The sequence below is a fragment of the Nonomuraea recticatena genome (genome assembly GCF_039533245.1).
GTDB classification, from domain to species: domain Bacteria; phylum Actinomycetota; class Actinomycetes; order Streptosporangiales; family Streptosporangiaceae; genus Nonomuraea; species Nonomuraea roseola.
The window spans coordinates 56,051-112,104 of record NZ_BAAATE010000019.1 but is presented as its reverse complement, the minus strand read 5'-3'; the positions used below and the strand labels follow the sequence as shown (position 1 = coordinate 112,104).

The following is a 56,054-nucleotide window of genomic DNA, read 5'->3' as shown; positions in this document are numbered from 1 at the left end:
GCCGCCGACGATGAGCTCGCCGCGCTTCTTGATCTTTTCCATCGTCGAGCCCGGCAGGATCGCGGCAGCGTCGGCGACGGGCGCCTTGGCGAGCCACTCGGCGGCGGCGGGCTTCGCCTCTCCTGGTACGGCGGGGCTGCCTGAGGTGTTCGTGCTGGAACAGGCGGCGAGGCCGAGGAGCGACACGGCGACGACAGCGACCATCTTCTTCATGGGCACCATCCCTTGCTTTCAGTGAGTGAGCACCTTGGCCAGGAAGTCCCTGGCCCGGTCCGTCTGGGGTCGGTCGAAGAAGGCGGCGGGCGCGCCCTGCTCGACGATCTGGCCGTCGGCCATGAACACCACGCGGTCGGCGGCCCTGCGGGCGAAGCCCATCTCGTGGGTGACGACGACCATGGTCATGCCGTCGGCCGCGAGGCCGGTCATGACGTCGAGCACCTCGCCCACCATCTCGGGGTCGAGGGCGGAGGTGGGCTCGTCGAAGAGCATCACCTTGGGCCGCATGGCCAGCGCGCGGGCGATGGCGGCGCGCTGCTGCTGGCCGCCCGACAGCTGTCCGGGCAGCTTGCCCGCCTGCTCGCCGATGCCGACCCTGGCGAGCAGCTCGCGAGCGGTCTGCTCGGCCTCGGGACGGCTGACGCCGCGCACCTTCATCGGGGCGAGCGTGATGTTCTCCAGCACCGTCTTGTGCTGGAAGAGGTTGAAGGACTGGAAGACCATGCCGACGTCGGCGCGCAGCCTGGCCAGCTCCCGGCCTTCCAGAGGGGCGGGCACGCCGTCGATGACGACCTCGCCCTGCTGTGCCGCCTCCAGTCTGTTGAGGCAGCGGCACAGCGTCGACTTGCCCGAACCCGAGGGGCCGATCACGACGACGACCTCGCCGCGCGCCACGTGCAGGTCGATGTCGCGCAGCACGTGGTGCTCGCCGAACCACTTGTTCAGCCCGCGTACCCGAATCATCCGACCTCCACCCGTAACGCTCGTTACTTCCTTCGATATCGAAGTCAAAGGGGACCGTATTGGATGATTTCGAGATAAGTCAACACATTGTCGTACGAAGGTAAAGCGTGGTATTCATCTGCTCATGTCTGGCAAAGAGCGGCTTCCCGTGACCGGGGCGCAGGGGGGACTGCTGCGGCTTGTCGCCACCGGCCAGGCCGAGTCCCGCGCCGAGCTGGCGCGGCTTTCCGGCCTGGCCGCCTCGAGCGTGTCGCTGCGCGTGGAGGAGCTGCTCGAGGCCAGGCTGCTGGTGGAGGAGGGGTCCGGCACCTCACGAGGAGGGCGAAGACCGCGCAGGCTGCGGCTCGCGCCGAGCGCCGGCCTGCTGGCCGTCGCCGACCTCGGCGCCCACCACGTACGGCTCGGCCTGCTCGACCTCAGCGGGACGCCGCTCGCCGTGGAGGAGAGGGCCTGTGACATAACGGCAGGCCCTGAGACGGTGCTCGACTGGATGGCCGACGCCTTCGACGACCTCCTGCGCACGCACGCTCCCCCAGGGGTGCCGCTGCGCGGCGTGGGGACCGGCATCCCCGGGCCCGTCGATCCCGCCTCGGGTCGCGTGGTCGGGCCCTCCCGCATGCCGGGGTGGAACAACTACCCGGTCGCCGACCAACTGGGCGCCCGCTACGACCTGCCGGTGCTCGTGGAGAACGACGCCAACCTCATGGCCGTCGGCGAGGCCCGCTCGTGGCCGGGCTCGGACAACCTCATGGTGCTCAAGGCGGGCACCGGCATAGGGTGCGGCGTGATCGTCAACGGCCGGCTGCACAGGGGAAGGGGCGCGGCCGGCGACATCAGCCACGTCAGGGTCCGCACCGACTCCTCGGTCATGTGCGCGTGCGGCCATCCCGACTGCCTGGAGGCGTACGCCAGCGGCGCCGCCCTCATGGCGGCGCTGGCCGAGGCGGGCGTCGCGGTGGACAGGCCCGCCGACATCGTCGGCCTGGTCAACGACGCGGTGCCGGAGGCGACCAGCCAGGTGCGCAACGCCGGGCGGCTGATCGGCGAGGTCCTCACCGTCCTCGTCAACTTCTTCAACCCCGACGTCATCGCGGTCGGGGGGAGCCTGTCGGCGGCCGAGCCGCTGATCGCGGCGATCAGGGCGGCGGTGTACGAGCGCTGTCTGCCGCTGGCCACCCGCGACCTGGAGATCGCCCCGGCCCGCGCGGGCCAGGACTCCGCGCTGCTGGGAGCGGGCGCTCTCCTGCTCGACGCGGTGCTCTGACGCCCTCGCCGACCGGTCAGACGGTCAGCGGCACCTTGTGGATCTCGTCGGCCGGGTGTCCGGCCCGCTGGTGGATGCGCTGGACGGCCTCCGCGTCGGGCGCCTCCGACAGGCAGTAGACCACGCCCTGCTCAGGGTCGGCCCACGCGTGCTCGAAGGCCACCCCCTCCTCGCTCTGTATCGCGAGGTCGGCGTCGTGCGCCTGCCTGAGCTGCTCGTCGGTGATGCCCATCATGCCGTGATGGACGTCCATGAACTTCGCCATGGCTTCCTCCCCAGAGGGCTGTGCCGATCATTCTCAGGGTAGGTCGCTCCCTGACCGCCCGACCCCAAAACTTCGCCAAAGAGGGCGCCTGTCCCCCTGTCCGCGCGCGCCTTCACCACGGGCCGGTCGAGGGGGTGCTCCCTGCCGGGTCACCGGAGATCGCCGCCGTGTACACTTCCTTACTGTTGATCTACGCGAGGAGGTGAGCCCCATGACCATGTTCCGGTCCACACGGGCGCTCCTTGCCGCTGTGTCTGTCTGACCAGCGGTTCAGGAGCGTCGAACACTCCTGAACGAAGGAATCATGGCAGTCAACGCTTTTCGCATCTCCGTGTCCGACGATGTGCTCGCCGACCTGCGTGCCCGTCTGGAGCGCACCCTCTTCACCACCGCGTCCGACTCCGCCTTCTGGGCGGCGGGGGTCGACCCCGGCTACCTGCGTGAGCTGGTCGCCTACTGGGCCGACGGCTTCGACTGGCGCGAGGCTGAGGCGTCGCTCAACGTCTTCCCCCACTATGTGGCCGAGGTGGCGGGGCGGCAGGTGCACTTCGTCCACCTGCGCGGCAGCCGTACCGAAGGCGGGCCCGCGCCCCTGCCGCTGGTGCTGACCCACGGCTGGCCCAGCAGCTTCGTCGAGATGCTGCGCGTCGCGCCGCTGCTGGCCGACCCCGACGATCCAGCGGACGCCTTCGACGTGGTCATCCCCTCGCTGCCCGGTTTCCTGTTCTCGGAGCTGCCTCGGGAGCCGTTCACCCGCAGGGGCGTCGCGGAGATCTGGCACTCGCTCATGACCGAGACCCTCGGCTACGAGCGCTTCGGCGCGTTCGGCGGGGACATCGGCGGCGGCGTGACGCAGTGGCTCGGCGCCCTGTATCCGGGCGAGGTGGCCGGGGTGCACGTCACCTCTGCCGTGCTGACGACCGACTTCAGCCAGTCGCCCGCCACCCCCGAGGAGCAGGCCTACCTCGAAGGACTCGCCGCCTACGACCTCAGGGACCAGGGCTACAGCGAGATCATGTGGACCAGGCCCGACACGATCGCCGCCGCCCTGATGGACTCACCAGCCGGGCTGGTCGCCTGGATCATCGACAAGTACCGCGACTGGAGCGACTGCGACGGCGACCTGGAGACCCGCTGGGACAAGGACACGATCCTGACCGTCGCCACGCTCTACTGGGCCACCGGCACGATCGGCTCGTCCTTCCGCCAGTACTACGACTACCCGCACAACAAGCCCGTCCCGCCCATCACCGTGCCCTCGGCGATCACCCTGAGCAACGAGCCCGCCTACGCGAACCTGCCCAGGAGCCTGCCCGAACGCGTCTGCACCGACCTGCGCCACTGGAGCACGCCGGGGCGCGGCGGCCACTTCATGTCGCATGAGGAGCCCGAACAGGTCGCCCGCGAGCTCAGGACGTTCTTCGGCCCGCTGAGGCGCCAAGGCTGATCGCTCCCCCGCCGGGCGGCCGTACCTCTGACCGCCCGGCGGGTCGCCGATCACCCGGCGCGTCGGGGGCGTGAGGCTGAGCGCCCGGCGGGTCGCCGACCACCCCGCCCCACGCCTGAGGTGCGACCTCGGACGCGGAAGCTCTACGAGGGCCAGGCGTCCGGCGAGCGGTAGTGGTTGCGGTGGCCGGCGGCGGTAGGCGGCCCACAACGCCCCCGCCTCCCTCGGATCGCGCCCCTCCAGAACGAAGCCGATCCCGCACGTCGTTCACACCGCACAGTGTGGGTCACCGAGGAACACTTTCACAAACGCGATTATCCCGATATTTCACTGCCAATCGAACGGCGAACGCAGAATGGAGCCCCCATCCGGCTGACATTCTCCTGAATCTGCGATCTCATATTCCCGCCGGCCCCTCAGGGATCTTCACGGGAACAAGGAGAGCCATATGGCACATTCGCGGAGAATTGCGGGAATCGCCGTCGCCTTGACGGCGGCGACCAGTCTCGGAGTCGTCGCCGCAGCTCCGGCGGGGGCCACGCCACCTCAGGACCCACGGGAGGTGCAGATCACCCGCTTCCTCGGCGAGCAGCGCCTGCCGCACAGGATGCCATTCGAGGGAACCACCGTCGGCGGCCTTTCCGGTATCGACAGGGATCCCCGTACGAATACCTGGTATTTCATCTCCGACGACCGCTGGCGATACGATCCCGCCCGTTTCTACACCGGCCGCCTCGATATCGACAGGGCGACCGGAGAATTCACCGGAGTGAGCGTCACAGGGGTCACCACGCTGCTGCGTCCCGACTCCACCCCCTATCCCGGCTACGGCCAGCCCGAGTCGGCCGATCCCGAGACGATCCGCTTCGACCGGCGCAGCGGGCAGCTGCTGTGGGGCCACGAGGGCGACAGGCCCGACGCGAACAACCCCACGGTTCCGGTGTCGCAACTGTTCGTCCGCAGGATCGACCGTGAAGGCAGGCACCTCGGCGAGCTCCCCCTTCCCGCAACCTCAGGATGACCGAGACCACCAGCGGCCCCCGCCGTAACTTCGGGTTCGAGGGCCTGGCCATCGCGCCACGGACCATCGCCGCCATCACGGAGGGCCCACGCCACGAGGACGGCGAGCCGCCGACCGTCCGGCACGGCGCGCCCACGCGCATCACCGTCTGGAGCCGCTCGGGCCGTACCCTTGGGCAGTTCGTCTACCCGCTCGACCGGCTGCCCGCCGAGCCGGTCCCGCAGGGCGGCCACTCCGACAGCGGCGTCTCCGAGATCCTCGCGATCGACGACGACCGCCACCTGGCCCTCGAACGCTCCTGGATCGAGGGCGTCGGCTACCGGGTCAAGCTGTACGAGATCGACCTGCGCGGCGCCACGAACGTGCTCGGCAGGGACAGCCTGCTGACCCGCAGGCCGTACCGGCCGGTTGCCAAGCGCCTGGTCACCGACCTCAGCACGCTGCGTCCGCCGGTGCAGAACCTGGAGAGCCTGGCATGGGGGCCGCGCCTGGACACGGGCGAGTGCACGCTCGTGATCGGCTCCGACGACAACTTCGACAGCGCGGAGGCCACCCAGTTCCTGGCGTTCGCCGCCCGGGGCTGCTGACCGGCTGCTTCCGGGAGGCGCTGGAGCCGGGCCTGCGGGCCCGGCTCCAGCGCCACACCAGGGTCGGCGGCAGCCTCCATGGCGGTGTTGTTTGCACGCGGCTTCCCTGGAATTTATGCATTCCTTATGTCCGGCGAGTTTCGACACCTCTTTGTGAAGGTCGCGAAGCAGATATTTGGGCGGCGCGCTCAGCGCATGACCTGAGCGGCAATCGCCGCGACCGGAGTTCCTCTGGCGGGCAATTCCCGCTGTTTTTCAGGTGGCCGTTCCGTACGCCCGCGGAAAGGCGCCGGCCGGGGCGTCCGCCACGTGCGCGTCTCGGCGGAGGAGAGCGCGCCTTCCCCGGCCCGGGTGAGCAGCGACAGGAGCCGCGCCGCCGCCACGGCGGGTCACACGGACGCGGGCGGCCGGACAGCGACAGCCGCACCGGCCTGTCCACCGGCGCTCCGCCGAGCCGGCTCGACACGCGCCCCCTGACGGGCCTCGATCAGGCCGAAAGAGCGGGCGACCTGGGGATATATCAGCCGGCGCAGCGCGCGTGAGCGCGCACCGCAACTGGCCTGGACCCTCCGGCAGGCCAAGAAGGTCGCGAGGTGTCCGGCCTGGGGCCGACTCCCCGACACCGCCCCCCGGCAGCGAGGTCTACACCAGCGCCTGACCGGGCGTGGACCGGCCCGGTCCACGATCGTTAGCACTCTCTGACGACCATGACAACTGCACATATAACCAGCCACCCACCAACAACACACCCACACCAGAGCCCTCCCGTCAAAACTGCCCCAACAAAGGAACTGCACGGACAAAGATCCGATTTTGGGTGCTAGCGTCCCATTTCAGAGAGCGAAAAGGAAAGGGGGCAACAATCATGATTCCTATGAAGCTCTTGCCGGTCCGCGCCGACCACTGGTGGGGCGGAGGTTGGGGCGGCTGTGGCCGTCGTCGCTGGTGGGGTCGCAGGAGGTTCGGCTGCGGCTGCCGCAGGCGGTGGTGGTGGTAGCAACGCCGCGTGAGAGCCGGCGGGCTTCCCGCCGGCTCTCATTCCAACCGGGGGCGAGCGGGGAACCGCTCGCCCCCTCCACGTCCATCCGTAAGACGTTCGCCGAGTTCTGGCCGAACACCAAGGGTCTGCGCTGGCTGTTCGTCTGCGGCATGATCCTCGCGATCGTGGCGGCGCTGTGCGAGGTCGCGGTGATCGCGCTGTTCGGCTACATCACCGACAAGGTGCTCACCACGGGCGACCTGAGCGCGTTCTGGGCTCCGGCGCTGGGCTGGCTGGGGCTGACCGCCGTGGCGGGCGGTGTCGCCTTCGCCGGCACCATGACGACGGCCCTTGGTTCCGAACGGTTCCTGCTGCGGCTGCGCGACCGGGTCTTCGGCCACGTCCAGCGGCTCACACCCGACTATGTCGACAACCGGCGCCTGGGCGACCTCATGGCCAGGCTCACCGACGACATCGAGGCCATCGAGCAACTGGTCGGATCCGGGCTGGTCAAGGTCTTCACCACGGTGGCCACCGTCATCTTCTTCTCCGCGGCGGCCTTCTTCATCAGGTGGGATCTCGCGCTGGTCACCATGGCGCTGATCCCTGCCTTCCTGCTGGTCTCCAAGGTGTTCGCCTCCAGGTTCAGGACGGCGGCGGCGCGCGAGCGGCTCAGCAACGGCATGATGAACAGCGTCATCGAGGAGGGCCTGTCCAACCAGGCCCTGGTCCAGGCCTACAACCGGCAGGAGGCGGAGGCGCGCCACCTGCACAGGGAGGGGCGCACGTGGCTGCGGGCCAACATGACGCAGGCCCGGCTGTCGGGTCTGTACGGGCCCGCCGTACAGGTGCTGGAGACGGTCTGCCTGATCGTCATCATCGGCTTCGGGGCGTGGGAGATCGCGCAGGGCAAGCTCACCCTGGGCGGGCTGCTGGCCTTCGCCGCCTACCTGGCCTATCTCTATCCGGCGGTGCAGTCTCTCGGTGAGATCGCGCTCACGGTGTCGGAGGCGGCCGCGGGCTCCGACCGCGTCATGGAGGTCCTGGGCACCCAGCCCACGGTCACCGACCGGCCCGGCGCGGCCGACCTGAAGGAGCGAGGTCCTGGGCGGGTGGAGTTCGCCTCGGTGGGCTTCACCTATCCATCGCGCAGGCAGCCGGTTCTGCGCGGGCTGTCCTTCACCGTCGAGCCCGGTGAGGTGCTGGTGTGCACGGGGCCGAGCGGCTCGGGCAAGTCGACGATCACGAAGTTGCTCATGCGATTCTACGATCCCGACTCTGGCGCCGTCCTGCTGGACGGCACCGACATCCGCGAGCTGACCAGGCACTCGCTGCGCGACCACGTCACGCTCTTGCAACAGGAGAACCTGCTGTTCTCGGGAACGGTCAGGGACAACATCGCCTACGGCCGCCCCGACGCCTCGCAGGAGGACGTGGTCCGCGCCGCCACCCTGGCGGGGGTGCACGACTTCGTGATGGCGCTGCCCAAGAGGTACGACACGCGGATCGGGGCGAGGGGGCGGCTGCTGTCCGGCGGTCAGCGGCAGCGTCTGGCGATCGCGAGGGCGATTCTGCGGGACACGCCCGTGCTGGTGCTCGACGAGCCGATGACGGGGCTGGACGAGAAGACGGCGGCTCAGATCATGGAGCCGCTGCGGGTGCTCATGGCGGGCAGGACCACCATTCTCATCACCCACGACCTCAGGCACGTGCCTGTGGACGCCCGGGTGATCGCGCTCGAGCCCCTCACGCGCGCCGCTCCCCTGCGGGTCCGGCACGCGCAGGGTCTCAGGCGCGGAAGGGGGTCGATCACGGGCGCATGACCCGCGCGGCCGCGCAACTCCGCTCAGTTCCCAGGCGGTCTGCGCGGCCGCGCGCTGCTCGGCGGTGGTAGAGCAGCATGCCGGGACGAATCGCAACTCACTCTCACTACATGCAACTCATTGCGAAATGGCGCAAGCATCATCCATGATGCGAGGGTCACGGTGCTGAGTTGCGAAGGTGAGGACGAGGCGATGGCTGGGTTACGGGCACGCGCGCGGCGGGCGGTCGCCAAGGTGGTCGCGGGCATGGTGGCAGGCGTGATGGCGGGCGCGGCGCTCGCCCTGCCGTCCGCGCCGCCGGCGGCCGCCCGGGGCGAGGAGCTCCTGCGCGCGGACTTCACGGGCGGGATGGCGGGATGGCGGGCCGTGACCGGCTCGCTGTCGGAGTGGACGACCGCCGAGGGGCGCGCGACGGTGGACACCAGAGGGCAGACCTCCGGCCGCTACCTGACCCTCGATCCCAGGCTCGACCTGCCCGAGAACTACGAGGTCACCGCCCGCGTCAGGGTCGAGGCGACAGGCGGGGCGAGCAGCAGGCCCTTCAACCTCATCACCGACTGGGCCGACCCTGCCGACGTGCGCGCCGCCAACCTCGCCGCCCAGGTGATGCCCGGTGGCGGGATCACGGTGGCCAGGCCGCTGGCCACCACCACCGTCTGCTCGGGCCCCGGGCCGCTGGTCGTGCAGGGCGACTGGTTCGACCTCACCGTACGCAGGGCTCGCGGCGTCGTCGTGGTGGAGATCGCGGGCGAGCGCGTGGCGAGCGTGGCGGCGCGTGAAGGGTCGGGAACGATCGGCATCGGCGTCTACCTGGCCAAGATCTCGATCGACTCCCTGGTGGCGCGCACGCTGCCGCAGATCCCCTCCGACCACCCCGCCCAGCCCGGCGGATGCTCGTGGAGCGCGGCCGCCAAGCTCGTCATGGTCAACCAGAGCGGCTACGACCTCGAGGGGCCGAAGCGGTTCACCGCGCCGAAGGCGGCCGACGGCACCGCCTTCACCGTCGTCGACGAGGGCGGCGCGGTCCGCTTCTCCGGGACCGTGAGGGGCGGGGTCGGCGACTTCACCGCCTTCCGCCCGGCGGACGCGGGGCCGTACAGGGTGGCGGTGGAAGGCAGCGGGAGCTCCTTCGACTTCGGCATCGGGCCCGCGTGGACCTTCCGCGTCGCCTACCGGCGGGCCATCGAGTTCATGAGCGGCACCCGCTGTTACTTCGGCGACGCGGGTGTGTCGTGGGCCGGGTTCAACGCCTCGCAGTGCGGCTGGAGCGTGATGTGGCGCGACGGCGACACCTACTCCTTCGAGATCCCCACCCTCGTCGACCTGTACGCGGCCAACCCCTCGGCCTTCGAGGGGCTGCGTCTCGACACCGCCGTGTACAAGGGCCTGCGCCATCCGCTGCCGGCCGACGCCCCCGAGATCGTACGGCTGATCGCCTGGGGCACCGAGATGCTGCTCGACGCCAGGGTCGACACCACCCTGTGGAAGGAGCAGCTCGCCTCCTTCCTGGCCGCCTACCCCGACCTGTCGCCCTGGGTGCCGCGAGCCCTCTACGAGGAGGTTCGCGACTACCTGTTCCCGATCTGGGGTCAGCAGGAGCGCGGCAGGTTCAACTCCGCCTACGACTACACCGCGCACACCGGTGACCTGTTCCAGACCTACACCCAGCTCGGCACCGGCAAGGGCGAGTTCCCTCCGGGCCACTCCATCAGGCCGAACCTCGACATGTACGAGGTGGCGCTGCGCGAGGGCCGGGCGGACGCGGGCCGCTACCTGGCCGCCGCCACGGCCAACGCGCGCTGGATCGTGGACAACCTCGACTGGGCCGACCCGCGCACGACGAAGGGGCAGCGGCAGTCGGAGTACGTCACCGTCCCGTCCCTGGTGCGCTTCCTGACCGAGTATCCGGGGCACGCCCCCTCGGGCCTCCTGGCGAAGATCGAGGCATGGGCGCGCACCGCCGTCGACCGCTCGGGCAACCTCTGGGACTTCAGGAAGTACTCCGCCGACCGGTGGACGATCCCGTCGTTCAGCGGCGGCGGCACGGGCAGCGACCCCAACGAGACGGGCAACGTCGCAGGGTTCGCCGCTCCGGCGCTCGCCGCGGCAGGGGTCGTGCGCGACCCGGGCCTGGCCGCCAGGCTGCGCGAGATGGCGGCGGCCCACGTGGACAACATCTTCGGGCGCAACCCCACCGGCAGGCACGCGACCTACCGTGCGACCACGGAGCGATGGGGCTTCGAGGGGGCCGACCTCGGCTGGTTCAGCGAGTACCAGGGCGGCGTCGGCATGCTGCAGGGCGTGCCAGGGGTGCTCGACGGCTCGCCGAAGAACGGGCACTACCCCTTCAACCCCGCTGTCGGCAACATCGGCCACACCGAGGGCTGGGTCTCGTTCAACACCGCGTGGAACGCCTCCCTCGCCTGGCTGGCCGCCGACCGTACGGCGGTGCGCCTGCTCGCCCCCGACGGCGCGCCGGTCACCAGGGTGCAGCCGGACTCCCCCGTCACCGTCGAGCTCACCGCGCCGCTCAACCTCACCGCGGGGGCCCTCGACAGCGCCGAGGTCGAGGTGCGCGTCGGCGACGAGGTGGTCGAGGTGGCGGTGAAGGAGAGCGCCCCCGACGCCACCACCCTGCGCGGCGTTATCACGCCCTCGCAGCTGGGCGCCTCACCTGGCGAGGTGCTCGTCGCCTCCTACGGTCACGGCGACTTCGCCCGCTCGGTCCGCGCCCCCGTCACCGCGTGCGCGCGGGACTCCGCGCCGACGGTCGTCGTCGGGGAGGCCGACTCGGGCGTGCCCAACGCGGAGGACCCGCAGGGGTGTTCGCTGGCCCAGCGGCTCGGGCTCGACAGGGACTGGCCCGACCACGGGAGCCTGGTCTCCTACGTCGCCCGCGAGTCGCGAGCGCTGGCCGCTGAGGGGCTCCTCACGGCGGCGCAGCGCGCCAGGCTGATCTCGACGGTCGCGGGGAGCTGACCGCGTCTCCCGTCACCGCTCTCGCCGGGCCAGCGGCTGCCAGCCGAGGCCGGCGAGAGCGGGCGACCAGTCCAGCACCCGCCGTTCGTGGTCGCCGGTGATCGTGTAGGCGGCGTGGCCTGGCTCCGCGCGTTCGAGCGCGGCGAGGAAGGCGGCGGCCACGTCGCTTCCCGCGGTGACCACGTCGCGGTGCTCGCCGCCGTAGGCGTGCCATTCCTCGTCGGGCATGGGTCCGACCAGCCGCAGGACGGTGACCGCGAGCCCGTGCTCCACCGCCGCCGCCTCGCACACCTGCTCGCCGAGCCGCTTGGTGAGCCCGTAGGCGTCGGTCGCGTCGGGTTCGGGGCGGGCGGTGTAGTCGCGCGCGGTGTAGTCGGTGAAGACCGACATGCTGCCGGCGTAGACGGCGCGCCGCACCCCCGCCGCGGCGCAGCCCTGGAGGGTCACGTAGGTCCCCGTCACGTTGGCCGCGAAGTGGCTGGCCACCCACTCGGGCCCCTCGCGCCAGCCCGTCTTGCGCCCCATGGCCAGGTAGACGACGGCGTCCTGGCCCTCGGCCGCCCGCTCGACCGCGCCCGGATCGGTGACGCTGCCGTGGAAGAACTCGCTGCCGTGGAAGGGCTCGTCACGGGGAGGTCTGAGGTCCATGACGCGGACCGTGTGGCGGGTGGCGAGCATGGGCACCACGAGCCTGCCCACGGCTCCCGACCCGCCCGCCACGAGCACCCTCACCTCACGCCTCCGCTTCGGCCGCGAAGGCGCGGGCGAACTCCAGCGCTCTGCCGTACGCGGTCGCGACGATCTTCTCCCCCAGCTCCGGGCCCGCCAGGCGGGCGTCGCCGAGCGCGCCGCCCGCCGACAGCGCGTCGTAGGCGAGCGGCAGGTCCACCCTCGGCGCGGGCGGCGCGGCATGCGGCAGGACGGGGAGCGCGGGGTCGGGCGGCCCGATCCGGTCCGGGCGGACGACCTGAGGCGCCAGCGCCATCGCCACCGACGTCTCGCCCTCGCAGGCGTGGCCGTATCGCTCGCTGCGCATCAGGTCCTGGATGAGATCGCCCGCCAGCGTCGCCCACATGACGTGAGCCATGATCACCCCGTGGTCGCGCCGCAGCTCGCGTCCGGCGAGCCTGACCGCGTCGACGTTGCCGCCGTGGCCGTTGACCACGAGGATCCTGCGCAGCCCTGCCGCCGCGAGCGACTCGGCCACGTCGCGCAACACGCCCAGCAGGGTCGCGGGCCTGAGGGTGAGAGTGCCCGCGAACGGCAGGTGATGCTCCGACAGCCCGTACGGCAGGCCGGGGCAGAGCACCGCCGCATGACCGAGGTCGGCGGCGAGCCTGCGGGCGAAGGCGTCGGCGATGGCGAAGTCGGTGTCGTAGGTGAGGTGCCTGCCGTGCTGCTCGGTCGAGCCGATGGGCAGGATGGCGATCCTCGCCCTGGTGAGGGCCTCGCCGATCTCGTCGGTGACCATCCGCGCGAGTTCGTTCACCTGGTTCCTCCGTGTGTTCTGACAGGGTGCCGGTTCATGGCGCGCTCCGGGCGAGGCCGTCGAGCACCCGCATCGCGGGCAGGACGTCGTCGACCGTGCAGGCGGGCCGCCGCCCCCGCGTGATCGCGGTGACGAAGTCGCGGTCCTGGCGGGCGAGCCCTTCGCGCTCCATGCGGTCGCCGTCGCCGCGGTCGACGAGGACGCCGTCGTGGTCGCGCAGCGCGCCTCCCGACAGGTGCAGGGTGCGGTCCTCGGCGATGATCGTCAGGTCATGCACGGCCAGGCGCGAGTGATAGGAGAGGGCGATCGTGGCCAGCCCGCCCCCTGGCGCGCGGAGCACGGCCGCCACGTCCATCGGCTTCCCGCTGCCCTGCCACGGCTCGCCGCGCGCCCCTCGCACGACTACCGCCCCCGAGGCGTCGCCCCCGCGCTCGCGGGCGGACTCGGCGCCGAGGAACCACAGGGCCGCGTCGACGGTGTGCGCCCCGTGGTGCCACAGGACGTCGTCGGTCCAGTCCCTGGGGCGGCCCTCCATCCCGAGATCGCGCTGGCGCAGCATCAGCGTGCGGGCCACGACGTGCGTCACGCGCAGCTCGCCCGCCTCGACCAGCTCACGGACGGCGAGGTAGGGCGCGCAGTGGCGCAGCGTGTGCGCGACGGCCAGTCGCCTGCCGGTCCGCGCGGCGGTCCTGGCCAGCGACTCTGCCTCGCCCAGGCTGAGCGCCACGGGGATCTCGCACAGCGTGTGGAGCCCGGCGCGCAGGGCGGCCTCCGCCTGTGCGGCGTGGTGGGCGTGCGGCGAGGCGATGACCACGGCGTCGAGCCCCGGGTGGGCGAACAGGTCGCCGGCGGTCGCGTGGACGGCGGGCGGGCCGTGGCCGGGGGTGGCGTGGGCCTCGGCGAACGCCGTGGCCTGCTCGCGGTCGGGCCCCGCGACGGCCGCCAGCACCGTGCCCGCCTCCGCCAGCGCGTCCGCGTGCCGTCCGGCGATGCCGCCGGGGCCGACGATGCCCACGCGCACGCTCATGGGGCGAGCCCGAACAGCTCGCGGGCCGTGCCGCCGAGGATCTGCCGCTGGTCGTCCTCGGTGAGGTAGGGCCGCTCGAGGACGTGCCTGACGGCGGCGGCGTAGTCGCCTGGTGCGGGGTCGGGCCTGTTCCAGTCGCCGCTCCAGGTGATCCTGCGCGCGCCGTACGCGGCGACCGTCTCGCGCAGGTACGGGTCGGCGTCGGGATACGGGTACGGCGTGCCGCTGTTGGCGTGGAAACCGCCCCACATGGTGTAGGTCAGGGGGCGGGCCGCGAGGGCCAGGAAGCGGTCGAAGGCGGCGCGGTCGGCGTCGGGATAGGTGGTGAAGCCGACGTGCTCCAGCCGTACGCGCAGCTCCGGCAGTTCGGCGAGCAGGGCGGCGAAGCGCGGGCTCGCGATGTCCTCCAGCGGCCCCCTCACGCTGGCGACCAGACCCTCGGCGGCGATCGCCCGCCAGAGCGCCAGCGGGTCGGGGCCGGGTGAGCGGGTCTCGGCCCACAGCCTGACGCCCCTGACCAGGCCGGTCGCGGCGAGCCGCGCGACGTGCGCAGGGGCGCCGTGGGTGTCTGCCTCGACCATCGCGACGGCGGCGAACCTGCCGGGGTGCGCGGCGACGAGGCCGGTGAGGTAGGAGTTGTCCGCGTTGCCGATGAACTGGACGAGGACGGCGCCCTTCACCCCGGTCCGCGCCATGGCGGGCAGGTAGTCCTCGATCGGCGGGTACTTCCACCTGCCGACGTGCACGTGCGAGTCGACGATCACCGGTCGGCCACCCTGACCATGGCCTGGGTGCCGCGCTCGCCGCCGTGCGCGGCGCGCACCCGCTCGGCTAGCTCGGCCACGCGGTCGGTGCCGGGCATCGGCAGTTCGCCCGCCGCCTCGCGGATCAGGCCCAGATCCTTCGCGAAGTGGTCGAGCTTGAAGCCGGGCTCGAGGTCGCCTTCGGCCAGGCGTGACCACAGGAAGTCCAGCAGAGGGGAGCCCGCCACGCCCGGCCTGACCGACTCGCGGACCCTGCCGACGTCGAGCCCGCCGTGCACCGCCAGCGCGTACGCCTCGCAGGCGGCCAGCGTCGCCCCCGCCACGAGCGTCTGGTTGACCAGCTTGGCCAGCTGTCCCGAGCCAGGCGGCCCGTGGTGGACGACGGTCGATCCCATGAGCTCCAGCAGCGGCCTGACGCGCTCGAAGGCGGCGGGGTCGCCGCCCACCATGATCGACAGGGTGCCCGCCCCCGCACCCGCGGGGCCGCCGCTCACCGGGGCGTCGAGCACGGCCACGCCCCTGCGCTCCCCCTGCGCCGCCCATGTCCTGGCCAGGGCGGGGGCGGTGGTGGAGCAGTCGACGACGACCGTGCCGGGAGCCGCGCCCTCCAGAACCTCGGCCATGACCTCGGCGGGGAAGGGCAGCATCGTGATCACCACCTCCCCCTTCACCTCCGCGACCGTCGCCGCCGCGCTGGCGCCCAGCTCCACCAGCGGGCCCGTACGGCCGGCCGTGCGGTTGTGCGCCGTCACCCGATGCCCCGCCCCGAGGAGGCGCCGGGCCATCGGCTCGCCCATCAGGCCGGTACCGATCCATCCCACATGCATGGTCAACGACTCTACGGTCCGAACGGCCCAAAGAAAAGACATAGGTCAGAGGATTCCCGGCCGCGCAGGGCCCGGCACGATGTGCCCCTGGCGCACCTGGACGAGGTGGCCGGGCAGGCCGTCGTTGGCGCGCGGAGCGTACTGGCGGCTGTTGTACTCGAAGGCCGGCCAGTCGAGCGGCAGGGCCGCGGCCAGCCTGGCCGAGTGCGCCAGCGCCACGTCCACGGCGGTGAGGTCCTGGACGGTGACACGCAGGCCGTGGTCGCGGGCGTGGGCCAGGCTCCTCATCGCCAGACTCTGCCCCCTGGCGGCCTTGACCACCAGGCCGCTCCAGCCCTCCTCGGCGAGGCGGGGCAGGTCCCGCTCGGCGGCCAGGCTCTCGTCGGCGAGCACGGGCAGCCTGTCGGCGATCCTCCTCATGCCGTCGGGGTCGGGCGGCGCGTCCCTGGGAACGGGCTGCTCCAGGTAGGTGAGGGCCTCCCACGCCGGGCTCGCGCGCAGGACGTCGAGCAACTCCACGACGGCCGAGGTCTCGGCGTAGCCCTCGTTGGGGTCGAGCGAGATCGTGTGGTGGCCGCCGGGGCTCCTGCGCAGGACGCGGTGGACGTCGGCGACCCTGCGGGCGTCCGTGACCGGGTCCTGCCCCGTGAGCTTGACCTTGACGTGGGTGATGCCCTCGGCGCGCAGCCACGCCCGCAGCGGCCTGACGGGTCCGCCCGCCCCTCCATGGTCGCGGCCTTCCCCGCCTCTGACCGACGGCTCGGGCCTGGCGCGCCGCCCTGGCGACTCCAGCGGATCACCCACCCCGACGACGTGCTGGACGGGGAGCAGGTGGCGTGGGCGGCCGAGGGCGAAGCCCTCGTAGAGCGAGGTGGCCGGACGCCTCGCCGCGCGCGCCCAGCCGTCGTGGACGGCGTTGTCGACCGCGCCCAGGGCGAGGGCCGCCGCCAGTGCGGGCAGCGGCTCGCCGTCACCTCCGTCCTGCGCGCCATCCTCTTTCGGCGTCATGCCTGCGGCGAGCTCCGCGCAGATCTCGAAGGGATCGCCGGGCCCCGTCGTGAGCGCGGTGGCCGCGAGGCGCTCGGTCAGCGCGCGCATCGCCAGGTCGCGGGCGGTCCACGACAGCCGCGACACCGGCCACGACCAGGGAACCGACAGGACGCTCGCGCCCTGTCCGCACGCCAGGCGGCCGGCGCGGTCCTCGGCGGTCACCCTGACGATCGCCAGGGTGAACCTGTCGACCGTCGCGCCCGCGAGGCGTAAGGGGTGGTCGAGCTCGATGTCGCGGAAGGTGGCCGCCGCCTCGCGGATCGCTATGTCTGTCGAACGCATCTCGCCAACCTAGGACCTAGGATCTATCTTCGGAGCTACCATTCCACCACACGCGGGGAGCGTCGTGAAGATCGTGAGCTTGCCGTACGACCCGGTTCCCTCCGAGCGACGCGGCCTCGACCTGCTGGAACCGGCGCGGGTGCGCGCGCCGTACGCCCTCTGCTTCGTGCACGGCGGCGGCTGGACAGGCGGCGCCAGGCAGCAGTGGCACGAACGGATGCGCGCGGCGGCGGGCAGGGGCACAGTGAGCGCGTCGCTCGGATACCGGGTGGGCGGGCGGCTGGCGGAGATGACGGCCGACGTGGCCGACGGCTACCACCGCCTGCGGGGGCTGCTCGGCGAGCTGCCCGTCGCCCTGGTCGGCAGCTCGGCGGGCGCGTATCTGGCCACGCTGCTCGCCCTTGCCGGCCACCGCGCGGGCGAGGCGCCGCTGGCGTGCGTGAGCCTCAACGGGCCTGGCACGCCGTTCCCCTGGCAGGACATGCACCCGGAGATCGGGCCGGCCGTCCAGCGGCTCGCGGAGGAGGGGGGCGACGCGGCCGACCCCGGGGCGCTCGCCCACGCCGGAGCGCCGCCCTTCCTGTTCGTCGTGGTCGGCAAGGAGCGCTTCTTCCCGCATGCCCACGTCCACGCCCTGGCCGCCCTGCTGCCCTCCGCCAGGGTCGTGACCCTGCCCGGCGCCGAGCACGGTTTCTTCTACCGCACCGGCTCCGAGGGCTCGGCCGACGCTCAGGCGGAGATCGAGGCGTTCCTCACGGCCTCGGTGACCGATTCCAGCACGCGGACCGGCGCCAGCAGGTCGTCGGCTCCGAGCGGCCACTCCCCCGTCTCCACCATGTCGGCGAAGCGCCGCAGCGAGGGCAGCGTGTAGTCCTTGCCGAGCAGCAGCCGATCGGCGGCGACGGCCCTCGCCCCGACCACCTGGAGGTGGAAGGGCACGGCGGTCGAGGCGTCGCGTTCGACCAAGTTGATCACGGCGTGCGCGTCCCCCGCCCGCACGGTGGCGAGGACCGCGCCCTCCAGCACCGACACGACGGGCGCGGCGGTGGGCGTGGGCAGCAGGTGCAGGGCCAGCTCGACCGCGTGCACGCCGTAGAAGCCGACCCCGCCGAACGGGCTGTCGCGCTGGACGGGCCCGGTGGCGACCACCGCGCGCGGCTCGCCCACCTCGGACGACAGCTCCTCCAGCGCCGCGTTCCAGCGCAGCGCGCTGAAGGAGGTGACGGGCGCGCCCCCGGCGCGGGCCGCCGCCAGGATCGCCTCCGCGTCGGCGACCGTCGTCGCCAGCGGCTTGTCGACGAAGACCGGGATGCCCGCCCTGAGCAGAGGCTCGGCGTGGCTCCTGTGCAGGGAGCCGTCCCTGTCCATCACGATCACCGCGTCGACCAGGCCGATCAGCTCCTCAGGGCGCTCCACACGCGCGGGAACCCCGAGCTGCTCGGCCCGCTCCCGTGTGCCGCCGTGAACCGCGACGACGCGCGCGGCCCCGAGCGCACGCTCCTCGTTCAGGTGCCTGACGGCGTGATCGGCATGGGTGTTGTCGGTGCCGATGATGCCCACTCGCATGGCTGCTCCGTTCTCCGTTGTCTCTGCTGATCGTATGACATAGGACAGTTGTAGGTCATTCCGCTGGTCTTATTGACCCTTTTCCGGCACAGAACTAGAGTCCTAGGTCATATCTATGGAGGGAGAGCCGTGCGATTCGGGATCGTTGGATGCGGGGTCATCGGGGCGTTGCACGCGAGGCTGATCGCCGCCATGGACGGTACGGCCGAGCTGGTCGCCGTGGCGGACACCGACCTGGAACGGGCCTCGCGGCTGGCCGCCGAGCACGGCGTGGACGCGCACGGCGACCTCGCCGAGCTCTACGCCAGGCAGGACGTGGACGCGGTCGTCGTCTGCGTGCCGAGCGGCCTGCACGCCGAGGCCGCGGTGCCGGCGCTGCGGGCGGGCAAGCACGTGGTCATCGAGAAGCCGATCGACATCACGCTGGAGGCCGCCGACCGGATCATCGCGGCCGAGCGCGAGTCGGGCAGGACCGTCACGGTGATCAGCCAGCGCCGGTTCGAGCCGTCCTTCCTGCGGCTCAAGGCGGCGATCGAGGCGGGCGAGCTCGGCCGCCTCACCTCCGGCGCGGCCGAGGTGACGCTGTGGCGCCCGCAGTCCTACTACGACTCGGGCGGCTGGCGCGGCACCTGGGCGCTGGACGGCGGCGGCGCGCTGATGAACCAGGGCGTGCACGTCGTCGACCTGATGCTGGCCCTGCTCGGGCCCGCCGCGGAGGTGTCGGCGTACGCGGGGCTGCTCGCGCACGAGGGCATCGAGGTGGAGGACACCGCGGTCGCGGCCGTGCGCTTCGCGGGCGGCGCCCTGGGACGGCTGTTCGCCACCACCGCCGCGCACGGCGGCGCCAGCGTGCGGGTGTCGGTGCACGGCGACAGGGGGCACGCCGTCGTGGAGAACGAGGTGTTGGTCTCCTTCAAGGTGGGCGAGGAGGACAGAACCGAGCCAGGGCAGCGGCTGGGAGCGCAGGCGCATCACCTGCAACTGGCCGACTTCGTCTCCGCCGTGGCGGAGGGCAGGGCCCCCGAGGTCACCTCTGCCGACGGCCGCGCCGCGCTGGCGCTGGTGCTGGCCGTCTACGAGTCGGCCCGCTCGGGTGGCCCGGTCAAGCCGGGCTGACCAGCGGGTACGGCCTCCGCCCTCCCTCCCCTTCCGGTCCTGGGGAGGGAGGGCGGAGGTTTCCGGTCCTGGGAGGGAGGGCCGAGGCCGTCCTTCCGTCGCGGGAGCGGTGGTCAGGCGGGCAGGTCGGCGACCTTGCGCCAGTCGGCGGCCGAGGCGGTGCCGGTGGCGACGTAGAGGGCGGCGCCCTGCAGGGCCAGCTGCCCCTGGTAGGAGGGGACGGCCGTGATGGAGGCGGGCACGTCCTGGGCCGCCTCGGGACGCCAGGTGCCCGGCGTGCCGGCCACGACGCACACCCACCGCAGCGGCTGCCCCGGGGCCGGGTCGCGCAGCTGGACGACCATGCCCTTCTCCCAGTAGCCCTCGGTGGGCAGCGCGTCCAGCGTCACGACGAAGGAGTAGGTGATGTTCTCCTTCGACCCCGTCCTGAACATGCCCTCCTTGTTGCCGGTGAGGGTGTTGGCGCCGATGTCCACCCCCTTGGTGCGCTGGTGGATGAAGATGCCGTAGTCCTGGGTCTTGGTCTGCTGGTCGTCGAAGCAGCGGTTGCCGGTGATGACCACGTTCTCCGCCTTGAATCCCGCGCGCGCGTAGGTCCTGATCCCCCCGCGCGCCTCGACACTCAGGCCGCCGCCGTAGTTCTGGTGGTTGTTGTAGACCACGTTGCCGACGACGGTGACGTCGTTGCTCTGCCAGACGTTGATGCCGACGGTGTTGCAGTACCCGACGATGTTGTTGGCGATCACCAGCTTGCGGCAGCGGTCGGTCGACAGTCCCGCGTCGCCGCCGTAGAAGAGCACGTTGCGCTCGAAGACGCCGTCGAAGATGTCGTAGACGGCCAGCAGGTCGGCGTTGCCGCCCCTGCCGTAGGCCTTGCGGTTGCCGACGACGCTGTTGTCCATCGCGCGGACGAAGCGGTGCTTGTGCAGGCTCTGCTTGTTGCCGCCCGCGGTGATGTAGATCGGGTAGCCGACCTGCGGGAAGGTGCCGCCGATCCGCTCCAGGCGGCACCTGGTGACGGTCAGGTGCTCGGTGTGGCTGGTCGCGTTGCCGAGCACGTGCACGCCGAACTGCGTGACGTCGTGGACGTCGCAGTCGTCGATGGTGACGTGGCTGGAGTTGCCCGCGACGTTGATCCCGACGTACGCCTTGGTCACCCTGCAGCCGGTGATCTGGACGCGGCGGGAGTTCAGGAACCTGATGAGCGCGCTGGAGGCCTCGCCGGACTCGGTGTCGTAGGTGCCCGCGCCGACGCCCTCCACGTGCACGTTGTCCACGAGCACGTCGGTGGCGCCGGTGACCAGGACGCCGGCCACGAGCGAGGGCCGCTCGTCGCACATGATCTTCAGGTTGCGCAGGGCCACGGTCGAGACGCCCGTGGCGGAGATCACCTGCGGCTCGCCGTACCCGGCGGTCAGCACGATCGACGCCCTCGACCTGTCCGAGACGAGCGCGACCCCGCTCTTGAGCTTCAGCGACGTGCCGATCAGGTAACGGTGGCCCGCGGCCAGGTGGACGGTGCCGCCGCCCGCCGCGGCGGCCGCGTCGATGGCGCGCTGCAGGGCGGCGGCGTCGTCGGCCACGCCGTCGGCGATCGCGCCGTAGGCGATGGCGGGGTAGGCGTTGAGGTCGTCGGGCTTGGTGAGGGACGCCTCGGCCGGCGTGGCCGCCGCCAGAGGGACCGTGACGGCCGCGCCGAGCAGGCCGAGTCCCGCGAGCACGCGGCGGCGGGGGGTTTCCTGAGCAGTCACCGCAGGGCCTTTCGTTAGGACCTAGGACAGAAGGTTTGGCCGGAATGTAACCGCCGCGACAGCCTTCGTCAAGGAATCGGCCCGCCGGAACGCCTCTTGACCGCACGCCGATGCGCTGTACGGTGGGCACACACATCTGTCCTATGTCTTAGTTAAGAGAGGGCGGTGCCCATGATGATCAGCCGAGGTGGAACCGCGATCATCGCCGCCGTCTGCCTGCTGACCGCGTGCGGCGGTCAGCCGGGAGGCACGGGCAAGGAGATCACGATCTGGAGCATGTGGTCGGAGGGCGAGCCCAACCAGAAGGTGCTGGCCGAGGCCGCCAAGGACTTCGAGAAGGAGACCGGGGTCAGGGTCAGGACTCAGTGGAAGGGCCGCACCGCGGTCAAGACGTTCCTGCCGAGCCTGAACACCGACAACGTGCCCGCCGACCTGGTGGAGGGCAACAACAGGGAGCTGACCAGGCAGTTCGCCGCCACCAAGGCGGCTGCCGACCTGTCCGACGTCTACGGCGCGAAGGTCCACGGCGAGCAGGCCACCGTCGCCGACACCGTGGGCGAGGCCTACAGGCGGATGGCCACCTCGGCCGACGGGGTGGTGACCCAGCTGCCCTACCAGGTCTCGACCTACGGCTGGTTCTTCGACGGCAGGACCTTCCCCGAACTGGTCACCGCCCCGCCGAAGACCTGGGAGGACTTCACCGCCGTGCTGAGGGGGCAGCAGGCCAAGGGCCGCAGCCCCCTCGGGCAGGACGGCAGCATCCCCAACTACAACGTGCGCTACCTGGAGCACTTCGCCCGCGCGCTCATGGGCGACGAGGGCTGGCACGCCCTCGCCCCCGACCGGACGGGGCGGGGCTGGCTCAACCCCGAGGTGCTGAAGGCCGCCACGATGGTCGAGTCGCTGGCCAAGGGCGGCTACTTCCCCGCAGGGTTCAACGCCACCAAGTTCCCCGCCATGCAGCAGAAATGGGCGGGCGGGGAGTCCGACTTCCTCTACCAGGGCACCTACCTGCCCAAGGAGGTCGCGCCCTACGCCGACCCCGGCTTCGAGTTCCGCGCCTTCCGTTTCCCCTCGGTGGAGGGCAGGACCCCCACGATGAACGTCACCACCACCGGGTTCGGCATTCCCAAGAAGGCCCGCAACGCCGCCGACGCCAAGCGCTTCCTGGCCTTCTTCCTGCAGAAGAAGTACCAGGAGAAGGTGTCGAGCGTGGCGCTGGAGATGTCGGTGCGCAAGGACGTGCCCGCCGCCGCGCAGGTCGCCGACCTGAAGCGGGCGCTCGACAGCGGGGAGATCAACAAGGCGGACGTGGTCGACGTCGGCGACTTCAACGCCAAGGTGCTGCTGCCGCTCAGCGACGAACTGCTCTTCGGGAAGATCACCGCGGCCGGGTTCACCAGGAAGATGGCCGAGAACGCCGCCGCGTACTGGAAGTCGAAGGGCTGATGGCCACTCCCGTCCTGGAACGTACGGCGGCGCGGCCCGCCGTACGGGTGGAGGGCATCGGGCCCTTCGAGGCTGCCAGGCGGCGGATGATCGGCCCCTTCCTGCTGCCCGCGCTGCTCGTCTACGCGCTCGTCATGATCGTGCCGAGCGTCTTCACCGTCTGGATCAGCTTCAACGACTGGGCGGGCGCGGGGCCGATGGAGTGGGCGGGGCTCGGCAACTACACCGAGATGATCGCCGACCCGGTCTTCGGCCAGTCGTTCGTGAACACGATGAAGATCCTCTTCGGGGTGGGCGGCGCCGTCTTCCTCATCTCCTTCGTGCTGACCATGCTCCTGCAGGACATGGTCGGCAGGAAGTTCGTGCGCGCCGTGGTGTTCTTCCCGAGCCTGGTGCCGGGGCTGGTGATCGCCATCCTGTGGGGATTCATGCTCGACCCCGACGGGCTGGCCAACTCGGTGCTCGAGGCGCTGGGCGTGGCGGAGCCGCCGCTGTGGCTGGCACCGGAGAACATGTTCACCACCGTGATGGCGGGCATGACGTGGCTGGCGGCGGGGACGTACACGGTGATCTTCATGGCCGCCGCCGACCGCATCCCCCGCGCCTTCTACGAGGCGGCCGAGCTCGACGGCGCGTCGGCGGTGCGCAGGTTCTGGCACATCACCATGCCGCTGATGTGGGACGTCATCGGGGTGTGCGCGGTGCTGTGGGCGATCGGCGCGCTGAAGACCTTCGAGTTCGTGCTCGTCTTCGCCGGAGCCACCGGCAGCCTGCCGCCCACGGGGCTCTGGACCTTCTCCGTCTACGCCTACGCCGGCGCCTTCCCCTCCGACGGCGTCCCGAGGTACGGCATCGCCTCGGCGGCCGCCGTCCTCACCATGGTCCTCACCGTCGTGCTGACCCTGCTGGTCCGCAGGGTGATGGGCCGCCGCGAGCGCACCGACTACTGAGGAGCCGCATGACCACCCGCACCGTACGGCGCAGCCGCGGCCCGCTGTTCCTCCTGGCGATGCCGCTGGCCTGGTCGCTGGCCGTCTTCGACCTGTTCGTGGTCGGCTGGATGGCGCTGTCGTCGCTCAAGACCACCAGGGAGGTCGTCCACGACCCGTGGGGCCTGCCGTCCGAGCTCCAGTGGGGCAACTACGGCGAGGCCTGGACCTCCGCCGCCTTCGGCGACGGCGTGCTCAACTCGCTGCTGCTGGTGACGGGCAGCGGTCTCGGCACGATCCTGCTGGCCGCGCCCGCCGCCTACGTGCTGTCGCGCTTCCGCTGGCGGCTGTCCGGCCCCGTCACCGTCTTCTTCGCGATGGGGCTCGGCATCCCTGGACCCGCCATCATGATCCCGATCTACCTCGGTCTCGACCGGATGGGGCTGATCGACTCGCTGGCGGGCCTGCTGATCGTCTACATCGCCACGAACCTGCCCTTCTCGGTCTTCTTCCTCACCGCCTTCTTCGCCTCGCTGCCCCGTGAGCTCGAGGAGGCCGCCGCGTTGGACGGCTCCAGCCCGTACCACACCTACTGGCGCGTCATGCTGCCGCTGACCAGGTCGGGGCTGATCGCGCTGTTCATCCTGCAGGCCATCGGCGACTGGGGTGAGACGTTCTTCGCCCTGTCGTTCCTGCGGGAGCAGAAGACGATCTCCCTGACGCTGCTGAACTTCATCCAGACGATGCAGTACACCGGCGCCCGCTGGTCGGTGCTGTTCGCGGGGATCTGCATCGTCGTCATCCCCCTGCTGCTGCTCTACCTGTGGATGAGCAGCCGCCTCATCGAGGGCATCGCCGCCGGATACGGGAAGTGACATGAAACGATCTTCTTGGTCGGCAGCGTCGCCGACATCACGGCGGACCTCGACGAGCCTGCGTGTGACCGCTGTCGAGCGCATCACCCTGCACGTCCCCTTCAGGGAGCGCTCACGGCCGTGGAACGACATCCTGGTCTCGGAGTTCGGCGTGGTGGAGGTGGTGCGCGTCCGCACGAACTCCCCCGGCCTGGTCGGGTACGGCGAGAGCCTGCCGCACTACACCTGGGCCAGGACCACCGACGAGAGCGCCGCCCGCGTTATGGAGCGCCACCCTGCCGAGCTGATGGCCGACGACTCGCTCGGCGCCGGCCTGCAGATGGCGCTCTACGACGTGGTCGGCAGGGCCCTCGGCGTGCCCGTGCACCGACTGCTCGGCCAGCCGATGGTGCGCCAGTGGTGCCCGCTGGCCTGGTGGAGCACCAAGATGCCACCCTCCGTGCTGGCGCAGGAGGCCGAGGACGCGCTCGCCGAGGGCTACCTCGCCCACAAGCTCAAGGCCAGACCATGGTTCGACGTCCACGAGCAGGTGGCCGCGCTCTCGGCCGTCACGCCCGAGACCTACGTGCTCGACCTCGACTGGAACGGCATGCTGCGCACGCCGGGCGAGGCGATCGAGGTGCTGCGCGAGCTGGACCGGCAGCCGCGCGTGGGCATGTACGAGTCGCCGGTGCTGCAGTCGGACGTGGCGGGACAGAAGGCCGTCCGCGCCCGGGTGAACAGGCCGGTCGCCGAGCACTACAACAAGGCGCTGTTCCCCGTGTGGATGAGGGAGGACGCCGTCGACGGCTTCGTGTCGTGCAACGCGGGCGTGGCGGGCACCCTGGCCCAGGGGCTGCAGGCGGCGGCCTTCAACAAGGACCTGTTCCTGCAGATCGTCGGGCCAGGGCTGACCACGGCGTGGACGCTGCACCTCGGCGCGGTGCTCACCCATGCCCGCTGGCCCGCCGTCACCTGCCTCAACGTCTACGCCGACGACCTGATCACCGAGCCGATCGAGATCCGCGGCGGCTACGCCAGGGTCCCCGAGGGGCCAGGACTCGGCGTCACCCTCGACGAGGACGCGCTGGAACGCTGGCGGGTGCCCGACGGCTTCACCCCCACGCCGCCCAGACGGCTGCTCGGCTTCCACCTCGGCGACGGGCGGGTGCGCCGCTACGCGGGCATCAAGCAGCTGTTCGAGGAGTGCAGGTATGTCGGCAACCTGCCGGTCCAGCCGCGCGGCGCCAGCCTGGACGTGCACGAGGACGACGGCACGGCGGAGTTCGACGCGCTCTACCGGCAGGCGGAGCGCGCCCCTGTCTGGGAGTAGCTCACTCCAGGCCGTCGCCGCGGAAGGTGCGCTGGACGCGCTCCAGGTGGGTGCGCATCTGCTGCTCGGCCAGCGCCGCGTCGCCGGTGCCGAGACCGAGCAGCAGGGCCCTGTGCTCGGCGTCGCTCTCCGCGTGCGACTCTCCGAGGATCTCCGTCAGCTCCTTGCCGCGCTCGCGCTCGGTGGCCAGCACGTCGGACAGCGCCTCGATCACCCCGCTGAAGAAGCGGTTGCGGGCCGCCTTGACGATGCCGATGTGGAAGGCCAGATCGAGCTCGACCCGTCCGCGCAGGTCGTCGCCCGCCTGCTCGGCCTCGTCGAGCAGGCTCCGCAGCCGCTCGAGCTCCTCGGGGGAGATTCTGGTGGCGGCCAGGCCCGCCGCCTTGGTCTCGAGAGCGAGGCGCAGTTCGATGAGCTCGTCGATGGCCGAGCCGTCGGCCTCCATGGCGAGCTTGAAGTAGCTGTGCACGGCCACCGGGCGCAGCTCGCTGACCACGGCGCGCTTGCCCTGGCGGGTGCGGATGACCCCCTGCTGGCTGAGCGCGCGCAGGGCGTCGCGCACGATGCGCTGGCTCACGCCGTACTCCTCGGCGAGCTTCGCCTCGGAGGGGAGCTCGTCGCCGTCGGCGAGCCCGTGGCGTCCGATGTGCTCGGTGATCAGAGCGGCGACGCGGGTGCCGAGAGGCTCGCGGTCGCGTGGGAGCGCACCGCTGGGCCCTGATGACTCTGGCACGACACCTCCACTAAAGACCTATGTTCCACGTCATCGTAGACCATCGAACCCCTTCGTCAGGCCCGCTTTTGTGCGGTGGCCCAACGATGGCGACCGTGGGCAACTTCCGACCCTTGACTTAGGTCCTTTCTCTTCGGAGGATGAGGGCACCCCACCTGAGGAGCCAGCGCATGCGCGTGACCGCCGTCCGGCAGTGGATCGTCGAGTTCGGTTACTACAACGCCATCTACGTCCGCATCGAGACCGACGACGGCGTGGAGGGCGTGGCCGAGGTCGCCATGCGCCGCCGCACCAGGACGGTCTCCGCGATCGTCGAGGAGCTCGGCGAGTACCTCGTCGGCAAGGACCCCACCCGCATCGAGCAGCACTCCGAGCGGATGTACCGCGACTCCTTCCTCGGCGGCACGCTGCTGACGATCGGGATGTCGGCCATCGACGTGGCCTTGTGGGACCTCAACGCGCGTGCGCTCGGCGTGCCCGTCCACCGCCTGCTCGGTGGGAAGTTCCGCGACAGCGTGCCGGTCTACACCCATGCCAGGGCGACGGAGACCCCCGAGACCTTCGCCCGGGAGGTGGCCGACCGCATCGCGATGGGCTTCACCGCCATCAAGACCACGCTGCCCGGCTTCTACACCAAGGTCTCCAGCGTCCACCACGAGACCCCGGCGGCCATCCCCGCCAGGCAGACCGAGACCGAGCTGCTGCCCAACTGGATCTGGCCGCTGCTCGCCGAGTACTTCGCCGCCGCGCGCGAGGTGGCGGGCCCTGACGTACACCTGATGCTCGACTGCCACGGCAGGCTGAACGTCGCCAACGCGGTACGGCTGTGCGAGGTGCTGGAGCCGTACCACCTGACCTTCATCGAGGAGCCGGTGCCGCCGGAGCGCCCCGAGTGGCTGGCCGAGGTCTCCAGGCGCTCGACCACGCCGATCGCCTCGGGCGAGCGGTGGGCCGGCCCGTACGCCGCCGCGCCCTTCCTCGAACAGCGCGCGGTCGCGGTGGCCCAGCCCGACGTCATCTTCTGCGGCGGGATCACCGCCGCCAAGCGCATCGCCACCCTCGCCGAGGCGAACGCCGTCTCCATCGCCTTCCACAATCCGTTCGGGCCGCTGGCCAGCGCGGCCACGTGGCACCTGGCCGCCACGCTGCCCAACCTCCTCATCTCCGAGTCGATGCTGACGCCCGAGCAGCTCGTCTTCTGGGACCGCTACACCGACGGCCCCCCGCAGGTGAGCGGCGGCGAGTGGCTGGTCTCCGACGAGCCCGGCCTGGGCCCGCGCCTGCGGATCGAGGAGCTCGTCAAGCACCCGTTCAGGCCCGAGTACGACCGCGGAGGCACCAGGTGAGAGGCGTCTGGCCGGCCGCGCTGACCATGTTCGACGCCGAAGGGCGACTCGACGAGGACGCCACCGCCGCGCACCTCGACCTGCTCGTCACCGAGGGCGTCCACGGCCTGGTCGTGGGCGGGACCAGCGGCGAGTTCGTCGCCCTCACCGACGCCGAGCGACGGCGGCTGCTCGAGGTGGCGGTCGAGGCCGTGGCGGGCAGGGTGGCGATCCTCGCCGGGACGGGGACCTACGCGACCTCCGCGACGATCGCGCTGACCAGGCACGCGCAGGAGGCGGGGGCGGCGGCCGCGCTCGTCGTCCTGCCGTACTTCCAGCGACCCTCGCGCGGGGAGGTCCTCGGCCATTACCGCCGCGTCGCGGCCGCCACGGACCTGCCGCTGTGGGTCTACAACATCCCCGCCAACGCCGCGACCGACCCCCTGACCACGGCCGACCTCGCGGGGCTCTACCGCGAGGGCGTGGTGAGCGGGGTCAAGAGCACGCTGCCGACCGTGCACCAGATCCACGAGCTGCGCGCGGCCACCGACGAGGGGTTCCGCGCGTTCTACGGCGGTTTCACCGCCCCGCTCGAGGCGATGGCGGGCGGCGCCCACGGCTGGATCAGCGGGCTGCTGAACGTCGCGCCCGCCACGGCCGTCGAGCTGTGGGAGGCGGTGGGCGCGGGCGACCTGCCGCGGGCCCGCGACGCCTGGGCCCGCCTGCTGCCCCTGCGCCGCCTGGTCACCGATCCCGCGGTGCGGGGCGCGAGCGACCTGGCCCTCTACCGGGGGTTGCTGCGGATCTGGGGACGGCCCGCGGGCTTCTGCCGCCCTCCGCTGCGCGACCTCGACCCCGCGGAACTGAGCATGCTGGAGAAGACACTCCAGGCCGCACCACCCCCACACGCGACCTCGACCCCGCCGCGCTGAGCAGGCCCGGAACTTCTATGTGCGGGTCCTCTTCAGCAGTATCGGCCCACAGCTCACCGCGAGTCTCGAAGTGCGTCGTCCTTCTGGCGACCGATCAGGCCGGGACGAGGCGCCGACATGAGGTCAGGCTGCCCAGCCGCGCAGCGCGGCGGGGATCGCCGAGCGGAAGGTGGCCTCGGCCGTGGCGGTGTCGAGGGCCCCGGCCAGTTCGAGCGTCACCAGACCGTGCAGGGTCACCCAGAGGGAGAGCGCGATCGAGGTCGCGTCACCCGAGAGCGCGGAGGCCGATCGAGCGTGGTCTATCGCCTCGATGAGCGGCCTGACGGGATCTGCGGCGCCCACTTCGCCGGACGGTTCGAAGCTCTGCACGCCGCCGAACAACACGGTGTAGAGGTGGCGGTGCTCGCGCCCCCATCGCCGGTACGCGACCGCCAGCGCATAGAGGTCGGCGAGAGGGTCATCGGAGGTCGGCGCCGCCGACAGTTCCCTGGACAGCCCGGCGACCGCCCTGTTGCGCACTTCGGCGATCAGCCCGTCCTTGCCGTCGAACAGCGAGTAGACCGCGGCGGTCGCGGTCCCGGCGGCGGCGGCCAGGGCTCGGATGGTGATCGACTCCCGTGGGCGGGTGGCGAACATCTCGGTCGCGGACTCGACGAGGCGGTCCTTCACGGTGTCGTCGTTCGTTCTCGGCCTTCCCACGACGACCAGCCTAGCCGAGCTGGTAGTGTTTCGAAACATCGTTTTGAAACAGCGTTTGGAAACTCATATGTCTCTCCCCGTCGCCATCCGCCTCCTCGGCCGTCTGATCCTGGCCCTGCTCGCCGTCGTGGGGCTGGCCGGGCTGTTCCTCGCCCTCGTCGTAGTGACGGACGGCGCGCGCTCCGGGCTCGCCGCCTGGCTGACCGTCCTTGGAGCCGGCATCATCGCCGCGCTATGGCGCGGCCGGGGCCGTACCTGGCCGGGCCGGCTGTGGCCCTTCGTCCCGGTGGTCGCCGCCGCGGCGCTCACCGCGTCAGTCTGCGTCCCCACCGTTCCCACGACCCGGCAGTACCCGCCTGACCTGCCCTTCGTCGCGACGGGGCACTGGAGCCTGAGCACGGGAAGCCGGGTCGCGGTCTACCACTATCCCCCCGCCGCCGACGCCTCCCGCCGTCCCACGCCGCTCGTCTACCTCCACGGCGGGCCCGTCCGCTCCATCTCCGTGCTCGACCACCGCTTCCTGCGGCTCCTGGCCGGACAGGGCTACGACGTGTACGCCTACGAGCACCCCGGCGGCGGGCGGAGCGACCTGCTGCCCATGGAGCAGTACACAATCTCCAGGTCCGTACGCGACCTCGCTGCCTTCATCGACCGCCTGGACAAGGGCCCGGCCGACGTCCTCGGATTCTCCGCGGGCGCGATCGTGCTCACCCGGGCCCTGGCCATCCCGGACACCGCCGCCCGCGTGCACCGGGCGATCATCGCCGAACCCGGCCCCATGGACGGCCCCACCGCACTGATCAACGGGCAACAAGGGCGACCGTCCGCGCGCGGCCTCGCCCCGGCCCCGACCGGAGGGCGGGCGACGCACGTCCCCCGGTACGCCGTCGCACTCGGCCTCATCCAACTCGGACTCCTGCCGCCCGAGACCGGCCTGATCACGCAGGCCGAAGGCGTCAACGCCTTCAAGGCCGCCGATCTCGGCAGCGACACGGCCTCCGCCTACTGCGCGCGCGACGCCGGCCGCATCCCAACCGAGGACACTGCGGAGAACTTGTCCTTCAACGCCGCCGCCAGCCTACGGATCCAGCAGACGATCAAAGACTCACCCTCTATCGTTCCCGGGCTGAGCCGCTCCCGGACCCCCGCAATGCTGATGATCGCCGAATGCTCCTCACAGACACGCCAATGGCAGACCAGCATCCTCGCCGCCGGCTCCGCCATCGAGCGAACCCAATACATGCCCGGCGTCGGACACCGCATGTGGAACGGCCTCGACGACAACAACGAGCGCGCCGCCGCCGTCATCACAGCGTTCCTCCAGGGCGAGCCGTCGCCGCTGCCCAATTACCCAACCCGCACTGGCATCTCCGCCTTCCTCCGCGACCACAGGTGAGGCTCGCAGCGGGCCGATGTCATCCCACCGGAGGTCCGCTCACGCCGCAGTGAGGTCGAGCCGAGTCTCCATGTCCAACCGAACCGGCCGTAGGGGTTCACATGGGCCCAGAACAGCGGGCTGAGCGCGCGCCGATCTTCCTCCGTCAGCTTGCCGGCCCACTGCGGATCTCGCAGAACGGCACCTGATCCACCCCCCTTCGGGATGGCCCTGGGGCGGCGCCGCCCATCGCCGCCGGGGTGCTCGGCGCCGCCGTACCGGCCCTGATCCTGCTGCGCGGCCGCACGAGCGGCGCCCACACCGCCCCCTCGACCCGGCAGCGGACCCCGGTCACCGTCACGCGCTGAGGCCGCCCTCTGCGGCCCTCACTGGAGCCGATCACCGGAGTGGACCTGGCGCCGGTGCTCGACGGGGCGACCAGCCACCGACCACGCGATCCGTCGTGTCAGCGGCCATGTCAGGACGATAGCGGCCCGGTATCAGACCCAACGGCGATGGTGGAGCCACGAACGGTTCAGCGATGGCGAACCGATCACCAGCAGGACCCCATTCCACCATCGTCCTTTCCCTTGCATGTCGTAACAGATTCGAAGGAGCACACCACCATGTCCCTCACCCTTACCGACCAGGACAAGGCCACCCTGCGCACCGCCGCCTACGGCGCCGTCTCCCTCATGGCCGCCGCCGACGCCACCGGCTCACCCCACAAGAGCGCCACCGAGGGCTCCATCGCCCTGTCCTCCGCCACCGGCCTGGTCGGCCACATCCTCGCCGCCAAGTCCAACGACATCCACCTGTACGGCAAGACCACCGCCGCACTCGCCGACCACGTCCTCCCCGCCCTGACCGAAGCCATGAGCCTGCTCAAGCAGCACGACCCCGCCGAAGCCGACAACTTCCGCAACACCGTCATCATCGCCATCGACGCAGCCGCCCGGACGCACCGGGGCCCGCTCAGCCCCACCCTGGCCGAGATGACCCGCAAGATCACCGAGGCCCTCGACGCCGCCTGATGGCCCGTCGACCAGCGGCTCGCTCGCCCTGGTCGACGCCGCCTGCATGGACGACCAGGTCCACCCGGACCACACCCGACAGCCGGGCGGCCGGCCCATCGCCGCCGACAGGATTCCGCTGCTCATCGCGCCCGCGGCCCGGCCCCCACCCCCATCGACCCCGAGTCGCTCGGCGAGCTCTCGCCTGAGCGCGACACCAGAGACGAGGAACAATGAAAACCCAGTCCCCATCAGCGATCACGGCGACCAGGCTGCGCGGCAGGGTCTCGCGGCGCGTGGCGGTCGGCGCGCTGGCGGCGGCGCTGCTGGCCGGGGCGGCCACCACCGGGACGGCCGCAGCCGACAGCGGGGCCGGCTCGAAAGCAGCCGCTGCCGAGCAGGACCGCCCGGAACTCCACGAGGCCATGCAGGCGTTCGTCGACGCCGGTTTCGCCGGGGTGCAACTGCGCGTGAACGACCAGCGGGGCGAGTGGACCGGCAGCGCCGGAGTGCGCGAGCTGGGCCAGAGCGCCAAACCGCCGACGAACGGAAGCTTCTGGACCGGCAGCGTCATCAAGCCCATCACCGCCACCCTGGTGCTGCAACTGGTGGCCGAAGGCAGGCTCGGGCTGGACGCCCCGGTGGCCGGCTACCTGCCCGAGCTCGGCCTGGACCGGCGGATCACCGTGCGGATGCTGCTGCAGCACACCAGCGGGTTGTTCAACTACACCGGCGAGTACTTCGAAGACGGCACGGTCAAGCCGGGCATCCCCGCCACCGGCGACGCATGGCTGGCCAACCGGTTCAAGACCTACCAGCCGCAGGAACTCGTCCGGCTGGCGCTGTCCAAGCAGCCGCGGTTCGAGCCGGGCACCGACCAGAACTACGCCAACACCAACTACACGCTGGCCCTGCTGCTGATCGAGAAGGTCACCGGCCGCTCCTACGCCGAGGAGCTGCAGCGGCGCATCCTGCGGCCGCTCGGGATGCGGGGCACCGCCGTGCCCGGCGCCCGGACGCGGCTCCCCGGGCCGCACGCTCACGGCTACTACCGCTACCAGGACGCCGGCCAGTGGAAGACGGTCGACATCTCCCGGCAGAACCTCTCGCTGCTGGCCGGCGCAGGGGACCTGATCTCGACCACCAAGGATCTCCACACGTTCGTCTCGGCGCTGAACGGCGGCAAGCTCCTGCCGCCCGAGCTGCTGGCCGAGATGCGCGAGCCGCACCCGAAGATGGGCTACGGCCTCGGGCTGTTCGTGCAGGACCTGGGCCCCAACTGCGGCACCGTCTACCAGCACAACGGCAGCCCCCCGCACGGCTACGGGGCGCTGATGTACAGCTCGCCCGACGGCAAGAGGACCCTGACCGCCTCGGTGACCTGGGTGGACGAGGTCACGAGAGGCCCGGCGAAGGACTTCCAGAAGCTGGTGGACGGGCTCGTCCAGGAGGTGTTCTGCGGCGGGCGCCGGATCGGCTGATGAGGCGGCCGGGGTGTCCCAGCCGACGGACCCACGCCATACCATTCCGTATGGTATGGTGATGGCATGGCAAGTAAACGTGACTGGCTGGAAGCGGGCCTGGAGGTTCTGAGCGAGGAGGGCGCGCCCGCGCTGACCATCGAGCGGCTGTGCGCCCACCTCAACCTGACCAAGGGCTCCTTCTACCATCACTTCGGGGGCATGGCCAGGTACAAGAGCGACCTGCTCGAGCACTTCGAGAGCGAGCACACCGGCCGCTACATCGACGGCGCGGAAAGCGCGGGAGACAGCGCCCAGGCCAAGCTGTACCACCTGCTCAACCTGGTGCTCGACGACAAGGACACCGACCACGACCTGGAGATCGCGGTACGCGCGTGGGCCCTGCAGGACGCGGAGGCCCGGGCGCTGCAGCGACGCGTCGACCGGCTGCGCGTCGACTATCTGCGCTCGCTGTGGCGGGATCTCGGCGGCTCCGAGGACGACGCGGGGCCCATGGGGCGCCTGCTCTACCTGGTGCTCGTGGGGGCGCAGCAGGTGGTTCCTCCCGTGTCCGCCGGCGAGCTGAAGGAGATCTACGCGCTGGCCCTGCGCCTGGCGCCACAGGAGAGGAGGAGCGAGTGAACGCGCTGGCCCGATGGGTGCCCCGGCTGATCATCGCGACGGCGGTGCTCCACTTCGTGTGGGCCTTCGCCCAGCCCAACTCGTGGGCGGTGATCGCACGTGAGGGCTTCTTCGCCACCAACGTCGACTCCGAGGCCGCCGACTACTTCGTGCACGAGGCGAGCATCTGGTTCATGGCCTCGGGCTTCGCGATGCTGGCCATCGGCACGCTCTCCGTCCACGTGGTGCGGGCGACAGGCCGGCTGCCCGCGCAGGTCGGCTGGTACATGCTCGTCATCGGGGTGCCGCTGTGCGTCATCTACTTCCCCGTGACGGGGAGCTGGGCGATGGTCGTCATCGGCGTGCTGGGGCTGGTGGCCGCGCGCCGTCCCAAGCTCGCCGCCGTCCGGGAGCACCGGCGGGCCGAGGGGACGACAGCCGACCGTCCGTGAGGCTGCGTTGACGCCTCTCCCACGCCCGACCTAAACTCATCACATAGTGAATTAGGGCGTGGAGAGGCGATCTCATGCGCAGGACACCAGCGGCCGTCATCAGCACCCTCTTCTTCGCCGCCGCCCCCGGCACCGTCGCCGTCCTCGTCCCGTGGTGGATCACCGGTTGGGAGTCGCGCAGCCCGCTGCCCGGCTGGGCGATGACCCCGCTCAGGGCGCTCGGGGCGCTCCTGGTCCTGGCGGGCTCGGCGATCATCGTCAACGCGTTCGCGCGGTTCGTTGTCGAGGGGCTCGGCACGCCGCTCCCCGCCGCCCCGCCCGAACGGCTGGTGGTCGGCGGTCTCTACCGGTACGTGCGCAACCCCATGTACGTGGCGGTGTTCTCGGCGGTCATCGGGCAGGCGATGCTGCTCGGCCAGCCCTCGCTGCTGCTCTACGTCGCGGTGGTGGCCGTCCCCGTCGTCGCGTTCGTCCGCTGGTACGAGGAACCGACGCTACGGGCGAAGTTCGGCGCCGACTACGACAGCTACCGCTCGAAGGTGCCCGGCTGGTGGCCGCGCCTGCGTCCCTACCGGCCATGACCGCGTGACTGAACTCGCCATCAATACCTAAATAAGCCGACAAATCATCACAGGTGAGAGCGGCCTGGACCGCACCGCGGGGGAGGACCCGAGGCGAGCATTCTCGTCTCACTCGTCCACGATACGGAGCAGCACATCCATGGCTGAGAACAAGGTGGTCCTGGAAGAGGCGGCCCAGCGGTTCGCCGATGCCAATTCCAACGAGCCGTACATCTACCAGCTTCCTCCCGAGCAGGGCCGTCAGATCCTGGAGGACCTCCAGTCCGACGCGAGCGTGCCCAAGCCCGAGGTCGGCGACGAGTGGGTCACGGTCGAGGGCGGGCCCACCGGCAGCGTGCGGGTGCGCGTCGTCAAGCCCGCCGGCGCCACCGGCACCCTCCCGGTGATCTTCTACATCCACGGCGCGGGCTGGGTCTTCGGCAGCGCCAACACCCATGACAGGCTCGTGCGGGAACTGGCCGTACGCAGCAGGGCCGCGGTCGTCTTCCCCGAGTACGACCGCTCGCCCGAGGCGAAGTACCCGACGGCGATCGAGCAGAACTACGCCGCCGCCCAGTGGGTGGTGAACAAGGGCGCGGAGAAGGGCCTGGACGGCTCCCGCATGGTGGTCGCGGGCGACTCCGTCGGCGGCAACATGGCCGCCGTCCTGGCGATCATGGCGAAGGAGCGCGGCGACGTCGGCCTGAAGGGCCAGGTCCTGTTCTACCCGGTCACCGACGCCTCCTTCGACACCGGCTCCTACCAGCAGTTCGCGCTGGGCTACTTCCTCAACCGCGACGGCATGAAGTGGTTCTGGGACCAGTACACGGCCGATCCCGCCCAGCGCGCCGAGATCCACGCCTCACCGCTGCGCGCCGGCCTGGACGATCTCCGGGGGCTGCCGCCCGCGATGGTCCTGAACGGCGAGGCCGACGTGCTGCGCGACGAGGGCGAGGCCTACGCCAACAAGCTGCGTGAGGCGGGCGTCCCCGTCACCGCGATCCGCTTCCAGGGGATGGTCCACGACTTCGTCATGGTCGACCTGCTGCGTGACACCCAGGCCAACCAGGCGGCGCTGGAGGTCTCCACCGCCTTCATCCGCAAGCTCCTCGGCACCGACTCCTGACAGGACAGAGCGATCTCCCCGCCGGGACGACATCACGCGGCGTTCCGGCGGGAGGCGGTCCGCGCCCGGCCGTGCGAGCAGCCGGCCGTGGAGCGCCTCGCGGTCGCGCTGCGTCACAGAGTGACCGAGACGGCTACGGAGGGTCATTCTCGTTGACGTTGGGCGAAATAGTGTGACTCGTGACAACCAGAACCCCGGGTGAGACCGTCGAACCATTGAGCACGCGCGCGCATGGGGGCTGGATTGGTTCCGGGTTACCGCGAAGTACGTCAGCTGGGCGCCGGCCGTACCGGCCGGGTGTTCCTCGCCACCTACCAGTCCACGGGCGCATACGTGGCGATCAAGTACCTGAACGCGACGCTGCGCAGGGACGAGGAGTTCATGTCCCGGTACGGGGCCGAGACGCCCGGCCTCGTGGAGATCGACGATCCCAACGTCGTGCGCTTCTACGAGTACGTCGAGACCCCGACCAGGACCGCCGTGGTGATGGAGCTGGTCGACGGCGTGTCGCTGCGGGCGATCCTGTCCGAGCACAGGAGGACCAGCCCCGAGGCCGCCCTGGTGGTGCTGAAGGGGACGCTGCTCGGGCTGGCCGCCGCACACGAGCGGGGCATCGCGCACAGGGACGTCAAGCCGGAGAACGTGCTGGTCCAGGCCGACGGGACCAGCAAGCTGGCCGACTTCGGCCTCGCGGTGCACGTGGAGGAGCCGGGGGTGCCCGCAGGCAGCCCGCCGTACATGGCGCCCGAGCTGTGGACCCAGGGGGCGGCGGGCGTGCTGGCCGACCTGTACGCGGCGGCGTGCGTGCTGTTCGAGTGCGTCACGGGGCGGCAGCCGTACCGGGCGCCCGACGTGGCGGCGCTGCGCGACAAGCACCTGGTGGAGCCCGTGCCCGTGGAGGTGGTGCCCGAGGCGGTGCGCGAGCTGTTAAGGCGCGGGCTGGCCAAGGACCCCGCAGGCCGGCCCCGCTCGGCCAGGGAGTTCGCCGCCGAGCTCGAGGTGGCCGCCGTGACGGGGTTCGGCGCGGAGTGGGAGAAGCGGGGGCGCAGGCACCTGGGCGAGCTGGCGACGCTGCTCGCGCTGCACTACCCGCTGGCCAACCCGGGCTCGCCGCAGGAGGCGCCGGTCAAGGGCGCGCTGGTCAGGCAGTGGCGGATGCCGAGGCTGCCGCCCCACCTCTGGATCGCGGGCGGCGCGCTGGCCGCGACGCTGGTCGCGCTGCTGCTCAGCGGCGGACGGCTGCCCGACCCCGGCACCTTCCTCGCCCCTCCCCCCAGGTCGCCCTTCGAGCTGGGGGCCACCCCCGTCGACTCCGAACCTGCGGCGACGAGACGCTCCACCCCCAAGACGTCGAGAAGCGCCGCTCCGACGCCTGTCAGGACCCCCGCCCCGACGACGGCGGCGCCCCGGACGACGACGCCGAGGAGCACGGCGCCCGCCGCCCCTCCCACCCCGCCGACCTCGCCGCCGCCGTCCTCCAGCGCGCCCTCCCCCACCGGGACGACGGGCAGGGCGGCGGCGCTGTCGCCCGCGGTCACCTCGGCCGACATCGTCACCTGGAGCGGGTCCGCGGGCGCGGTGCGGATCGCCGCCGAGGGGACCGGCCCGGTACGGCTGCGCGTCAGCTACACCCGCAGGGACGGCGAAGGCCCCTCGCGCACCCTCCACGAGGAGGTCAAGCAGCTGTCGGGCAAGACCTCCTACACCGTCGCGCTGCTGCGCGACCTCGGCACGGTGGCGTGCGGGAAGCGCGCCCACTTCGGGTTGATCGTGCAGACCGAGCGGGCCGCGGCCAACGGGCCGCAGATCTCCGAGGTGCCGGTGGACGGCCCGCCGTGCGAGAGCCCGTCGGACCGCGCGTCGGCTCCCACATCCTCCTCCACGACCGCCGGCCTCTCCCCTCCCGCCTCCTCCTCTTCGACCACCGCGCCCGCCACGGTCCCCGATCCGCCCTCGACGGCGCCCGCGCCGAGGATCACCTCCGAGCCGCCCGCGCAGGAGCCCGAGCCCGACGGGAACCCGACCGGCGAGCAGGCCTCGGAGGGCGACCTGCCCCGTCAGGAGGACTCCTAGCCCGCTCTTGTGACCCAACCAAGCGTGCGCTAGCTTGGCAGGCGATGGACGCCTACTGGGCCGCCTGCGCGCGCGGCGAGTTGGTCATTCAGCGATGCACGGCCTGCGGGCGACGGGTCCACCTGCCCGCCGCCGAGTGCCCCTGGTGCGGCGGCGGCGACCTCCCCTTCGAACCGGTCCGCGGCGAGGGCGTCGTGCACACCTTCACCGTCGTCCACCGCTCGTTCGTCGGGGAGTTCATGGGGCGGGAGCCGTACGTGCTGGCCTGGGTGGACCTGCCCGAAGGGGCGCGCGTGCTCGGCCAGGTGGTGGAGTGCCCACCCGAGCGGGTGCGCGTCGGCATGCCGGTACGGGTGACGTTCCGCGACGAACTACCGCAATGGAGGCCCGCTTGAACGTATTCATCCCCGTGGAGGACGTCGGCAAGGCGATCGAGTTCTACGGGCTGCCCGTGCGGTTCAGGGACGGCGACAGGTTCGCGCTGCTGGAGGGCGGCATCGGGCTGGCGGGACCTGACGAGCACCTGACCGGCTCCACGGCCGTCTGCCTCAAGACGGAGGACCTGGCGCGGGCCGTACAGGACCTCCTGGACAGGGGCGGCGCGCTGGTGCGCGGCCCCGAGGCCGGCCCGCACGAGACGCGCGCGGTCCTGCGCGACCCCTCAGGAAACCTCTTCGTGCTCTACTCCCCAGGAGGTTCTCGATGACGCCCTACGGCAACTACGGCCACGCGCTCCTGACATCGGGGGCGGCGAGAACCCCCGACCAGGTCGCGCTCACCTACTGCGGCGAGCAGAGCTTCACCTACGACGAGCTGAACAGGCTCGTCAACCGGCGCGCGCACGCGCTGCTCGCGGCGGGGGTACGGCCGGGCCAGCGCGTCGCCGCGCTGCTGAACGAGACGCTGAGGGTGGCGGAGGTCTACCTCGCGCAGGCCAAGATCGGGGCGATCACCGCAGCGCTCAACCCGTACTGGCCGGTGGAGACGCTGCGCGCGGTGGTCGCCTCCTCCGGGTGCACGGCCTTCGTCCACGACGCCACCGTGGCCCACGTCGTCGAGGAGATCAGGCCCTCGCTGCCGGAGATCACCACGTGGATCTCCGCCGAGGACCTCGACTCAGGCGAGGAGGGCGAGCCCCCTCTCGGCGCCTTCTTCGACGACCCGCTGGCGCTCTACTACACCTCGGGCACGACGGGGCTGCCCAAGCCCGTCGTCCACACGCACGCCTCGTCGCTGGCCACCGCGCAGATCTGGCTGGACGTGCCGCGCGCCCCCGGCTCGGTCTTCGGCACCGGCGCGATCATCTGGGGCATCGGCTTCCCCGCGATCGTCGGGCCCGCGCTCTACGCGGGGATGCGGCTGGTCCTGGAGCAGGACTGGGGCCCGGCCAACTTCCTGAAGGTCGTCCCGCGCGAGAAGGTCACCCACGTCTCGCAGATCCCCTCCTTCTACGCGGCGCTGCTCGGCGACTCCGCGCACGAACCGGTGGACCTGTCGTCGATCAGGGTCATCATGCTCGGCGGCGAGCCGCTGACCGCCTCGCTGCTGGCCCGGATCAAGCAGCGCCTGCCCGAGGCGGGCGTCTACTCCTACTACGGACAGACCGAGGCCCCCTACACCTGCATGGGCAGGGTGGACGACGGCTCCACCCCGCTCGGCTCCTCGGGAAGGGCCCGCACGGGCTGCGCGGTCGCCGTCACCGACCCCTCGGGCGCACGCGTCGTCGACACGATCGGCGAGATCAACCTGGCGGGGCCGCACCGGATGTCGGGCTACGACCTGCTGCCCGACAGGACCGCCGAGGTGCTGCGCGGGGAGTGGTACGTCGGCGGCGACCTCGGCACCGTGTCGGCGGACGGGGTGCTGCGGGTGCTCGGGCGGCGAGAGGACGCGATACTCAAGGGCGGCGTGTGGACCCAGCCCGCCGCCGTCGAGGAGGCGGCCACCGCGCTCGACCCCGTGGCCGAGGCGGGCGCCGTGGGGATCGGCGACGGCAGAATCCTGCTGGCGGTGGTGCCGAGAGCCGGACAGACGCTCGACTCCTCCAAGCTCTCACTCGAGCTCGCCGACACGCTGCCGCCGCACCAGCGGCCCGACGTGATCGTGGTCGCCGAGTCGCTGCCGCACGCCGAGGACGCCTCAGGCGGCCCCGGCAAGCTGCTCCGGCGCGAGATCCGAGAGAAGTACCAGCACCTTGTGGACTGAACACGAGGTCAAGGAGCTGCTCAGGCAGGCGGGCGTCCCGGTGCCCCGCGGCGTCCGCGACCCCGCGCTCGCCGGCACGCTGCGAGCGCCGCTGGTGCTGAAGGCGGCGGGGCTGCTGCACAAGTCCGACGCGGGAGGGGTCAGGCTCGGCCTGACCCACGACACGCTGGGCGCCGCCGTCGCCGAGATGCGTGAGCGGCTGGGCGACGGCTTCCTGGTGGAGGAGCAGGCCCCCGAGGGGGTCGAGCTGATCGCCGGGCTGATCCGCGATCCCGCCTTCGGACCCGTCCTGCTGGCGGGCCTGGGCGGCGTGTGGACCGAGGCGCTGCGCGACACCGCCCTGCGCCTGTGCCCGATCTCCGAGAGCGACGCCCGGCGCATGCTGGCCTCGCTGCGCGGCTCCTCCCTCCTGTACGGCTACCGCGGCTGGCCCGCCGTCGACGTGGACGCCGTGGTGAAGCTGCTGATGACGCTCGGCGGTCCCGGCGGGTTGTGGGAGCGGCTGGAGCTGGGCGAGTTCGAGCTCAACCCGGTGATCGCCACGCCGTCCGGGGTGATCGCGGTGGACGCGCGCTACCTCCCCTCCCCCCGCCCTCCCTCGGCCGCCCCGCGCGCCGCGGCCGACTTCACCCCGCTGTTCGAGCCGCGAGCGGTGGCCGTGGTGGGCGCCTCCACGAGCAGGCCCGCCTTCGGGAACATGTTCCTCGACTTCTACCGCGCCGCCGGGACGCCCGTGGTGGCCGTCCACCCGACGGCCACCTCGATCGGCGGGGTGCCCGCGGTGCCCACCCTCGCGGCGGCCGAGGTGGACTACGCGCTGGTCGCGGTGCCCGCCGCCGCCTGCGCCGAGGTGGTACGGCAGGCGCGCGGCGTGCCGTACACGCAGGTCATGAGCGGCGGCTTCGGCGAGGCGGGGCGCGCCGACCTGGAGGAGGCGCTGGTGGCGGCGGCCCGTGAGGCGGGCACGCGGCTGCTCGGGCCGAACTGCATGGGCGTCTACTGCCCGAAGGGGCGGCAGACGTTCGTGGGCGGCGGCGTCGGGCCCGAGGGGAGCGTCGCGCTGATCTCGCAGAGCGGCGGGCTGGCGGGCGAGGTGATCAAGGTGGGTGAGCGTCGCGGGCTGGCCTTCAGCAGGGTCGCCACCCTGGGGAACGCGGCCGACGTCACGCCCGCCGAACTGCTCGGGTGGCTCTCCCGCGACCCCTCGACCTCCGCGGTCGGGCTGTACCTGGAGGACCCCCGCGACGGCCTCGCCCTCTTCTCGGCGCTGTCGTCCTGCCCGCTGCCCGTGGTGCTGCTGGTGGGCGGACGCAGCGGCCAGGGGCGCAGGGCGGCCGCGTCCCACACGGGCGGGATGGTGAGCGACGCGCGGATCTGGCAGGCCCTCGCCGACCAGACCGGCGCCACCCTCGTGACCACCCAGGACGCCCTCGTCGGCGCCCTCGCCTACTTCCAGGCCCACACCCCCCGTCCGCTCGCCGACCCCGCCCCCACCCCGCGGGGCCTCGATCCGGGGGAGCGCCGGACGGCCGGGGTGTTGGTGGTCGGGCCCAGCGGGGGCGCCGGCGTGCTCGCCGCCGACGCCTTCGACGAGGCGGGGCTCACCCTCGACCCGCTCCCTGACGACGTGCTCGACGACCTCAGGGCGCTCGGCCTGGGCGCCGGCAGCTCGCTGGCCAACCCGCTGGAGGTCCCCGTGGGCCCCCGAGGCAGGCCCGACCTCGTCAAAGAGGTGATCACCGCCGTCACCGGGCGCCTGCCGTACCGGGATGTGGTCGCGCACGTCAACGTGCAGAGCTTCTTCACCTACGGCACCACCGCCGACCCCCTGCTCGCCTACGCCCGCCACCTCGGCGAGGTCCGCGGCGTCAGGGTCACGCTGGTCACCAGGAACGGCGAGTTCGCCCCGCCCGGCGTCGAGGACGAGCTCATGGCCATCGCCGCCGCAGCCGGGATACCTGTCTACCGATCCATGGAGGCGGCCGCGATCGCCGTCGCCGCCGGACAACGTTTCTGCGGAGGCACCGATGGGACTGCTTGACGGCAAGGTCGCGCTGATCACCGGCGGGGCGCGGGGCATGGGCGAGGCGCACGTGCGGCTGTTCCTGGAGGAGGGCGCGAGGGTCGTCTTCGGGGACGTGCTCGACGACGAGGGCAAGGCGCTGGCCGAGGAGACCGGCGCGACCTACGTGCGCCACGACGTCAGGAGCGAGGCGGAGTGGGGGCGCGCGGTCGCGACCGCCGTCGAGACGTACGGCAAGCTCGACGTCCTGGTCAACAACGCGGGGATCATCAAATTCCGCAGGATCGCCGAGATGCCGCTGGAGGACTTCGGCCAGGTCATCGACGTGAACCTCAAGGGCACCTGGCTGGGCGTCAAGTCGGTCATCGAGCCGATGAAGGGCGCTGGACGCGGCGCGATCGTCAACATCTCCTCCATCGAGGGCTTCATCGGCGCGGCGGGCCTGTCCGCCTACGCGGCCTCGAAGTTCGGCGTGCGAGGGGTCACCAAGGCGGCCGCCCGCGAGCTGGCGCCCTTCAAGATCCGGGTCAACTCGGTGCATCCCGGCGCGATCAACACCTCGATGGCGACCGACCCCGACCTCATGGCCGAGGTCGACGGAGAGGCGTTCGTCAACTCGATGGTGATCAAGCGGTTCGCGAAACCCGTCGAGGTCTCGCACGTGGTGGCGTTCCTGGCCTCCGACCGGTCGAGCTACTGCACGGGCAGTGAGTTCACCGTGGACGGAGGCCTGCTGACCGGGGCGGGCTACTGACGCGAGGCCGGGAGGCCAGGGCCGTCCTGGACTCTGACCGCCAGGCCGTCCCGTCCTCCTTCGGCGAGCAGGAGGTGACACCTGCCCGTCGAGGCGATGCCGTCATGGGCCGGCGGCGAAGCCGGCCATGCGACCTCGACGGGCGCGGCGCGGCCCACGAGGCCACCGGAGAGCGCCTGGGCCAGCACGATGAGCGCGAGTGTGCCGTAGAGGATCTTCACTTCGGGTTAGACCCACAGAACACGCCAACGGTTGGTAACGATAAGGCAACGGTGCGTGACGGCCTTCCTATGGAGGCTCAGGCGCCGATCCACGCCGACGGGGTGATGAACAGCCCGGTCGCCTCCACCAGCGACTCACCGTCCGGCAGCGAGATCCTGCCCTCGGCCCAGGTCTTGCGACCCTCGGTGCGGGTGTACTCCGCGGTCGCCACCAGCGGCGTGCCGTACGGCACGGGCCTGCGGTAGCGGACGGTCAGCGTCCCGGTCATGCCCGCCGAGCCGGCGGCGGCGACGGCCTGGCCGAGCAGGTGGTCGAGGATCATGGCGCTGATGCCGCCGTGGACCGCGCCGGGCGGACCCTCGTGCAGCGGCCTGAACACCACCTCGGCCCGCACCCCTCCGTCGCGCACCTCGATGAGCAGAGGCAGGGCGTGCGGGTTGGCGCCGCCGGTGACGGCGTTGCCGAGGTGCCTGAGCGTGCCGTCAGGAGCGATCTCGAACGGCTGGGGGGTCTGGCGCAGGACCGAGCGCAGCCGTTCGTTGACGGCGGTCAGGGCCGCGTGCGCGGCGGTGAGGTCGTCCTCTCCGACGTCGGTCAGCGCGACCGCGTCCATCAGCTCACGGGTCTGCTGGGCAAGAGCGCAGAGGGCGGCGAGGCGGGATTCCTCGGTGCCGAGTTCGACCGACATGCGGGACACCCTAGCGAACCCTTTAGGTAGATCTTTTCCGCATTTGTCGGGGTTTGGGAGATATTTCTGGAAGCGTCTTGACCTGCAGTTTCATCCCGAGCATCCGCTTGAGACCCCCTTGGTGCTGTCTTGACCTGCCCTTTCCTCAAGGTAGCCTCCCTCCTCACGAGTCCCGTCGTGCACGGAAGGGTTCCCCCGCAACTTCCATGACCCCAGAGACACAGAAGCTCATCAAGCTCCTGGAGAGCCATCTCGGCTACTCCGAGGGCAAGGGCGCGTACACCAAGTTCGGCGACTGGTACGGCAGGACGGTCGAGTTCGACGCCGACTACAGCGGCGCGCCGTGGTGCGACATGTTCCTGTCCTGGGCGGCGCACAAGCTGGGCTACGAGGAGTGGGTCGGGCAGTTCGCCTACACCGTCGCGCACGCGGAGTGGTTCAAGAAGAACGACGCCTGGGGGCACAAGCCGAAACCCGGCGCGCTGGTCTTCTATGACTGGGGCGGCTCCAACGACATCGACAACATCGACCACGTCGGGATCGTCACGAAGGTCGTCGGGGACACGATCTTCACGATCGAGGGCAACATCGACGGGGGCGTCGCCAAGCGCAAGGAGCGCGACCAGAGCAAGGTCGCCGGCTACGGGTACCCGGAGAAGATCAAGGAGCGGCTGGAGGCGGCGCGGCTGAAGGAGGCCGAGGTCGAGGGCTCGCTCCCGCCCGACACCGAGCAGGGCCAGGCCGACAGGCTCCAGTTGCCCGCCCCCGCCGAGACCACCGTCACCTCGCTCATCCCCTCCCGGATGCCGTCCGCGGAGCCGTCCTCGCCGACGATGGCGGCGGGCGCCGAGGACGCGGCCACACCCAAGGCCGCCACCGTGCCGAAGAGCACCTCCCCCTCCCCGAGCGCGTCCACGCCCCGCTCGCCCACGACCATCGCCACGGACAGGCCCGTCGCCAAGAAGGCCAAGCACGCCAAGCCCGCCACCGCCGACACCGAGGCCGCCACCCGCGAGCCCGTCACCGCCTTCAAGGACGCCTCGGCCTCGACCCCTGTGCCCGCCCTCGGCTCTCCCGCGCTGATCGGCCCGGTGCTGCTGGCCGCCCTCGGCGTGCTGGCCGTCGCCCGCACCCGCCAGCTGAGAGTACGGCTGTCGCCCGCCGCCGCTGCCGCCACGGCCTCGACGTCGCGCTCGGCGTCTGCTCTGGGATCGGCGTCGGCCTCGCGACCGGCGGTGGCGTCGGCGTCGTCGTCGGGCCGTCCCTCCCGGCAGCCTGGGCGCCGTCGCGCCTCGGGCCCCCGCCGCGGCAGGCCCGTGTCGGCCCGCCCTGCCGAGCACCCGGCGACCTCCCCTCTGACGGCCACGGCGCTGACCATCTCGGCCCCCGTCGCCCTCCCCGACCCCGTCACCACGACCGAGCCCACGCTCGCCTTCGCCGCGACGGCCGCCGATCACGCCATCGCCTCGACCGCCTCCGAAGCCTCAGCCGCCGCGACCGCCGCGGCCTCGACGACCGCCTCCGAGGCCGTGGGCGCCTTCGACGCGTCGCTCACCTCGGAGGCGGTGAGCTCCTTGGAGACGCCGACCACCTCCGAGGCCGTGAGCTCCTTGGAGACGCCGACCACCTCCGAGGCGACGGCCTTCGACGTCATGGCCGCCACCGGCACGAGGGCCGGATCCGGGTCGGGGCACGCTTCCGTGCGCGCCTCCGCTCTCGCGTCCGACCCCGCCGCGGCGCTCGCGGCCGGGCTGGAGACCTCGAGCGCGATCCTGGCGCAGCTGGAGGCGTTCTCGTCGGCACCGTTCGACGCGTTCTCGTCGGCGCAGCTCGACGCGTTCTCGTCCGCTCCCTTCGACGCGTTCGCCGAGGCGACCGCCCCGTCGGGCGACGGCTACAGGGGCAGGCGCAGACGCAGGGAGCACCTCGCGGAGGAGAGCGCCGCCTTCGCCTCCGACGCCCCGATCCGCGGACGCCGGCACCGCTCGCAGGCCCCTGCCCTGACCCGAGGCCAGGACACCCGAGCCCATCGCGCCACCTCCACGGGCTCCCCCGCCCGGCTCCCCCGGCCCGCGCGGCCCAGCCGCCCGACGCGTCCTGTCCGCCCCGAGCAGCCGGCCCGTGGCACGACGACGGCCCCCCACGCCGACGTCCTCGTCCACAGCGCCAGGACCACCGACACCCTCGTCCACAGCGCCGTCACAGGACCGCACGCGGACACCCTCGTCCACAGCGGCGCGCCGCGGGCGGTCGCCCTCCCCCGCGACAGCGCGACAGGCCGTCAGCGCGACAGCCTCGTCACCGGGCCGCACGCCGACCAACTGGTCCACAGCGGCGCCACCGACGGTTTCGGCCGCGGCGCCACGGACACCTTCTCCGCCGCCGTCCCTCTCCGTGGCCGCCGCCACAGGGACTCAGCCGAGTACCGTGACGCGGCTCCCGCGCCCCACCCGTTCCCCGCGCCCGAGACCGCCACCACCCCGCCGGCCCGCGTCCTTTCTCTGCAGGCTCCGCCGGACCAGATCCAGGCGCACGTTCCCGCGGCCTTCACCCCGCCGGCCCAGACGCCTCAGGTTCAGTCCGGCCGCCGGCAGGAGCCGGCGCTCGTGGGAGCCTCCGGCGGGTCTGGAGGCCGCAGCGGCAGAGGACGGGGAGGACGTCACCGCGCCTGACCCCGAACGACCCGGCCGGATACGATCTCGCGGTGACCGTCGTGCGCATCCCCGGCTCCAAGTCCGTCGGGATGCGGTCTCGGGATGCGGCCTCAGCCTGAGTGCCTCGCTGAAGGGCGCTCACGGTCTGGTGTGAGGCCGTAGTCCGCGGCGAAGGCGGTCAGCTTCGCGACCGCGTCGCTGGTGCTCTTCCACGGGCGGACGATCAACCGGTCGACGCCCAGCGCCTCCCACGCGGCGAGCTCCTCGGGCGAGGCCAGAGAAGAGGCGTGGACGGTCACCGAGAACCTGCGTCCGTCGCGCAGCGCCGCCAGCCGTTCGAGCTGCGGCCGCACCGACTCCAGCGTGTGCGGCATGCTGATCCAGCCGTCGCACAGCGTGGCCGCCCTCCGCAGCGCCGCGGCCGACTCGCCGCCCGCCAGGACGGGCAGCGTGTGCTGGATCGGCTTGGGCTCGAAGGCGACCTCTGGGAAGGAGAAGAAGCGGCCCGCGTGGGCGACCGTCTCCTCCGACCACAGCCGCTTGGCGACCGTGATCGCCTCGTCGAGGCGGGGGCCCCTGGTCGCGAAGTCGACGCCCGCCGCGTCCCACTCCCCCGAGTACCACCCCGCGCCCACACCACAGACGGCGCGCCCTCCCGACACGATGTCGAGGGTGGCGAAGGCGCGGGCGGAGACGAAGGGGTGCCTGAGCGCGAACAGGTGCACCGCCGTACCGAGCCTGACGCGGGAGGTGAGCCCCGCCAGCCAGCACAGGTAGGCGGGCGCGTCGAAGAGCGGGGTGTGCGGCCTGATGCCGGGTGTCGAGGTGCCCGGATAGGTGGCCAGCGACAGGTCGGTGGTGAAGACGAGATGCTCGGGGACCCACAGCGACTCGAAGCCGAGGGAGTCGGCGGCGACGGCGACGTCCTTCCACGCGGCGGGGTGGAGCAGGCCCAGGGGGACACCGAACCTCACGCTCCGAACACCGCCTCACGCACGCGGATCCTGTGCTCGGCGCTGGTGCCGTAGGCGGCGCCGAGCGACCAGGTCCTGGCCAGCCAGAAACGCAGGTCCAGCTCGCCGGTGTAGCCGATCGCGCCGTGCACCTGCAGCGCGGTGCGGGCGGCCAGCGAGGCGGCCTCTCCCGCGGCCGCCTTCGCCGCGCTGACGTCCCGGTCTGGCCGGGGGGCGTCCTGCGCGTCCACGGAGAGCGCGGCGCGGTGGACCAGCGGCGCGGCGAACTCCACCGCGATCGCCACGTCGGCGAGCTGGTGCTTGACCGCCTGGAAGGCCCCGATCGGCCGGCCGAACTGGGTGCGCGTCCTGGCGTACTCCACCGACCTGGCGAGCAGCTGCCTGGCCACCCCGACGAGCTGCGCCGCCGTGCCGACGGTCGCCCTTCTCAGCAGCGCCTCGGCAGAGCCGGGCAGGCGCTCGGGCTCGCCCGCCACCGTCACCCCGTACGGCTGCCGCCCTGGATCGAGCGCCCTGCGCGGCTCCGGCCGTACCGGCACGGCGGAGGGTCCCGTGACGTCCACGACCAGGTCGGCCAGGTCGGCGTCCAGCGCGACGCCGTCCACGAGCAGGCTCACGCGCGTCACTCCCTCCGGGGCGTACGGCGCGGCGACCAGCGTCTCCACGACGGGCCCCGGCATGGCGGCGCGTCCGGTCTCCTCGAGCGCGGGGACGACGTCGATCAGTGAGAGGCCCAGCCCGCCCGCCTCCTCCGGCGCGAGCGCCGCGAAGAAGCCGAGCTCGGCCAGCTCCTTCCAGCACGACAGGCGGTCGGAGGGGTCGCAGCGGTCGCGCAGCACCTCCCGCACGGCGGCGGCGAAGGCGAGCTGTTCGGAGGTGAAGGCGAAGTTCATCGGGGCAGCCCCAGGACGCGTTCGGCGATGATGTTGCGCTGGATCTCGTTCGTGCCCGCGTAGATCGGCCCAGCGAGCGAGAACAGATAGCCGTCGAACCACGGCGTCTCGGCCGCGCAGGGGCCGAGCAGGTCCATGGCGAGGGCGTGCATGCGCAGGTCGAGCTCGGACCAGAAGACCTTGCCCATGCTGGTGGTGGCTCCGAGCTCGCCCTTCACGGCGCCGAAGGTGTGCAGGCGGTAGGCCTCGGCGTCGACGAGGCATCGGGCCGCCCTGTCCTGCAGCGCGGGGTCGGCCGTCCGTGCCAGCGCGACCAGCCGCTCGGCCGTGGCGAGGAAGCGTCCGGGGCTGCGCAGCGTGAGGCCGCGCTCGGAGGAGGTGGTGGCCATGGCGATCTTCCAGCCCTGCCCCGGCTCTCCCAGGACCATGGCGTCGGGGACGAAGACGCCGTCGAAGAGCAGCTCGGCGAATCCTGGCGTGCCGTCCAGCTGAGCGATGGGCCTGACGGCGACGTCCTCCAGCGAGAAGAGGAAGTACGTGAGCCCGTGGTGCCGCGAGCCCGAGGTCCTGAACAGGCCGAAACCGTGCGAGGCGAAGGCGGCGCGGGAGCTCCAGGTCTTCCTGCCGTGCAGGAGCCAGCCGCCCTCCACCTTGACCGCGCGGGAGGAGAGAGCCGCCAGGTCGCTGCCGGCCTCGGGCTCGGACCACGCCTGCGCCCACACGTCCTCGGCCCTGGCCATCCTGCCCAGGAACGCGGCCTGCTGCGAGGGGGTGCCGAAGGTGAAGAGGGTGGGGGCGAGCAGGAAGATGCCGTTCTGGCTGACCCTGGCGGGAGCTCCCGAGGCCCAGTACTCCTCCTCGAAGATCAACCACTCGATCGGGGAGGCGGAGCGGCCGCCGTACTCCTCCGGCCACGAGAGCACCGACAGGCGGGCGTCGGCCAGCCGCGCCTCCCACGCGCGGTGCGCCTCGAAGCCCTCGCGGGTGTCCATGGACGGCAGCCGCGAGGGCACGTGGGCGGCCAGCCAGTCCCGAACCTCGGCGCGGAAGGCCTGTTCGGCCGGGGTGAAGTCGAGATCCACTCACCCAACCTAGCGCACGCTTGGTTACTTGAGAAGCTCGACGATCCGCTCGGCCAGCGGCCCGGCGCTCGCCGGGTTCTGCCCGGTGGCCAGGCGGCCGTCGACGACGACCTGGGGCTGCCAGTCGGCGGCGGGCTCGTGCGTCGCCCCCTTGCCCACCAGCGCGTCGGCCAGCAGGAACGGCACGATCTCGGCCACGCCCGCGGCCTTCTCCTCCGCGTTGGTGAAGGCGGCCACGCGCCTGCCCGCCACGAGCGGGACGCCGTCGGACAGGGTCAGGTTGACCAGCGCCGAAGGTCCGTGGCAGACGGCGGCCACCACGCCGCCGCTCTCGTAGACCTCGCGGCCGAGGCGCGCGACGTCGGGGTCGTCGGGGAAGTCCCACATGGTGCCGTGGCCACCGGCGTACAGCACCGCGTCGAAGGAGCGGCCCTCGAGGTCGGCCAGCCTGCCCGCCTCCCGCAGTTCGGCGGAGTCGAGGAAGGCGGTCTGCGTGCCGTCGGAGGGATCGAAGCCGTCCTGTGGCGGCTGCCCGCCCTTGACGCTGGCCACCACGACCTCGAAGCCCGCCTCACGGAAGACGTGCCACGGGTGGGCCGCCTCCGAGACGTAGTATCCGGTGCTCCGCACGCCGCCGAGGTCGTCATGGCTGGTCAGTGCGATCAGAATGCGCTTGCTCATGTCTCGATGATGCGTCGCGTCAGCCATCAGCCGCAAATAGTTTCAACGCCCCTCAGCCATCACAATTGTGATATGTCACTCTCGCTCGACCTGCTCAGGACGTTTCTCGCCGTGCACCGCACCGGCTCGATCACGGCCGCCGCGCAGACGCTCGGGTTGTCGCAGCCCGCGGTGACGGCGCAGGTCAGGGCGCTGGAGGCGGCGCTCGACCGGCCGCTGTTCGACCGGCTGCCGCGCGGCGTCGCGCCCACGGCGGCAGCCGACGAGCTGGCCAGGCGGGTGGCGGGCTCGCTCGACGCGCTGGCCGAGGTGGTCGGCGCCGAACTGCCGTCAGGACGGAGCGTGCACCTGGGCGGTCCTGCGGAGTTCCTCTGCGAGCAGGTCATGCCCGTGCTCGCGCCGCTGGTGGCCGACGGGCTGAGGCTGCGCACCACGTTCGGGCTGACCGACGACCTGCTGGCCGAACTGGCGGCCGGACGGCTCGACCTCGTGGTCGCCACGGTACGGCCGCGCCTGCGCGGCGTGCGCGCCGAGCCGCTCTACGACGAGGAGTTCGTGCTGGTGGCGGCGCCGGGCGTGACGATGGACGCGCCGGTCGTCGCCTACGCAGAGGACCTGCCGATCATCAGGCGCTACTGGCGGACCGTCTTCGGCCGCCGCGCGACGATGACCGCGGGGGCGATCGTGCCCGATCTGCGGGGGGTGCTGGCAGCCGTACGGGCGGGGGCGGGGATCTCCGTGCTGCCCGCCTACCTCTGCGCGGGCGACCTCGCTTCGGGCAGGCTGGTGGCGCTGGCCACGCCCGAGGTGCCGCCGCTCAACACCGGCTACCTCGCGGTCAGGGCGGGGGGGCTGGCGGTCCCCGCGGTCGCCACGGTGCACCGCCATCTCAGCGAGGAGTTCCGCAGGCGACTGGGGAGCGGTCCGCTAGCCGTTGAGCCGGTCGGCGAAGGCGTCGAGCTCGGCGGCCACCCCGGGCAGGACACGGCGCCTGGACAGGCGTGAGGCGATGGCCGTGCCGAGACCCGCCATCCAGACCGTGTCGTCGATGAAGGCGTCGAGATCATCGGGCCAGGGGAAGGACGGCTGGCTGATCAGCAGCGACGCGCAGCCGTGCGCGGCCGACCACAGGCCGAGGGCGAGCGTCTGCGGGTCGCCGCGCAGGGCGCCTGAGGCGACGCAGGCCGAGACCGCCTCCACGATGTAGCCGAAGCAGGCCGTCGCCGCCGAGCCCGACCCCTGCCGCATCATCAGCACCCGGTACTGCACGGGATGGTCGAGCGCGAATCTGACGTACACGTGCCCGCACCTGCCCAGGGCCCAGAACGGGTCGTCGATGCCCTGCGCGGCCTCGCGCATCCTGCGCTCGAGCTCGTCCCACGCGCGCAGGCAGACCGCCTCGATCAGCTGCTCCTTGTCGGCGAAGTGCAGGTAGACCGAGGGGGTGGACACGCCCGTACGGCCCGCGACCGCGCGCAGCGTCAGCGCCTCCTCGCTCCCCCGCTCCACCAGCAGCGCCTCTGCCGCCGCGAGGATCTCCTCCCGCAGCCGCGTCCCTTCGCCAGGATTGGCCCTCACCCGTTTCATGGGATCAGGTTGACACCGTCAGGTTAACGCCGTCAATCTGACCATATGACGACATTTCGGGATGCCACGGCGATCACCGCACGCGCGGACGGGGATTTCGACGCCACCCTGGACGAACAGTGGAGCGTGGGCGGCAGGGCGCACGGCGGCTACCTCCTCGCGATCATGGGCAGGGCGGCCGTCGAGAGCGCGGGCGCCGAGCACCCCCACCTGACCGCGGTCAGCGGCACCTTCCTGGCGCCTCCCGCCTTCGGCCCCGTGCGGGTCGCGGTCGAGACGCTGCGGCAGGGCCGCGCCCTCACCCAGGTGCGCGCCCGCCTCTCGCAGGACGGCGCGCCGCTCGTCGAGGCGCTCATCACCCTTGGCCGCCTGTCGGAGGGTGACCCGTGGTGGTCGGACACCGAGCCGGTGGAGCTGCCCGACGAGCAGGAGTGCTTCCTGACCCCCGCCGAGGCGCCGGGGGCCGGGTTCAGGGTGCCGCTCATGGACGTCGTCGAGCAGCGGCTCAACCCCGCCCACCTGGGCTTCGCCTTCGGCACCCCCGCGCGCGAGGGCGTCATCGCCGGCTGGCAGCGCCTGGCCGACGGCTCCGAGTGGGACCCGCTGTCGCTGCTCGTCGCGATCGACGCGGTGCCGCCGGTCTCCTACGACCTCGGCGCCCCAGGCTGGGCCCCGACCATCCAGCTGTCGGCCTACATCAGGCGACTGCCCGCCCCCGGCCCCGTCAGGGTGCGCGTGAAGGCGTCCGACGTCACCGGTGACCGCATGGACGAGACCGCCCACGCGTGGGACGCCAAGGGCCACCTCGTCGCCCAGGCCACGCAGCTGGCGGCGGTCCGCACGGCTCAAGCGTAGATCGCTCGAGTGATCACCACGGCGCAGGTCTCGATGGCCTGCGCCGACTGGTCCTCGGCCAGCACCGCGAACTTCATCCGTACCAGCGCCCTGGCCAGGCCGTCCTGCGGCGGCCCCTCGGGGGCGCGCCCCTCGGCCCGCTCCCTGCCGATCCTGGCCGCCGCCTGCCCGATGTAGCCCTCGACCACTCTCGACCTGAAGCCGGCGAACTCCTCGTCCTCGCCCAGCAGGGCGGGGCGCAGCAGGCTCCCGTGCTCGCGCCACAGCCGCGCGCTCACCCCGAGCGCCTTCCTCAGCGCGGCGGGATCGTCGCCCGCGCCGTCGAGCCAGCCCCTGGCCGCCTCCTCCATCTCCTGCGCGATCTCGTCCAGCAGCGCCTCGAGCACCGCGCTCTTGGAGTCGAAGTAGAAGTAGAAGCTCGAGCGCGAGATGCCCGCCCCCGCCGCCAGCCTGTCGACCGTGATCTGCCCCGGTGGCACGGACCGCAGCAGCTCCTTCGCCGTCTCGACGATGGCCCGCTCACGGCGGCCTCCCTTGGTCATCCCCCTGCGCCGGTTCATGACTCAACACTACGCCGGGAATAATCGACATAGCGTCGATTATTGTGATGAGTATGAACATCCTCTACACCGCCATCGCCACCGCCTCGGGCCGAGAGGGCCGCGCGGCCACCAACGACGGCAGGCTGGCCGTCACCCTCGCCCACCCCGTCGAGCTCGGCGGATCCGGCCAGGGCACCAACCCCGAGCAGCTGTTCGCCACCGGCTACGCCGCCTGCTTCGCCAGCGCCATGCAGAACGTGGGCCGCAGGATGAAGCTGGACGTCTCCGACGCCTCGGTCACGGCGGAGGTCGGCCTCGGCGGCATCGGCGAGGGCAGGTTCGGCCTGGAGGTGACGCTGCGGGTGGAGCTGCCCGACGAGCTCCAGGGCGAGGCGGGGCAGCGCCTCGTCGAGGCCACCCACCAGGTCTGCCCCTACTCCAACGCCACCAGGGGCAACATCGCGGTGAACCTGGTCATCGAGTAGCCCGGCGGTGGTCAGCCGAGGTAGGCCGCTCTGACGACAGGGTCGGCCCTGATCTCGGAGGGCGGTCCTGCGGCGATGACCTTGCCGAGGTCGAGGACGACGAGGTGGTCACAGGTGTCCATGACGAAGCCCATGTCGTGCTCCACCAGCAGCACCGTGGTCTCCAGCGCGGCGATGACCTCGCGCAGCCGTACCGTCTGGTCGGCGTCCAGGCCCGAGGTGGGCTCGTCGAGCAGGAGCAGCGAGGGGCGGTCGGCCAGCGCGCGGGCCAGCTCCACCAGCCGCCGCTGCCCCACGGGGAGCGCGGCGGCGTAGGCGTCGCGCAGCGGGAGCAGCCCGCACAGCTCCAGCACCTCGCTCACCCTCTCCCTGCGCGCGGCCTCCAGGCGGCGCCTGGCGGGCAGGGCGGTCAGGTCGGCGAGCAGGCCGCCTCCGCCGCCGCGCCACTCCAGGGCCGACAGCACGTTGTCGGCGACGGTGAGGCGGCCGAAGACCTGCGTGCGCTGGAAGGTACGGCGCAGCCCCGCCCGCGCCCGCCGTACGGGGGAGTCGCCCGTGACGTCGGCGCCGGCGACCAGCACCCGACCCGACCTGGGCCTGCGCAGCCCTGACACGACGTCGAACAGGGTGGTCTTGCCCGCGCCGTTCGGCCCGATCACCCCGCAGACCTGGCCCTCAGGCACGGCGAAGGAGACCTCCGACAGCGCCATGACCCCGCCGAAGGAGACGGAGACGCCCTCCACGGCCAGCGCGGTCATGACGAGACCCCCAGATAGGCGGCGGTCAGGCGGTCGGCGTCGACCTCGGAGCGGGGTCCCGTCCAGGTGATGCGGCCCAGCCGCATGAAGGCCACCCTGTCGGCGACGGCCAGCGCCTCCGTGGCCTTCTCCTCCACCAGCAGCAGCGCCACCCCTCGATGTCGCAGCTCGGCGAAGAGGGCGAAGATCTGCTCGACGACCAGCGGGGCCAGGCCGAGTGAGGGCTCGTCGGCGATCAGCACCCTGGGCGGCCTGACGAGCGCGGGCGCGAGCGTCAGCAGCTGCTGCTCACCGCCCGACAGCGCGCCCGCGAGCACCGTACGGCGGGCGGCCAGCTGCGGCAGCCTCTCGTAGACGGGATCGGGCGACTCCAGCCACGTCCGCAGGTTCTCCTCCACGGTCAGGCCGGGGAAGACGCCTCGCCCCTCGGGCGCCAGCAGCACTCCCGCGCGGGCGCGCCGGTGGGCGGGCCGGCCGGTGACGTCGTCACCGTCGAGCAGGATCGCGCCCGCGGTGACGGGCAGGTCCCCCGCGGCGACGGCGCAGGTGGTGGACTTGCCCGCCCCGTTGGCGCCGAGCAGCGCGACCACCTCTCCCGGGTGGATGGCCAGGTCGACGCCGCGCAGGACGGTCACGTCGCCGTATCCCGCGACGACGCCCTCGAGCCTGAGCACCGGCTCGGCCCTGCCGGCTTCGGCGAGGTTGTCAGGGACGGCGCCGAGGGCGGCGCGGCCCCGAGGAGAGAGCGCGTCGGTGGCCGGGGCCGAAGATGGGGCCGGGGACGAGGCCGGGGACGAGGCTGTGGCCTGGCGGCGGGCGCGGCGGCGGTGGCGGGCCTCGGCGAGCTGGGCGAGCACTCCGTCGGGATGCTTGGCCAGGATCATGCCGCCGGTGCCGAACAGGATCGCGCCGACGTGCGCGGAGACGCCCCATCCTGCCAGCAGCTCGGGGAAGACCGCGGCGATCAGCCCGCCCAGCACCGCCCCTCCGATCCTGCGCACCCCCTGCAGCACGACCACGGCCAGCCAGACGAACCCGGCGAAGGCGGGCAGGTCCGTCGCCGTGATCGACCCCTTCGACGTGGCGTACAGCACCCCGCCGAGCCCGGCGATCGCCGACGCCAGCGCGAACAGCATGATCTTCGTGCGTGGGCCCGAGACGCCCACGGTCGCCGCCGCGGCCGGGGCCGACCTGACGGCGAGGATCGCCCTGCCCGACACCGACCGCTCCAGGTTGCGCACCAGCAACCCGACCAGCCCGATCAGGACCAGCAACAGCACCACCCGCACGCGGGGGTCGGTCGTGTCTGCCACCCCGAAGGAGATCGCAGGCAGCGGCCAGCCGATGGTGCCGTTGCTGAAGGCGTCGACCTGGAAGAGCACCTGGTCGGCGAGGAGCGCGAGCGCCAGCGTGGCCAGGGTGAGGATCCGGCCGCCGAGCCGCAGCGCGGGCATCGCCACCAGCACGCCGACCGCCGCGGCCGCCAGCACGCCCACCAGGATCGCCACGGGCAGCGGCCA

General features: G+C 71.9%; 51 protein-coding genes and 2 pseudogenes (2 of these 53 running past the window's edge). 30 read left to right on the top strand and 23 right to left on the bottom strand.

Features of this window, described 5'->3' with window-relative positions:
• Both ABFX50_RS30795 and ABFX50_RS30790 read right to left on the bottom strand, forming a co-directional pair.
• Positions 1-213, bottom strand: partial view of a glutamate ABC transporter substrate-binding protein gene (locus ABFX50_RS30795; RefSeq protein ID WP_346125187.1) — the 5' portion only. 705 nt of this gene lie to the left of the window's left edge; 213 of the gene's 918 nt are visible here — the first part of the coding sequence; it begins with the start codon at positions 211-213; its stop codon lies off the left edge, out of view.
• Positions 214-231: 18 nt separating this feature from the next.
• On the bottom strand, positions 232-960 hold the full coding sequence (locus tag ABFX50_RS30790; RefSeq protein WP_346151195.1) for an amino acid ABC transporter ATP-binding protein: 729 nt from the start codon (positions 958-960) through the stop codon (positions 232-234).
• A 124-nt stretch (positions 961-1,084) separates the two neighbouring features.
• Here ABFX50_RS30790 and ABFX50_RS30785 point away from each other — a divergent pair, with 124 nt between their 5' ends.
• Entirely contained in the window at positions 1,085-2,224 is a 1,140-nt protein-coding gene (locus tag ABFX50_RS30785) for an ROK family transcriptional regulator (protein WP_221241129.1), read from the top strand.
• Between the two features lie 16 nt (positions 2,225-2,240).
• On the opposite strand, the gene ABFX50_RS30780 is transcribed toward ABFX50_RS30785, so the two are convergent.
• Positions 2,241-2,489 (bottom strand): SCO4226 family nickel-binding protein, encoded by a 249-nt coding sequence (locus ABFX50_RS30780; protein WP_183648263.1) that lies wholly within the window; start codon positions 2,487-2,489, stop codon positions 2,241-2,243.
• Between the two features lie 304 nt (positions 2,490-2,793).
• Between ABFX50_RS30780 and ABFX50_RS30775 the strand changes: the two genes are divergently transcribed.
• From ABFX50_RS30775 to ABFX50_RS30760, 4 genes and pseudogenes are all read left to right on the top strand, one after another.
• Entirely contained in the window at positions 2,794-3,936 is a 1,143-nt protein-coding gene (locus tag ABFX50_RS30775; RefSeq protein ID WP_346151192.1) for an epoxide hydrolase family protein, read from the top strand.
• 448 nt (positions 3,937-4,384) lie between these two features.
• Positions 4,385-5,544: pseudogene (locus tag ABFX50_RS30770) on the top strand (esterase-like activity of phytase family protein).
• A gap of 918 nt (positions 5,545-6,462) precedes the next feature.
• Positions 6,463-8,346, top strand: a complete 1,884-nt coding sequence (locus ABFX50_RS30765) for an ABC transporter ATP-binding protein (RefSeq protein ID WP_346151191.1) — start codon at positions 6,463-6,465, stop codon at positions 8,344-8,346.
• 192 nt (positions 8,347-8,538) lie between these two features.
• Positions 8,539-11,325, top strand: coding sequence for an early set domain-containing protein (locus tag ABFX50_RS30760; protein ID WP_346151189.1), 2,787 nt, complete (start codon positions 8,539-8,541; stop codon positions 11,323-11,325).
• A 12-nt stretch (positions 11,326-11,337) separates the two neighbouring features.
• Here the strand turns inward: ABFX50_RS30760 and ABFX50_RS30755 are convergent, their stop codons facing one another.
• The 6 genes from ABFX50_RS30755 to ABFX50_RS30730 are packed head-to-tail and all read right to left on the bottom strand — an operon-like array spanning position 11,338 to position 16,764.
• Complete coding sequence (locus ABFX50_RS30755; RefSeq protein WP_346151187.1) at positions 11,338-12,057, bottom strand: NAD-dependent epimerase/dehydratase family protein; 720 nt, start codon at positions 12,055-12,057, stop codon at positions 11,338-11,340.
• 1 nt (position 12,058) lies between these two features.
• On the bottom strand, positions 12,059-12,814 hold the full coding sequence (locus tag ABFX50_RS30750) for a creatininase family protein (protein WP_346151185.1): 756 nt from the start codon (positions 12,812-12,814) through the stop codon (positions 12,059-12,061).
• 34 nt (positions 12,815-12,848) lie between these two features.
• A complete protein-coding gene (locus tag ABFX50_RS30745) occupies positions 12,849-13,841 on the bottom strand; it encodes a Gfo/Idh/MocA family protein (protein WP_346151183.1) in 993 nt (330 codons plus the stop codon).
• On the bottom strand, positions 13,838-14,605 hold the full coding sequence (locus ABFX50_RS30740) for an amidohydrolase family protein (RefSeq protein WP_346151181.1): 768 nt from the start codon (positions 14,603-14,605) through the stop codon (positions 13,838-13,840). The genes ABFX50_RS30745 and ABFX50_RS30740 overlap by 4 nt, the downstream gene beginning before the upstream one ends.
• Positions 14,602-15,432 carry an NAD(P)-dependent oxidoreductase gene (locus ABFX50_RS30735; RefSeq protein WP_346151179.1) on the bottom strand — a complete coding sequence of 277 codons (831 nt, stop codon included), beginning with the start codon at positions 15,430-15,432 and terminating at the stop codon, positions 14,602-14,604. Before ABFX50_RS30735 ends, ABFX50_RS30740 begins: the two co-directional genes overlap by 4 nt.
• A gap of 45 nt (positions 15,433-15,477) precedes the next feature.
• Positions 15,478-16,764 carry an enolase C-terminal domain-like protein gene (locus ABFX50_RS30730; protein WP_346151178.1) on the bottom strand — a complete coding sequence of 429 codons (1,287 nt, stop codon included), beginning with the start codon at positions 16,762-16,764 and terminating at the stop codon, positions 15,478-15,480.
• A gap of 64 nt (positions 16,765-16,828) precedes the next feature.
• Here ABFX50_RS30730 and ABFX50_RS30725 point away from each other — a divergent pair.
• Positions 16,829-17,221 (top strand): annotated as a pseudogene (locus ABFX50_RS30725) (alpha/beta hydrolase fold domain-containing protein); the annotation flags it as partial.
• A gap of 272 nt (positions 17,222-17,493) precedes the next feature.
• Here ABFX50_RS30725 and ABFX50_RS30720 read toward each other — a convergent pair.
• The gene (locus tag ABFX50_RS30720; protein WP_346151176.1) at positions 17,494-18,330 is read right to left on the bottom strand and encodes a Gfo/Idh/MocA family oxidoreductase; all 837 of its coding nucleotides are present in this window, start codon (positions 18,328-18,330) and stop codon (positions 17,494-17,496) included.
• 129 nt (positions 18,331-18,459) lie between these two features.
• On the opposite strand from ABFX50_RS30720, the gene ABFX50_RS30715 reads away from it, so the two are divergent.
• Positions 18,460-19,446: a Gfo/Idh/MocA family protein gene (locus ABFX50_RS30715; RefSeq protein WP_346151174.1), complete on the top strand. Its 987-nt coding sequence runs from the start codon at positions 18,460-18,462 to the stop codon at positions 19,444-19,446.
• 113 nt (positions 19,447-19,559) lie between these two features.
• Here the strand turns inward: ABFX50_RS30715 and ABFX50_RS30710 are convergent, their stop codons facing one another.
• Positions 19,560-21,197, bottom strand: a complete 1,638-nt coding sequence (locus ABFX50_RS30710) for a right-handed parallel beta-helix repeat-containing protein (protein WP_346151172.1) — start codon at positions 21,195-21,197, stop codon at positions 19,560-19,562.
• A gap of 171 nt (positions 21,198-21,368) precedes the next feature.
• On the opposite strand from ABFX50_RS30710, the gene ABFX50_RS30705 reads away from it, so the two are divergent.
• The 4 genes from ABFX50_RS30705 (at position 21,369) to ABFX50_RS30690 (ending at position 25,762) form a co-directional block, all read left to right on the top strand.
• Positions 21,369-22,646 carry an ABC transporter substrate-binding protein gene (locus ABFX50_RS30705; RefSeq protein ID WP_346151170.1) on the top strand — a complete coding sequence of 426 codons (1,278 nt, stop codon included), beginning with the start codon at positions 21,369-21,371 and terminating at the stop codon, positions 22,644-22,646.
• Positions 22,646-23,596, top strand: coding sequence for a carbohydrate ABC transporter permease (locus ABFX50_RS30700; protein ID WP_183648308.1), 951 nt, complete (start codon positions 22,646-22,648; stop codon positions 23,594-23,596). The genes ABFX50_RS30705 and ABFX50_RS30700 overlap by 1 nt, the downstream gene beginning before the upstream one ends.
• 8 nt (positions 23,597-23,604) lie before the next feature.
• The gene (locus tag ABFX50_RS30695; protein ID WP_183648311.1) at positions 23,605-24,450 is read left to right on the top strand and encodes a carbohydrate ABC transporter permease; all 846 of its coding nucleotides are present in this window, start codon (positions 23,605-23,607) and stop codon (positions 24,448-24,450) included.
• Positions 24,451-24,514: 64 nt separating this feature from the next.
• Positions 24,515-25,762 (top strand): mandelate racemase/muconate lactonizing enzyme family protein, encoded by a 1,248-nt coding sequence (locus tag ABFX50_RS30690; RefSeq protein ID WP_346151167.1) that lies wholly within the window; start codon positions 24,515-24,517, stop codon positions 25,760-25,762.
• 1 nt (position 25,763) lies between these two features.
• Here the strand turns inward: ABFX50_RS30690 and ABFX50_RS30685 are convergent, their stop codons facing one another.
• Positions 25,764-26,495: a FadR/GntR family transcriptional regulator gene (locus tag ABFX50_RS30685; protein ID WP_346151165.1), complete on the bottom strand. Its 732-nt coding sequence runs from the start codon at positions 26,493-26,495 to the stop codon at positions 25,764-25,766.
• A gap of 170 nt (positions 26,496-26,665) precedes the next feature.
• On the opposite strand from ABFX50_RS30685, the gene ABFX50_RS30680 reads away from it, so the two are divergent.
• The gene (locus ABFX50_RS30680; RefSeq protein ID WP_346151163.1) at positions 26,666-27,841 is read left to right on the top strand and encodes a mandelate racemase/muconate lactonizing enzyme family protein; all 1,176 of its coding nucleotides are present in this window, start codon (positions 26,666-26,668) and stop codon (positions 27,839-27,841) included.
• Positions 27,838-28,752 (top strand): dihydrodipicolinate synthase family protein, encoded by a 915-nt coding sequence (locus ABFX50_RS30675; RefSeq protein WP_346151161.1) that lies wholly within the window; start codon positions 27,838-27,840, stop codon positions 28,750-28,752. Before ABFX50_RS30680 ends, ABFX50_RS30675 begins: the two co-directional genes overlap by 4 nt.
• Before the next feature lie 123 nt (positions 28,753-28,875).
• Here ABFX50_RS30675 and ABFX50_RS30670 read toward each other — a convergent pair whose 3' ends face one another.
• Complete coding sequence (locus ABFX50_RS30670) at positions 28,876-29,451, bottom strand: TetR-like C-terminal domain-containing protein (protein ID WP_346151159.1); 576 nt, start codon at positions 29,449-29,451, stop codon at positions 28,876-28,878.
• Between the two features lie 67 nt (positions 29,452-29,518).
• On the opposite strand from ABFX50_RS30670, the gene ABFX50_RS30665 reads away from it, so the two are divergent.
• From ABFX50_RS30665 to ABFX50_RS30605, 13 genes are all read left to right on the top strand, one after another.
• The gene (locus tag ABFX50_RS30665; RefSeq protein ID WP_346151157.1) at positions 29,519-30,847 is read left to right on the top strand and encodes an alpha/beta hydrolase; all 1,329 of its coding nucleotides are present in this window, start codon (positions 29,519-29,521) and stop codon (positions 30,845-30,847) included.
• Positions 30,848-31,452: 605 nt separating this feature from the next.
• The gene (locus ABFX50_RS30660) at positions 31,453-31,860 is read left to right on the top strand and encodes a hypothetical protein (protein WP_346151155.1); all 408 of its coding nucleotides are present in this window, start codon (positions 31,453-31,455) and stop codon (positions 31,858-31,860) included.
• A 212-nt stretch (positions 31,861-32,072) separates the two neighbouring features.
• Positions 32,073-33,320: a serine hydrolase domain-containing protein gene (locus tag ABFX50_RS30655; RefSeq protein WP_346151153.1), complete on the top strand. Its 1,248-nt coding sequence runs from the start codon at positions 32,073-32,075 to the stop codon at positions 33,318-33,320.
• Positions 33,321-33,386: 66 nt separating this feature from the next.
• Positions 33,387-33,941 (top strand): TetR/AcrR family transcriptional regulator, encoded by a 555-nt coding sequence (locus ABFX50_RS30650; RefSeq protein ID WP_346151151.1) that lies wholly within the window; start codon positions 33,387-33,389, stop codon positions 33,939-33,941.
• Positions 33,938-34,372: a DUF6463 family protein gene (locus ABFX50_RS30645; protein ID WP_346151149.1), complete on the top strand. Its 435-nt coding sequence runs from the start codon at positions 33,938-33,940 to the stop codon at positions 34,370-34,372. The genes ABFX50_RS30650 and ABFX50_RS30645 overlap by 4 nt, the downstream gene beginning before the upstream one ends.
• A 74-nt stretch (positions 34,373-34,446) precedes the next feature.
• On the top strand, positions 34,447-34,953 hold the full coding sequence (locus tag ABFX50_RS30640) for a methyltransferase family protein (protein ID WP_346151147.1): 507 nt from the start codon (positions 34,447-34,449) through the stop codon (positions 34,951-34,953).
• 139 nt (positions 34,954-35,092) lie between these two features.
• A complete protein-coding gene (locus ABFX50_RS30635; RefSeq protein ID WP_346151146.1) occupies positions 35,093-36,058 on the top strand; it encodes an alpha/beta hydrolase in 966 nt (321 codons plus the stop codon).
• A gap of 231 nt (positions 36,059-36,289) precedes the next feature.
• Positions 36,290-38,131 carry a serine/threonine-protein kinase gene (locus ABFX50_RS30630; RefSeq protein ID WP_346151144.1) on the top strand — a complete coding sequence of 614 codons (1,842 nt, stop codon included), beginning with the start codon at positions 36,290-36,292 and terminating at the stop codon, positions 38,129-38,131.
• A gap of 44 nt (positions 38,132-38,175) precedes the next feature.
• Entirely contained in the window at positions 38,176-38,526 is a 351-nt protein-coding gene (locus tag ABFX50_RS30625) for a Zn-ribbon domain-containing OB-fold protein (protein ID WP_346151143.1), read from the top strand.
• Positions 38,523-38,837 carry a VOC family protein gene (locus tag ABFX50_RS30620; RefSeq protein ID WP_246451946.1) on the top strand — a complete coding sequence of 105 codons (315 nt, stop codon included), beginning with the start codon at positions 38,523-38,525 and terminating at the stop codon, positions 38,835-38,837. The genes ABFX50_RS30625 and ABFX50_RS30620 overlap by 4 nt, the downstream gene beginning before the upstream one ends.
• Positions 38,834-40,336 carry a class I adenylate-forming enzyme family protein gene (locus tag ABFX50_RS30615; protein WP_346151142.1) on the top strand — a complete coding sequence of 501 codons (1,503 nt, stop codon included), beginning with the start codon at positions 38,834-38,836 and terminating at the stop codon, positions 40,334-40,336. The genes ABFX50_RS30620 and ABFX50_RS30615 overlap by 4 nt, the downstream gene beginning before the upstream one ends.
• Complete coding sequence (locus ABFX50_RS30610) at positions 40,326-42,377, top strand: acetate--CoA ligase family protein (protein WP_346151140.1); 2,052 nt, start codon at positions 40,326-40,328, stop codon at positions 42,375-42,377. The genes ABFX50_RS30615 and ABFX50_RS30610 overlap by 11 nt, the downstream gene beginning before the upstream one ends.
• Positions 42,364-43,113 carry a glucose 1-dehydrogenase gene (locus tag ABFX50_RS30605; protein ID WP_346151138.1) on the top strand — a complete coding sequence of 250 codons (750 nt, stop codon included), beginning with the start codon at positions 42,364-42,366 and terminating at the stop codon, positions 43,111-43,113. The genes ABFX50_RS30610 and ABFX50_RS30605 overlap by 14 nt, the downstream gene beginning before the upstream one ends.
• Here ABFX50_RS30605 and ABFX50_RS30600 read toward each other — a convergent pair.
• Positions 43,107-43,334, bottom strand: coding sequence for a hypothetical protein (locus ABFX50_RS30600; RefSeq protein WP_346151137.1), 228 nt, complete (start codon positions 43,332-43,334; stop codon positions 43,107-43,109). The genes ABFX50_RS30605 and ABFX50_RS30600 overlap by 7 nt on opposite strands.
• Positions 43,335-43,411: 77 nt before the next feature.
• Positions 43,412-44,023, bottom strand: coding sequence for a PaaI family thioesterase (locus tag ABFX50_RS30595; protein ID WP_346151135.1), 612 nt, complete (start codon positions 44,021-44,023; stop codon positions 43,412-43,414).
• Positions 44,024-44,229: 206 nt separating this feature from the next.
• On the opposite strand from ABFX50_RS30595, the gene ABFX50_RS30590 reads away from it, so the two are divergent.
• A complete protein-coding gene (locus ABFX50_RS30590; RefSeq protein ID WP_346151133.1) occupies positions 44,230-46,695 on the top strand; it encodes a CHAP domain-containing protein in 2,466 nt (821 codons plus the stop codon).
• 92 nt (positions 46,696-46,787) lie between these two features.
• Here the strand turns inward: ABFX50_RS30590 and ABFX50_RS30585 are convergent, their stop codons facing one another.
• Genes ABFX50_RS30585 through ABFX50_RS30570 form a run of 4 tightly spaced genes read right to left on the bottom strand, consistent with a single transcriptional unit; the run spans position 46,788 to position 50,307 of the window.
• A complete protein-coding gene (locus ABFX50_RS30585; RefSeq protein ID WP_346151131.1) occupies positions 46,788-47,651 on the bottom strand; it encodes a TIGR03619 family F420-dependent LLM class oxidoreductase in 864 nt (287 codons plus the stop codon).
• Positions 47,648-48,544: an acyl-CoA dehydrogenase family protein gene (locus tag ABFX50_RS30580; protein WP_346151129.1), complete on the bottom strand. Its 897-nt coding sequence runs from the start codon at positions 48,542-48,544 to the stop codon at positions 47,648-47,650. The genes ABFX50_RS30585 and ABFX50_RS30580 overlap by 4 nt, the downstream gene beginning before the upstream one ends.
• The gene (locus ABFX50_RS30575) at positions 48,541-49,626 is read right to left on the bottom strand and encodes an acyl-CoA dehydrogenase family protein (RefSeq protein WP_346151127.1); all 1,086 of its coding nucleotides are present in this window, start codon (positions 49,624-49,626) and stop codon (positions 48,541-48,543) included. The genes ABFX50_RS30580 and ABFX50_RS30575 overlap by 4 nt, the downstream gene beginning before the upstream one ends.
• Before the next feature lie 24 nt (positions 49,627-49,650).
• Positions 49,651-50,307, bottom strand: a complete 657-nt coding sequence (locus tag ABFX50_RS30570; protein ID WP_346151125.1) for a type 1 glutamine amidotransferase domain-containing protein — start codon at positions 50,305-50,307, stop codon at positions 49,651-49,653.
• A gap of 72 nt (positions 50,308-50,379) precedes the next feature.
• On the opposite strand from ABFX50_RS30570, the gene ABFX50_RS30565 reads away from it, so the two are divergent.
• Positions 50,380-51,312: a LysR family transcriptional regulator gene (locus ABFX50_RS30565; RefSeq protein WP_346151123.1), complete on the top strand. Its 933-nt coding sequence runs from the start codon at positions 50,380-50,382 to the stop codon at positions 51,310-51,312.
• Here the strand turns inward: ABFX50_RS30565 and ABFX50_RS30560 are convergent.
• The gene (locus ABFX50_RS30560; protein ID WP_346151121.1) at positions 51,235-51,894 is read right to left on the bottom strand and encodes a TetR/AcrR family transcriptional regulator; all 660 of its coding nucleotides are present in this window, start codon (positions 51,892-51,894) and stop codon (positions 51,235-51,237) included. The genes ABFX50_RS30565 and ABFX50_RS30560 overlap by 78 nt on opposite strands.
• Positions 51,895-51,939: 45 nt before the next feature.
• Here ABFX50_RS30560 and ABFX50_RS30555 point away from each other — a divergent pair, with 45 nt between their 5' ends.
• A complete protein-coding gene (locus ABFX50_RS30555; RefSeq protein ID WP_346151119.1) occupies positions 51,940-52,749 on the top strand; it encodes a thioesterase family protein in 810 nt (269 codons plus the stop codon).
• Here ABFX50_RS30555 and ABFX50_RS30550 read toward each other — a convergent pair.
• Positions 52,740-53,309: a TetR/AcrR family transcriptional regulator gene (locus ABFX50_RS30550; protein ID WP_346151117.1), complete on the bottom strand. Its 570-nt coding sequence runs from the start codon at positions 53,307-53,309 to the stop codon at positions 52,740-52,742. The two genes, ABFX50_RS30555 and ABFX50_RS30550, sit on opposite strands and share 10 nt — an antisense overlap.
• A 47-nt stretch (positions 53,310-53,356) precedes the next feature.
• Here ABFX50_RS30550 and ABFX50_RS30545 point away from each other — a divergent pair, with 47 nt between their 5' ends.
• Positions 53,357-53,776, top strand: coding sequence for an organic hydroperoxide resistance protein (locus tag ABFX50_RS30545; RefSeq protein WP_346125277.1), 420 nt, complete (start codon positions 53,357-53,359; stop codon positions 53,774-53,776).
• 11 nt (positions 53,777-53,787) lie between these two features.
• On the opposite strand, the gene ABFX50_RS30540 is transcribed toward ABFX50_RS30545, so the two are convergent.
• A complete protein-coding gene (locus tag ABFX50_RS30540) occupies positions 53,788-54,534 on the bottom strand; it encodes an ABC transporter ATP-binding protein (RefSeq protein WP_346151114.1) in 747 nt (248 codons plus the stop codon).
• Positions 54,531-56,054, bottom strand: the 3' portion of a protein-coding gene (locus ABFX50_RS30535; RefSeq protein WP_346151112.1) for an ABC transporter permease subunit. Its footprint extends 1,179 nt past the window's final position; 1,524 of the gene's 2,703 nt are visible here — the last part of the coding sequence; its start codon lies beyond the right edge, outside the window; the stop codon is at positions 54,531-54,533. The genes ABFX50_RS30540 and ABFX50_RS30535 overlap by 4 nt, the downstream gene beginning before the upstream one ends.

Excerpts from the sequence above, each read along its gene's own strand:
- ABFX50_RS30605 (WP_346151138.1), top strand. The coding sequence starts at position 42,364 with ATGGGACTGCTTGACGGCAAGGTCGCGCTGATCACCGGCGGGGCGCGG.
- ABFX50_RS30785 (WP_221241129.1), top strand. The coding sequence starts at position 1,085 with ATGTCTGGCAAAGAGCGGCTTCCCGTGACCGGGGCGCAGGGGGGACTG.
- ABFX50_RS30720 (WP_346151176.1), bottom strand. The coding sequence starts at position 18,330 with ATGCGAGTGGGCATCATCGGCACCGACAACACCCATGCCGATCACGCC.
- ABFX50_RS30760 (WP_346151189.1), top strand. The coding sequence starts at position 8,539 with ATGGCTGGGTTACGGGCACGCGCGCGGCGGGCGGTCGCCAAGGTGGTC.
- ABFX50_RS30665 (WP_346151157.1), top strand. The coding sequence starts at position 29,519 with ATGTCTCTCCCCGTCGCCATCCGCCTCCTCGGCCGTCTGATCCTGGCC.
- ABFX50_RS30580 (WP_346151129.1), bottom strand. The coding sequence starts at position 48,544 with ATGAACTTCGCCTTCACCTCCGAACAGCTCGCCTTCGCCGCCGCCGTG.
- ABFX50_RS30660 (WP_346151155.1), top strand. The coding sequence starts at position 31,453 with ATGTCCCTCACCCTTACCGACCAGGACAAGGCCACCCTGCGCACCGCC.
- ABFX50_RS30565 (WP_346151123.1), top strand. The coding sequence starts at position 50,380 with ATGTCACTCTCGCTCGACCTGCTCAGGACGTTTCTCGCCGTGCACCGC.
- ABFX50_RS30635 (WP_346151146.1), top strand. The coding sequence starts at position 35,093 with ATGGCTGAGAACAAGGTGGTCCTGGAAGAGGCGGCCCAGCGGTTCGCC.
- ABFX50_RS30790 (WP_346151195.1), bottom strand. The coding sequence starts at position 960 with ATGATTCGGGTACGCGGGCTGAACAAGTGGTTCGGCGAGCACCACGTG.
- ABFX50_RS30630 (WP_346151144.1), top strand. The coding sequence starts at position 36,290 with ATGGGGGCTGGATTGGTTCCGGGTTACCGCGAAGTACGTCAGCTGGGC.
- ABFX50_RS30650 (WP_346151151.1), top strand. The coding sequence starts at position 33,387 with ATGGCAAGTAAACGTGACTGGCTGGAAGCGGGCCTGGAGGTTCTGAGC.
- ABFX50_RS30615 (WP_346151142.1), top strand. The coding sequence starts at position 38,834 with ATGACGCCCTACGGCAACTACGGCCACGCGCTCCTGACATCGGGGGCG.
- ABFX50_RS30705 (WP_346151170.1), top strand. The coding sequence starts at position 21,369 with ATGATGATCAGCCGAGGTGGAACCGCGATCATCGCCGCCGTCTGCCTG.
- ABFX50_RS30735 (WP_346151179.1), bottom strand. The coding sequence starts at position 15,432 with ATGCATGTGGGATGGATCGGTACCGGCCTGATGGGCGAGCCGATGGCC.
- ABFX50_RS30655 (WP_346151153.1), top strand. The coding sequence starts at position 32,073 with ATGAAAACCCAGTCCCCATCAGCGATCACGGCGACCAGGCTGCGCGGC.
- ABFX50_RS30640 (WP_346151147.1), top strand. The coding sequence starts at position 34,447 with ATGCGCAGGACACCAGCGGCCGTCATCAGCACCCTCTTCTTCGCCGCC.
- ABFX50_RS30745 (WP_346151183.1), bottom strand. The coding sequence starts at position 13,841 with ATGAGCGTGCGCGTGGGCATCGTCGGCCCCGGCGGCATCGCCGGACGG.
- ABFX50_RS30550 (WP_346151117.1), bottom strand. The coding sequence starts at position 53,309 with ATGAACCGGCGCAGGGGGATGACCAAGGGAGGCCGCCGTGAGCGGGCC.
- ABFX50_RS30570 (WP_346151125.1), bottom strand. The coding sequence starts at position 50,307 with ATGAGCAAGCGCATTCTGATCGCACTGACCAGCCATGACGACCTCGGC.
- ABFX50_RS30545 (WP_346125277.1), top strand. The coding sequence starts at position 53,357 with ATGAGTATGAACATCCTCTACACCGCCATCGCCACCGCCTCGGGCCGA.
- ABFX50_RS30695 (WP_183648311.1), top strand. The coding sequence starts at position 23,605 with ATGACCACCCGCACCGTACGGCGCAGCCGCGGCCCGCTGTTCCTCCTG.
- ABFX50_RS30560 (WP_346151121.1), bottom strand. The coding sequence starts at position 51,894 with ATGAAACGGGTGAGGGCCAATCCTGGCGAAGGGACGCGGCTGCGGGAG.
- ABFX50_RS30595 (WP_346151135.1), bottom strand. The coding sequence starts at position 44,023 with ATGTCGGTCGAACTCGGCACCGAGGAATCCCGCCTCGCCGCCCTCTGC.
- ABFX50_RS30730 (WP_346151178.1), bottom strand. The coding sequence starts at position 16,764 with ATGCGTTCGACAGACATAGCGATCCGCGAGGCGGCGGCCACCTTCCGC.
- ABFX50_RS30540 (WP_346151114.1), bottom strand. The coding sequence starts at position 54,534 with ATGACCGCGCTGGCCGTGGAGGGCGTCTCCGTCTCCTTCGGCGGGGTC.
- ABFX50_RS30780 (WP_183648263.1), bottom strand. The coding sequence starts at position 2,489 with ATGGCGAAGTTCATGGACGTCCATCACGGCATGATGGGCATCACCGAC.
- ABFX50_RS30700 (WP_183648308.1), top strand. The coding sequence starts at position 22,646 with ATGGCCACTCCCGTCCTGGAACGTACGGCGGCGCGGCCCGCCGTACGG.
- ABFX50_RS30590 (WP_346151133.1), top strand. The coding sequence starts at position 44,230 with ATGACCCCAGAGACACAGAAGCTCATCAAGCTCCTGGAGAGCCATCTC.
- ABFX50_RS30775 (WP_346151192.1), top strand. The coding sequence starts at position 2,794 with ATGGCAGTCAACGCTTTTCGCATCTCCGTGTCCGACGATGTGCTCGCC.
- ABFX50_RS30680 (WP_346151163.1), top strand. The coding sequence starts at position 26,666 with ATGCGCGTGACCGCCGTCCGGCAGTGGATCGTCGAGTTCGGTTACTAC.
- ABFX50_RS30625 (WP_346151143.1), top strand. The coding sequence starts at position 38,176 with ATGGACGCCTACTGGGCCGCCTGCGCGCGCGGCGAGTTGGTCATTCAG.
- ABFX50_RS30555 (WP_346151119.1), top strand. The coding sequence starts at position 51,940 with ATGACGACATTTCGGGATGCCACGGCGATCACCGCACGCGCGGACGGG.